Consider the following 57488-nt stretch of genomic DNA (forward strand, 5'->3'; position numbering starts at 1 on the left):
AAGGACAACAATGTTCATGGTGGTGCGGCCGGTGCGGCCCCTCCTGTGCAGTGAGGTCGGTGCCTGTCAGGCAACGGGTCGTGGGTGTGCCGTGCGGGCACGCTCATCTGACGGCTCAGGTTACCGCCGGGTCATTTCGCGCGGTATCCGGAGACGAGTTGAGAATGTCACAGCGTCGTCAGTGTGGCGAGGTCGGGTCGGCGGGGCGGATCACCCGCTCGAGCACTCGCCCGGCGACGAGCCAGGCGAGTGCCCCGAGACCCCAGTTGAAGAGGGCGTTCTTGGTCTCGGCGTTGGTGGCCGTCCACTGCTTGATGCCGTCGTCGCGGTCGAAGACGCCCAGGTCGACCCGGTCGGCCGCGTCGAGGACGAACCTCACCAGGGCGTTGTCGGTGTTGGCGCCGAAGGCCACGAAGAGCGCTCCGAGGGCGAGCAGGAGCGCGGCGAGCGAGCAGACGACCCAGACCACCTGTGCCACGACGGTGCGGACTCGGGCGACCCTGCCGACGGTCGAGACCGACACGCTCAACGCCCTCGGAAGACGGCCTTGCCCGGCCCGTTCTCGACGAACGAGGCCATGCCGGTGCGCGCGTCCTCTGTGCCGAAGACCGCCGCGAAGCGGATCTTCTCGATCTCCAGACCCGTCGCCAGGTCGACCTCCAGACCCTGGTCGATCGCCTCCTTCGCAGCCCGCAGGGCGTACGACGCCCCCGTCGCGAACTGGCGGGCCCACGCGACCGCCTCCGCGTAGACGTCCGCTGCCGGCACCACCCGGTCGACCAGCCCGATCGCGAGCGCCTCCTCGGCCTTCACGAAGCGCCCGGTGTAGATGAGGTCCTTGGCGCGGCTGGGGCCGATCAGCCGGGCGAGCCGCTGGGTGCCACCAGCGCCGGGGATGAGCCCGAGCAGGATCTCGGGCTGGCCCAGAACGGCGTCGTCGGCGGCGAAGCGCAGGTCTGCGGCCAGCGCCAGCTCGCAGCCACCGCCGAGCGCATAGCCGGTGACGGCAGCGACGACAGGCTTCGGGATCCGGGCCACCGCGGTGGTGGCGGCCTGGACCGAGTCGCCGTGCGCCACCATGTCGGCGAAGGACAGCTCCGCCATCTCCTTGACGTCGTTGCCGGCCGCGAAGAGCCGCTCCCCGCCGTACAGGACGACCGCCTTGACGTCCTCGCGCGCCGCGGCTTCCTGGGCGACGGCCTCGAGCTCGGCCTGCACAGCGAAGCTGATCGCATTCATCTTCGGCCGGTCCAGGCGGATCGTGCCGACGCCGTCCTCGACCTCGAGGCGGACGAGCTCCATTCCTGACTCCCCTCTTTTGTCGACGACTCGCCTCTCGCGGCCGTCCGCCCCGCAGGGCAACGGAGACCCTAGTAGTCGTGGAAGCAGGGAGCGAGACGGGCATCGGTCACAATGGCCCGATGGTTCGATGGACGCAGCTGGGACAGACGGCGCGCGTGTGGCCCGGGCGCAACTGGCCTCTGGGCGCGACGTGGACGTGCGAGTCGACCAACTTCGCGGTCTATGCGCCCAGCGCGACGGCGATGTGGCTGTGCCTCTTCGACGACGAGGGTCACGAGTCCCGGCACGAGCTGACGGAGCAGTCCCTGGGCATCTGGCACGGCGCGCTGCCCGACGTCGCGCCGGGCACCCGCTACGGCTACCGCGCCGACGGCCCGTGGGACCCGGCCAACGGCCACCGGTTCAACCCGCACAAGCTGCTCCTCGACCCCTACGGCCTGGCCACCTCCGGCACGATCCACAACACGCCGGCGATCTTCGGCTACCAGTCGGACGCCCCCGACGAGATGGACCCCCAGGACTCGGCGCCGGTCACCGCGCGCTCGGTGGTCGTCGATCCCTCCTTCGACTGGGAGGGCGACACTCCGATGAAGACACGCTGGCGCGACACGGTCCTCTACGAGCTGCACGTGAAGGGCTTCACCCAGCTCCACGACCGTGTGCCGGAGCCGCTGCGAGGCACGTACGCCGGCCTCGGCACTGCGCCCGTCGTGGACTACCTCCGCGACCTCGGCGTCACTGCGGTCGAGCTGCTGCCGATCCACCAGTTCTTCTCCGAGCCGGCCCTGCTCGATCGCGGCCTGGTCAACTACTGGGGCTACAACACGGCGTCCTACTTCGCCCCGGACGCCTCCTACTCCTCCTCCGGCGACCGGGGACAGCAGGTCGCGGAGTTCAAGGAGATGGTCAAGGCACTCCACCGGGGCGGCATCGAGGTGATCCTCGACGTCGTCTACAACCACACCGCCGAGGCCGGACCCCAGGGTCCGACGCTGTCGTTCCGGGGTCTCGACGACAAGGGGTTCTACAAGCGGGTGCCAGCCAACCCCGCAGACTGGCACTTCGACGACACCTACTGGGACGTCACCGGGTGCGGCAACACCGTGAACACCTGGGACGACCTCGCGCTGCGGCTCATCCTCGACTCGCTGCGCTACTGGGTGACCGAGATGCACGTCGACGGGTTCCGCTTCGACCTGATGTCGGCCCTGACCCGCACGGGCACCGACATCGACTTCCACTGCGCGCTGCTCATCGCGATCGGGCAGGACCCGATCCTGCGGCACGTCAAGCTCATCGCCGAGCCGTGGGACGTCTCCATGGACGGCTATCTGGTGGGCCGCATGCCGCCGCCGTGGGTGGAGTGGAACGACCAGTTCCGCGACACGATCCGCGACTTCTGGCGTGGCCGGTCCGATGGGGTGCGCACGGTGGCGACCCGGCTGGCCGGCTCCGCTGACCTCTACGCCGACGACGGCCGCTCGGCGTACAACTCCGTCAACTTCGTCACCGCCCACGACGGCTTCACGCTGCGCGACCTGGTCTCCTACGACCGCAAGCACAACGAGGCCAACGGCGAGGACAACCGGGACGGGTCCAACGACAACCGCTCGTGGAACCACGGCGTCGAGGGCGAGACGACCGACGCCGACATCGTGGCGCTCCGGCGCCGGCAGGCGGCCAACCTGATGGTGATGCTGTGCCTGTCCAACGGGGTCCCGATGATCACCGCGGGTGACGAGCGCGGACGGACGCAGCGGGGCAACAACAACGCCTACTGCCAGGACAACGAGATCTCCTGGGTGGACTGGCGGCCCGAGGACGCCTGGCTCGACGTCTACGAGATCACCAAGACCGCGCTGCGACTGCGCCGCGACCACCCGGCGCTTCGGCAGCGGCACTGGTTCGAGGGCTCGCCGACCATCGAGGGCGGTCCCAAGGATCTCGCCTGGCTGCACCCCGACGGCCGCCTGATGACCGACGCCGACTGGGCCGACACCTCTCTGCGTGCCGTCGGCTCGTTCGTCTCCGGGGCTCCCTTGCGCGAGCCCGGTCCGCGCGGCGAGCAGCTGATCGACAGCTCGTTCCTGCTCTGGTTCAACGCCTCACCCGAGCCCCTCGACCTCACGTTGCCCGAGAACGACTGGGTGCAGTCGGGCGAGGTCGTGCTCTCGACCGACGAGAGGCTTCCCGCCGCCACCGCGGTGAAGGCCGGTCAGGAGCTCACGATGGGCCCGCGGACGGCGCTGGTCATCCGCAGCACCTGAGGGTCCTCAGCCCACCCACTCGAAGCGGTGCTCCGGGCGGCCGGTCGTGCCGTAGCGCAGCGTGAGCCGGACGCGGCCATCGCGCGCGAGGTCGGAGAGATAGCGCTGCGCGGTGGCCCGCGAGACGCCCGTCGCCTCGGCCACCTCGAGGGCCGTCACGGCCTCCTCGGACCCGCGAAGGACGTCGACGATCGACTCCGAGGTCACCGGCGAGCGACCCTTGCGGACCGACGCGACGGGGGCGTCAGCCGAGCGGATGGCCTGCAGCGCCCGGTCGACGAGGGTCTGGTCCACGTGTCCGGTGCCTTCGAGCATCCCCCAGAACCGGCGGAAGGCCTGCAGACGGCCGAGCAGCTCGGTCGGGCCGAAGGGCTTGACCAGGTAGTTCAGGGCGCCGGCTGACACGGCCCGGCGCACCACGCCGGCGTCGGCGGCCGCGCTCACCATGATCACGGCCGCGCCGAGCCTTCCGATCAGCGAGGACCCGGTGGCGTCGGGAAGGTACTCGTCCAGCAGGACGAGGTCGGGCGCCAGCTCCTCGGCCATCCGCAGGGCGTCCGCCGCGGTGTGGGCGCGGGCGACGACCTCGAAGTCGGGCAGCGAGTCGACATAGGAGGCATGCAGCCCGGCGACCCGGAAGTCGTCGTCCACCACGAGCACCCGGATCAACGCTGCGGCTCCGCTCTCACCACGCCCGTCTCGCTGAGGACTCCCGCCAGACGTGCTTCGAAGGCGGCCCCCCGCTCCGGGCCGCCGCGGTCGACCAGCCGGACGTCGCCGCCGTGAGCGCGAGCCGTGTGACGAGCCAGGGCGAGCCCGAGACCGTGCCCAGGACCCGCTCCCACCCGGGTCGTGAAGCCGCGGTCGAAGACGTGGGCCGCGTGCTCGGCCGAGACTCCGTCACCGCTGTCGACGACGTGCACGAGCAGGTCGCGCCCGTCGGCGAGGAGCGTGACGTCCACGGTGCGGGGCAGACGTGAGCCTCGCGCTGCGGCGCCGATCCCGTTGTCGATGAGGTTGCCGACGACCGTCACGGTGTCGAGCGGGTGCGCGACACGTCCTTCGAGCCAGGTCGCGTCGGTGACGCGCAGGAGCACCCCGGCCTCGGAGGCGGTCGCGGACTTCGCCGCCAGCAGACCGGAGAGGTAGGGGTCGTCGACGCCGCTGAGCCAAGTGCCGGCCTCGCTGAGCCCGGTCAGGTAGCTCTGCGCCGCGTCGACATCCCCGTGGTGCAGCATGCCGATCAGCGCGTGGAGGCGGTTGTGGTGCTCATGTGCCTGGGCGCGCAGGGCATCGGTGAGGGCCCGCGTCGCCTCGAGCTCGCCGGCCATCTCGTCGAGGTCGGTCCGGTCCCGGAGGATCAGCACGCTGCCGAGGTCGCGCTCGCCCCGGTGGACGGGCAGCCGGGTCGCGACGACGACACGGCCGCCGATGAGTCGCAGGGCGCCGGTCGGTGCCGGCTCCTCCTCGAACAGCGCCGCGGACTCGGGAGCCACCGCCGCGTCGGCGAGGCGTACGCCGGGCACCAGGTCGCTGCCCAGCAGCCGGCGCGCCTCAGGGTTGCTGACGGTGACGTTGCCGCGGCCGTCGACCGCCACCACGCCGTCGCGGACGCCACCGAGGACCGCCACGTGCTCTCGGACGAGATCCGCCATCTCCTCGGGCTGTAGACCGAGGGTGGTCCGTCGCAGCCGCCGCGCCAACGTGAAGGACCCGACCAGCCCGACAGCGAGCGGAACCAGAGCGACGAGGGCCAGGACCAGCGTGAGGGACCCGGCCTCGTGGGCCACCTCCGAGGTCGCGATGCCCACGCTCACCTCGCCGACCACCCGGCCTGAGTCGTCGCGCAGCGGCACCTTGCCGCGGGCGGAGTAGCCGAGCGTGCCGCGCTCGACCGCCACGACCTCGTGTCCGCTCAGCGCCTCGTCGGGACTGGTGCTCACCGGGCGGCCGACGTTGCTGGGGGTCGGGTGGCTGTAGCGGATGCCACGTGCGTCGGTGACCACGACGTACAGCGCACCGGTCTGCCGCCGGATCCGCTGAGCCTCGACCTGCACGGGTCCGTCCGTCGTGGGCCGGCCCGAGGTGACCTGGGTGGCGAGCCCGGGGAGCGCTGCCACGCTGCGCGCGATGGCCAGCGCCCGCTGTTCGTACTGCTTCTCCAGATCGCGCCGGACCACCGCTGTGGAGACCGCCAGGGAGAGCAGCACGACGACGCTGAGCAGGGCCACGAGTGCTACCACCGCCTGCGTCCCGAGAGCGAGCCGACGCGTCCTCATCACCACCGGAGTGTAACGACGATCACCCGCCCGAGCCCCGCTGAGCACAACGCGCAGAACGTCGTTTGTGTCGGGTTCGGGCACAAGTGGCGCAAGTCTGGTGACCGCCGTCACAGCACTCGTACGGTCCTGCGCCATGACCCCTCACCACCCACCGGGCACCCCTCGCTCGCTGAGCCCGGCGATCGCGCTGCGCGGCGCCACCAAGCGGTTCGGTTCGAAGGACGGCACGCCCTTCACCGCGATCCGTGACGTCACCCTCGACGTCGCGGCCGGCGAGTTCGTCGCCATCGTCGGACCCACCGGCTGCGGCAAGTCCACGACACTGTCACTCGTCTCCGGCCTGGAGCCGGCCTCCGACGGCACCGTGCACGTCGCGGGCCAGCCCGTGGTCGGCATCCCCGACGGCGTCGGCTACATGTTCCAGGGCGATGCGGTGCTGCCCTGGAAGAACGTCCTCGACAACGTCGGCCTCGGCCTGCGCTTCCGGGGCGTGAGCCGTCGTGAGGCCGACGAGCAGGCCCGCGACTGGATCACGCGGGTCGGGCTCGCCGGCTTCGAGGACCGCTACCCCCACCAGCTCTCCGGCGGCATGCGCAAGCGCGTCGCGATGGCCCAGTCGCTCATCACCGAGCCCTCGGTCCTCCTGCTCGACGAGCCCTTCGGCGCCCTCGACGTGCAGACGCGCGAGCTGATGCAGGACGAGCTGCTGAACCTCTGGTCGGGCAGCGGTGCCGCGTGCGTCTTCGTCACCCACGACCTCACCGAGGCGATCAGCCTCGCCGATCGCGTCGTGGTGATGACGGCCGGCCCGGCCACCGTCAAGGACATCGTCCGCGTGGACCTCCCCCGCCCCCGCCGCGTCGAGGAGATCCGGCTGACGCCGGAGTTCATCGAGCTCTACAAGCGGATCTGGGACAGCCTGCGCGAAGAAGTCGAGATCACCCGGGCGAGAGGAGCCTCCCGTGTCGCATGACACCGCCACCCCCGTCGGCGCCGCCGGCAGCCCCGCCGGCAGCCCTGCCGGCACCCCCGCGAGCAGCAACGCCAGTGAGGCGGGCCGCGCGAGGCGCATGGCCGGGAAGCGGTCCGGCCGGCGACGGTCGTGGGGGGTGTACGCCGTCCGCGTCGCCCTGGTCGTCGCCTGGCTGGGCTCCTGGGAGCTCGCGGCACGCACCGTGATCGACCCGTTCTACTACTCCATGCCGAGCCAGATCTGGAACCGGCTCGTCGACTGGTTCACCGCAGGCACCTCCCAGGGCTCGATCTGGACCAACATCGCGGCCACCCTCGAGGAGGCCGTGCTCGGCTTCGTCCTCGGCACGATCGCGGGCGTCGTGCTCGGCGTCGTGCTCGGCCGGAGCCGGTTCTTCGCCGACGTACTCGCGCCGTTCATCAAGGGCGCGAACGCGATCCCCCGCATCGTGCTGGCCTCGCTCTTCGTCATCTGGTTCGGACTCGGCATGGAGTCGAAGGTCGCCACCGCGTTCGTGCTGGTGTTCTTCGCGGTCTTCTTCAACTCCTTCCAGGGCGCCCGCGAGGTCGACCGCCTGCTGGTCGACAACTCCCGGATCCTGGGCGCCAGCCGGTGGCAGCTCATGCGCAGCGTCATCCTGCCCAGCGCCACCTCCTGGATCCTCGCCAGCATGCACGTCGCCTTCGGCTTCGCGTTGATCGGCGCGATCGTCGGCGAGTTCACCGGCGCCGACAAGGGCCTGGGTCTCCTCATCAACCACGCCCAGGGCAACTTCGACGCGGCCGGGATCTACGCCGGGATGCTCATCACCACCGTGCTCGCGCTCGGCGCCGAGTGGCTCATCACGCAGCTCGAGACGCGCCTGACCTCCTGGCGGCCGGCCTCCCACACCGCCTCCGCCGGCATCTGACGGCACTCCCTCCCACGACCAGTAGAAGGACATCTCCATGAAGCAGCACACCCACCGGATCATCGCCGGCACCATCGCGGCCGCGGCCGTGACCACCTCGCTCACCGCCTGCCGCGGCGGCAGCAGCACCGCCGACAGCAGCTCCGGCACGCCGAAGGTCAGCATCATGGTCGGCGGCATCGACAAGGTGATCTACCTGCCGGCGAAGCTCACCGAGCAGCTCGGCTACTTCTCCGACGCCGGCGTGGACGTCGATCTCAAGACCGAGCCGTCCGGCGCGAGCGCCGAGAACGTGATGCTGTCGGGCCAGGTGGACGGCGTGGTCGGCTTCTACGACCACGCGATCACGCTCCAGGCGCAGGACAAGTGCGTCGAGAGCGTCGTCCAGCTCGCCAAGGTGCCAGGCGAGGCGGAGGTCGTCGCCACCAAGTCCGCCGGGGTCGCGACCGCTGCGGACTTCAAGGGCAAGCGGCTCGGCGTCACGTCGCCGGGCTCGTCGACCGACTACCTCACGCAGTATCTCGCGACGAAGAACGGCATCGACACCAAGGACTACGCGACCGTCACAGCCGGGGCCGGCTCCACCTTCATCGCGGCCCTCCAGAACGGCGGCATCGATGCCGGCATGACCACCGACCCGACGATCGCCACCGCGGTCGACAAGGGCCTGGGCAAGGTCCTCATCGACATGCGCACCGAGGAGGGCACGCAGAAGGCCCTCGGCGGCCTCTACCCGGCTGCCTCGCTCTACATGACCTGCGACTACGTCGAGAAGAACCCCAAGACCGTGCAGAAGGTGGCCGACGCGTTCGTGAAGACGATGAAGTGGATGAGCTCGCACTCCGCGGCCGACATCGCCGCGAAGATGCCGAAGGACTACGCCGGCGGCAACCCGGCCCTCTACGAGAAGTCGATCAAGGACTCCTCGCCGATGTTCACCACGGACGGCCGGATGCCCGACGGCGGCCCCCAGACCGTCCTCGGCGTCCTCGGCACTTTCAGCGACACGGTGAAGGCCAAGAAGGACTCCATCGACCTGTCCAAGACCTACACCACGAAGTTCGTCGACGCAGCCCAGTGACGGGGTCGCCGAGCAGTCACAGATGACCGCCTGAGAACCGCCGAGCAGTCACAGATGACCGCCTAAGAACCGCCCAGCAGTCACAGATGACCGCCTGAGAACCGCCGAGCAGTCACAGATGACCGCCTAAGAACCGCCCAGCAGTCACAGATGACCGCCTGAGAACCGCCGAGCGGACGCAGATGTTCACCTCAGAGTGATCATCTGCGTCCGCTCAGCGCGTATCTGGCGGTCATCTGCGTCTGCTCGGCGTACTCCAGGGCGAGTATCTGGGACTGCTCGCCTCGCGTCAGGCGGTGGCGACGACCCCCAGCTCGGCGTACGACGCCAGATGTCCGTTGCGCGGGACGACGCGCACCGTGTAGCCGAACGGACCGGAGTGGTCGAGGACGACCTCACCCTCGAAGCAGTGCCGCCCGCCCTCGTAGGACTCCGTGAGCACGAGGATCGTCTGAGCCGTGTCGGTCAGCACGTCGTCGGCGTCGGCGCGGCCGTGCACCAGCTGCACGTCGACGTCGGCGGGGGTGAGCTCGCCCAGGGCGACGAAGGCCCGCACGCACAGCACCGCGCCGACCTCGGGGGCGTCGCCGACGCCGCTGCTCTCCACGTGCTCGACGCGCACCTGCGGCCAGGCGCCCTTCACGTGCTGCTTCCAGGCGGCGAGCTCACGGGCGCCGGCGTAGTCGGCGTTGAGCGATCGGGCGTTGTCGGCCGCGGGCGTGTAGAGCTGGCGGACGTAGTCGCGCACCATCCGCGTGGCGAGCACCTTCGGGCCGAGCGACTTCAGCGTGTGGCGCAGCATCTCCATCCAGCGCGTGGGGACGCCGTCGTGGTCGGTGTCGTAGAACCGCGGCGCGATCTCGTGCTCGATGAGGTCGTAGAGCGCCGAGGCCTCGAGGTCGTCGCGCCGGTCGGGATCGTCGAGACCGTCGGCGGACGGGATGGCCCAGCCGTTCTGGCCGTCGTACCACTCGTCCCACCAGCCGTCGAGGATGGACAGGTTGAGCCCCCCGTTGAGGGCGGCCTTCATGCCGGAGGTGCCGCAGGCCTCATAGGGGCGCAGCGGGTTGTTGAGCCAGACGTCGCAGCCGGGGTAGAGCGGCTGCGCCATCGCGATGTCGTAGTTGGGCAGGAACACGATCCGGTGCCGCACCTCAGGGTCGTCGGCGAAGCGGACCATCTCCTGGATGAGCCGCTTGCCGCCGTCGTCGGCGGGGTGCGACTTGCCGGCGATCACGAGCTGCACCGGACGCTCGGGGTCCAGCAGCAGCCGCTTGAGCCGCGCGGGGTCGCGCAGCATGAGGGTCAGCCGCTTGTACGACGGCACGCGGCGCGCGAACCCGATCGTGAGCACGTCCGGGGAGAGCACGTCGTCGATCCAGCCGAGCTCGGCGCCGGCCGCACCGCGCTTCTCCCAGGACTTGCGCAGCCGCCGGCGCGCGTCGTGCACGAGCGTGTCCCGCAGCTGCCGCTTGACCGCCCAGATCTGGTCGGCGGGCGCCTTGTCGGCCGCGCTCCAGTAGGAGTCGAGGTCCGCCGGGTCCGCCCCGACCTGGGCCGCGAGGTCGAACAGCTCCCGGGCGACCCACGTCGGCGCGTGCACCCCGTTGGTGATGGACCCGATCGGCACCTCGGCCTCGTCGAAGGCCGGCCACAGTCCCTTGAACATCCCGCGCGAGACCTGACCGTGCAGTTGGGACACGCCGTTGGCGCGCTGCGCGAGCCGGAAGCCCATGACCGCCATGTTGAAGACCGACGGGTCCCCGCCCTCGTAGTCCTCGGCGCCGAGTGCGAGCACCCGCTCCACCGGCACGCCGGGCGTGACGCCGGAGCCCTCGGCGAAGTACTGCTCCACGAGGGTGTGCGGGAAGCGGTCGATGCCCGCCGGGACCGGCGTGTGGGTGGTGAAGACGGTCGAGGCACGCCCGACCTCCAGCGCGGTCTCGAAGTCGAGCTGCGGGCCGCCCTCGGCGACGGTCAGCTCGCGGATCCGCTCCAGGCCGAGGAAGCCGGCATGGCCCTCGTTGGTGTGGAAGACGTCCGGCGCCGGTGCCCCGGTGATGCGGGAGTAGACGCGAAGAGCCCGCACACCGCCCACGCCGAGCAGCAGCTCCTGACGCAGCCGGTGCTCGCTGTTGCCGCCGTAGAGCCGGTCGGTCACGTCGACGTAGTGGTCGGGATTGCCCTCGACGTCGGTGTCGAGCATGAGCAGCGGCACTCGCCCGACGCTGGCCACCCAGATCCGCGCGACGAGGTCGGGGCCCCCCGGAAGGGCGAGCGAGATGGTCGCCGGGGTGCCGTCGGCCTCCCGCAGCGCCGAGATCGGCAGGCCGTCGGGGTCGAGCACCGGGTAGGTCTCCTGCTGCCAGCCGTCGCGGGAGAGCGCCTGCTGGAAGTAGCCGTGCTTGTAGAGCAGCCCCACGCCGATGATCGGCACGCCGAGGTCGCTGGCCGCCTTGAGGTGGTCGCCGGCGAGGATGCCGAGACCGCCGGAGTACTGCGGGAGCACGGCCGTGATGCCGAACTCGGGCGAGAAGTAGCCGATCGCGCGGGGCCCGCCGGCCCCCTCCTTCTGCACCGTCCGCTGGAACCAGCGGTCCTCGGTGAGGTAGCGCTCGAGGTCCGCTTCCGCCTCTCCCAGGCGGGCGAGGAAGCCGGGGTCGGCGGCCAGCTCGGTCAGACGCGCCCGGCTGACGGCACCGAGCAGACGCACCGGGTCGCGCCCGGTCGACTCCCACAGCTCGGGGTCGACGGCGGCGAAGACATCCTGTGCAGGTGGGTGCCACGACCACCTCAGGTTGCCGGCGAGGGTGCCGAGGGCAGCCAGGGGCGCAGGGAGCACGGGACGGACGGTGAAGCGACGGATCGCACGCATGGACCCGACGCTAGCCCACTTTGCTTGGATCGATCCAACATGGGGCGAAGATCAGCCTGAGAGGCATGACACAGCCCTCGGCTGGATAGTTTGATCCCATGGTCGGACGCATCCCTGTGCTGGACGTGCACCCCGTTGTCGATCTCGGTCGGCAACCGGCGAAGGCGACTGTCGGCGAGCCGTTCCCGGTCCGCGCGACGGTCTTCCGAGAAGGGCACGACCTGCTCGGCGTCGACGTCGTGCTGATCGACCCCACCGGCACCAGACGGTCCCCGGTCCGGATGGTGGAGATCGGCCCGCGCAGCGACCGCTACGAGGCCTGGGTGACCCCGGACGTCCCAGGACCGTGGACCTTCGAGATCCAGTCCTGGTCGGACCCGATCGGCACGTGGCTGCACGATGCTCCCCTCAAGATCGACGCCGGCGTCGACGTGGACCTCATGTTCACCGAGGGCAGGCTGCTGCTCGAGCGGGTCCTCGGCGACCCGACGCTGTCGGCCACGGACGCGGCGACCCTCAAGGCCGCCGTCGATGCCGCGAATGACGCCACGCGGCCCGAGGCGGCGCGCCTCGCCGTGATGACCGCACCCGACCTCGTGCAGGTCCTGCGGGCGCACCCCGTGCGCGAGCTCGTGACGACGGAGGGTCCCTACCCGGCGTACGCCGACCGCTGGCGGGCACTGTTCGGCAGCTGGTACGAGTTCTTCCCCCGCTCCGAGGGTGCCGCTCCCGACGAGAACGGCGTCATGCGCAGCGGCACCTTCCGCACCGCGGCCGAGCGTCTCGACGCCGTCGCCGCGATGGGGTTCGACATCGTCTACCTGCCCCCGATCCACCCCATCGGCGAGGTCAACCGCAAGGGCCCTAACAACACGCTCACGCCCGGACCCGACGACGTCGGCAGCCCGTGGGCGATCGGCTCCAAGGACGGCGGCCACGACGCCATACACCCCGACCTGGGCACCTCTGCGGACTTCGACGCCTTCGTCGCCCGAGCCGGTGAGCTCGGCCTCGAGGTCGCGCTCGACCTGGCCCTCCAGGCGGCGCCCGACCACCCGTGGGCGACCTCCCACCGGGAGTGGTTCACCACGCGTGCCGACGGATCCATCGCCTACGCGGAGAACCCGCCGAAGAAGTACCAGGACATCTACCCGATCAACTTCGACAACGACCCGAGCGGCATCGCCCAGGAGGTGCTCCGCGTCGTCCGCGTGTGGATGTCGCACGGCGTGCGCATCTTCCGGGTCGACAACCCGCACACCAAGCCGGTCGCGTTCTGGGAGTGGCTCCTGCGCGAGGTGCGTCGCACCGACCCCGACGTGCTCTTCCTGTCCGAGGCCTTCACCCGGCCCGCGATGATGCACGCCCTGGGCGCCGTCGGCTTCCACCAGTCCTACACCTACTTCACCTGGCGGGTGGAGAAGGGCGAGATCGAGGACTACCTCGTCGAGGTCTCCTCGGAGTCCGACCACCTGATGCGCCCGAACTTCTTCGTCAACACCCCCGACATCCTGCACGCCTCCCTGCAGTACGGCGGGCCCGCAGCCTTCAAGATCCGCGCCACGCTGGCGGCCATGGGGTCGCCGTCCTGGGGCGTGTACGCCGGCTATGAGCTGTTCGAGCACGTGGCGGTGCGTCCGGGCAGCGAGGAGTACCTCGACTCCGAGAAGTACCAACTGCGTCCCCGGGACTGGGAGGCGGCCGAGCGCGAAGGGAGGACGCTTGCGCCGTACCTGACCCTGCTCAACGAGATCCGCCGTGCGCACCCCGCCCTCCAGCTGCTGCGCAACCTCAAGGTGCACTGGTCCGACGACGACCACACCCTGGTCTTCACCAAGCAGGCGGACTCGGCGTCGGGCCGCGACACCGTCATCGTGGTGATCAACCTCGACCCGCACGGCGTGCGCGAGACGATGGTCCACCTCGACCTCGACGCACTCGGCCTGCCGGAGAGCTTCGTCGTGCACGACGAGATCACCGGCGCCGACTGGACCTGGGGGCGCGACAACTACGTCCGGCTGGACCCGGGCCGGGAGACCGCGCACGTGCTCAGCGTCCGGGAGGTCCGATGACCGAGCAGCCGGTCGTCGACAACGACGCCCCCCACGGCGGGATCGTGAGTGAGGAGCCGTTCCCCGACTCCCCCGGCATCGACCATCAGGGCGAGCCGGAGTGGTTCAAGTCGGCGGTGTTCTACGAGGTGCTCGTCCGCTCCTTCAAGGACTCCAACGGGGACGGGACCGGCGACTTCAAGGGGCTGACCGAGAAGCTCGACTACCTCGCCTGGCTCGGCGTGGACTGCCTCTGGCTGCCGCCCTTCTTCCCCAGCCCGCTGCGGGACGGGGGATACGACGTCGCCGACTTCACCGGCGTGCTGCCCGAGGTCGGGACGATCGAGGACTTCCAGCAGCTGCTGGTGGCCGCGCACGAGCGCGGGCTCCGGGTCATCATCGACTTCGTCGTCAACCACACCAGCGACGCCCACCCGTGGTTCCAGGAGAGCCGCAGGGATCCGCAGGGCCCGTACGGCGACTACTACGTCTGGTCCGACTCCGACGAGCTCTACTCCGACGCCCGGGTGATCTTCGTCGACACCGAGCCGTCGAACTGGACCTGGGACCCGGTGCGCCAGCAGTACTTCTGGCACCGGTTCTTCTCCCACCAGCCGGACCTCAACTACGAGAACCCGAAGGTGGCCGAGGACATCCTGGACGCGATGCGGTTCTGGCTCGACATGGGCCTGGACGGGTTCCGGCTCGACGCGGTGCCCTACCTGTTCGAGGCCGAGGGCACCAACGGGGAGAACCTCCCGGAGACCCATGAGTTCCTGCGCAGGGTCCGCCGCATGGTCGACGACGAGTATCCCGGCACCGTCCTCCTCGCCGAGGCCAACCAGTGGCCGGCCGACGTGGTCGACTACTTCGGCGACTTCGCCTCCGGCGGCGACGAGTGCCACATGTGCTTCCACTTCCCGGTGATGCCGCGCATCTTCATGGCGGTGCGGCGCGAGTCGCGGTTCCCCATCAGCGAGATCCTCGAGCAGACGCCGCCCATCCCGAGCGGCTGCCAGTGGGGCATCTTCCTGCGCAACCACGACGAGCTGACGCTCGAGATGGTCACCGACGAGGACCGCGACTACATGTGGGCGGAGTACGCCAAGGACCCGCGCATGAAGGCCAACATCGGCATCCGCCGCCGGCTGGCGCCGTTGCTGGACAACGACGTCAACCAGATGGAGCTCTTCACCGCGCTCCTCCTCTCCTTGCCGGGGTCGCCGGTGCTGTACTACGGCGACGAGATCGGCATGGGCGACAACATCTGGCTCGGCGACCGCGACGGCGTCCGGACCCCGATGCAGTGGTCGGGCGACCGCAACGCCGGCTTCTCGGTCGCCAACCCGGGGCGTCTGGACCGGCCGGTGGTCCAGGACCCCGTCTACGGCTACCAAGCGGTCAACGTCGAGGCGCAGCTCGAGGACTCCTCCAGCCTGCTGCAGTGGACGCGCCGGCTGATCCACGCCCGCAAGCAGCATGCTGCCTTCGGGCTCGGCAGCTTCACCGACCTGGGCGGCTCCAACCCGTCGGTGCTCTCCTACTCCCGCGAGCACCTCGCAGCGGACGGCAGAAGCGACGTCATCCTCTGCGTCAACAACCTCTCCCGCTTCCCCCAGCCGGTCCAGCTGGACCTGCGCCGCTTCGAGGGCATGGTGCCCATCGAGCTGATCGGCGGTGTCCCGTTCCCGGCCATCGGCGAGCTGCCCTACCTGCTCACCCTGGGTGGGTACGGGTTCTACTGGTTCAGGCTGACCCGTCCGGAGGCCGCGCCGGTCGAGCCGGGCACGAGCCCGTCCGAGGAGGAGCTGCTGTGACCCAGACGCCCGTGTCAGCCGACCACCTCGACCGCGAGGTCTTCGCCGACTACCTCACGCGCACCCGCTGGTTCGGCGGCAAGGGCCGGACCTTCGAGGTGAGCGGCATCCGCGTCCTCGGCGAGGTGCCTGGCCGCGTCGAGAGCAGCCCGCGGGTCCTCGTCCATCTGGTGGAGGTGACCTACGCTGACCCCGCCGGCGGCGCAGGCACGGAGACCGAGCTCTACCAGGTCCCGCTCGCGCTCTACCAGCATCCCCAGGGCCGGCTCGACCACGCCTTCATCGGCTGGTGGGAGGATCCCGCGCTCGGCTGGGTGCACGCCTACGACGCCGTCCACGACCGGGAGGCGATGGCGTGCTGGCTGCGCTCGTTCGACGCCGCCGCGAGCCGACCGGTCGACGGGCCGCTCGCCTTCCATCGGCTCCCGGGGCATCAGCTCGACCGGGCCGCACACTCCTCGCTCTTCTCCGGCGAGCAGTCGAACTCGTCGGTCGCCTTCGGCGAGGACGCTCTCATGAAGATCTTCCGCAAGGTGACCCCCGGCGTGAACCCCGACATCGAGATCCACAAGACCCTGACCGAGGTCGGGTCCGAGCACGTCGCCGCCCTCTACGGCTGGCTCGAGACCGCGACGGCCGGCGACGAGCCGGTCATGCAGCTCGCGATGCTGCAGCAGTTCCTGCGAACCGCGACCGACGGCTGGGACCTGGCCCTCGCGAGCGTGCGGAGCCTGCTGGGCAGCCCGGAGCTGCACGCAACAGAGTCGGGGGGCGACTTCGCCCCCGAGGCAACGAGGCTGGGCGAGGCGGTCGCCGCCGTGCACCGTCAGCTCGCCACGACCTTCCCCACGCAGACGCGGGGCCCCGAGGCCACGGCGGCACTCGCCGCGGCCATGGGTGACCGGCTCGACCGCGCCCTCAACGTGGTACCGGAGCTGGCGGCGCACGCCGACCGCCTGCACGCGCTCTTCACTCGGGTCGCCGACCTCGGCTCGCTCGAGGTGCAGCGCATCCACGGTGACCTGCACCTGGGCCAGACGCTGCGCACCGCCAAGGGCTGGAAGATCGTCGACTTCGAGGGCGAGCCCGCCAAGCGGCTGGACGAGCGCACCCTGCCCGACTCGCCCTGGCGCGACGTCGCGGGCATGCTGCGCTCCTTCGACTACGCACCGCGCTCGGTCGAGCACAGCCAGCCCAGCGGCGAGGGCGACCAGGAGCTCGCGGAGCTGCGCCGCATGCGCGCGGCCGAGTGGGCCAACCGGAACCGCAACCACTTCCTGGTGGCGTACGGCGGCGACCTGACCGTCGAGAAGCGGATCCTGCTCGAGGCCTACGTCGCCGACAAGGCCGTGTACGAGACCGTCTATGAGGCGCGCAACCGCCCGAGCTGGCTGACCATCCCGCTCGAGGCGCTCGCGCAGATCGGAGCTGATGCGAAGTGAGCGCATCCACCACTGCTCGTCCCATCGAGAGCCACGAGCTCGACAGTCTGGTCGAGGGACGCCACGCGGCGCCGCACTCCGTCCTCGGCCCCCATCCGTACGACGGCGCGGTGACCGTCCGCGCGCTCAAGCCGCTGGCCTCGACGGTCGTGGTCCGCTACCGCGTCGACGGCGACTGGAGCGAGGCCGAGCTCCGCCACGAGCGCGAGGGTGTCTGGGTGGGGGTGCTGCCCGTCGCCGAGGTGCCCGACTATCGCCTGCTGGTGACCTACGGCGACCACTCCCTCGAGGTCGACGACCCCTACCGCTTCCTGCCGACCCTCGGCGAGGTCGACCAGCACCTCATCCGCGAAGGACGCCACGAGCAGCTCTGGAAGGTGCTCGGCGCGCGGGTGCACCACTACGAGTCACCGGGCGGCCCGGACGTCACCGGCACCTCGTTCGCCGTCTGGGCGCCGCGTGCCTACGGCGTCCGGCTCGAGGGCGACTTCAACAGCTGGGACGGCCGCGAGCACCCGATGCGGCAGCTCGGCGAGTCCGGCGTGTGGGAGCTGTTCGTCCCCGCGGTGGGCACCGGCACCCGCTACAAGTTCATCATCCTCGGCGCCGACCAGCACTGGCGCGAGAAGGCCGACCCGATGGCGGCCTGGGCCGAGGTGCCGCCGAACACCTCCTCGATGGTCTTCGAGTCCCGCTACTCCTGGGGCGACCAGGAGTGGATGCAGGCGCGCCCGGCCAAGCAGCCGGTCGCCGAGCCGATGTCGGTCTACGAGGTGCACCTGGGCTCGTGGCGACGGCATCGCTCCTACGCCGACCTCGCCGAGGAGCTGGTCGGCTACGTCAGCGACCTGGGATTCACCCACGTCGAGCTCATGCCGGTGATGCAGCACCCCTTCGGCGGGTCGTGGGGCTACCACGTGACGTCCTACTTCGCCCCCGACTCCCGGCTCGGCACGCCTGACGACTTCCGCTACCTCGTCGACCGGCTGCACCAGGCCGGTGTGGGCGTGATCCTCGACTGGGTGCCCGGGCACTTCGCGACCGACGAGTGGGCACTGGCCCGCTTTGACGGCGCGCCGCTCTACGAGCACCCCGACCCCCGCCGGGGCTGGCATCAGGAATGGGGCTCGCACATCTTCGACTTCGGCCGCCCCGAGGTGCGCAACTTCCTCTACGCCAACGCGATCTACTGGCTCGAGGAGTTCCATGCCGACGGCCTCCGCGTCGACGGTGTCGCCTCGATGCTCTACCTCGACTACGCCCGCAACGAGGGCGAGTGGGAGCCGAACATCCACGGGGGGCGGGAGAACCTCGAGGCGGTCCAGTTCCTCCAGGAGATGAACGCGACGTCCTACAAGCGGGTTCCCGGCATCACGACGGTCGCCGAGGAGTCGACCTCCTGGCCCGGGGTCACCCGAGCGACCGACGAGGGCGGCCTCGGCTTCGGCTTCAAGTGGAACATGGGCTGGATGCACGACACGCTCGACTACCTGGCGCGTGACCCCGTCCACCGGTCCTGGCACCACCACGACATGACCTTCGCCCTGACCTATGCCTGGTCAGAGAACTACGTCCTCCCCCTTTCGCACGACGAGGTCGTGCACGGCAAGGGCTCGCTGCTGCGCAAGATGCCAGGCGACCGCTGGCGCCAGCTCGCCAACCTGCGCGCCTACCTTGCGTTCATGTGGGCGCACCCGGGCAAGCAGCTGCTCTTCATGGGGTCGGAGTTCGGCCAGGAGTCCGAATGGGCGGAGTCTCGCGAGCTCGACTGGTGGCTGCTCGACCACCCCGAGCACCGCGGTCTGCACTCGCTGGTCCGCGACCTGAACCGCACCTACCGCGAGACACCCGCACTCTGGGCGCTCGACAGCTCCCCCGCCGGCTTCGCGTGGATCGACGCCGACGACACCTCGGGCAACGTCTACTCCTTCATCCGCCGCGACGGAGAGGGGCACGAGCTGGTCTGCGTGGCGAACTTCGCGGCGCTCCCCCACCACGGCTACCGGCTCGGGTTGCCGGCCGCCGGCGCGTGGGAGGAGGTCCTCAACACCGACGCCGACCTCTACAGCGGCTCAGGCGTGGGGAACTTCGGATCCGTCACGGCCGTCGCCGAGGAGCACCGTGGCTGGCCGGCGTACGCCGACCTGCAGGTGCCCCCGCTCGGCACGCTGTGGCTGCGCCGCGCCGCGGCGCCCGAGTCCGACGAACCGGCCGACGCAGACGCCGCCGTCCAGGCGGCGCTGGAGGAGGACCCGCAGGAGGACACGCCGACCTCGTAGCGGTGGGTCTGCGAGCGGGCGCACCCGGAGGGGCACGGGTTGTGACGACGGCCGGCCATTAGGGTGTGCGTGTGAGCACCCACGACTCCGGGCCGACCGTCCTGACCGTCGCCGACGGGGTCGCTCGCATCACCTGGACCCCGGACGAGACCCTCGATGCCGTCCGTCACCAGGTCGCCTCAGCGCTCACCAGCCACCATCGCGTCGAGGCGTTGGTGGATCCCACTGACGAGCAGGCCCAGCGCACCGCGACCTGGTCGGGCCTGCGCCGCGAGGGCGTGATGCGCGGCGTCACCGTCGACGGCAACCCGGTCGACCGCATCGTCTACGCCAGGGTCGTCACCGATGTTCCCGCCCACGAGCCTGAGGGGTTCCGGGCCCTGCTGAACTCCTTCCTCCCCCGCAAGCGGGCCATCGGGCAGTTCCTCATCCGCGACACCACCGATCGGGTGCTGCTGTGCCAGCTCACGTACAAGGCCGACTGGGACCTTCCCGGCGGTGTCGTCGAGGTGGGCGAGTCGCCGGCGGTCGGCGTCAGCCGCGAGATCCAGGAGGAGCTCGCCTTGGACCTGCCGGCGGGCCGGCTCCTGCTCACCGACTGGCTCCCCCCGTGGAGCGGCTGGGACGACGCGGTCTGCCTGGTCTTCGACGGCGGCGTGCACGAGCCGTCGGTGGTCGACATGATCGAGCGGGAGAAGCGCGAGATCCGGTCCGTCGAGTTCTGCACGCTGGAGGAGGTCCGCGAGCGCTGCGCGGACTTCACCGCGCGGCGCATCGAGGCCGCGCTGGCGAGCGCCGGCGGCGCCGGCATCTCCTACACCGAGTCCGGCCGCCCCGTCGGCTGAGCCTGCATCGAGGCCACCGCATCGGCGAGGGCAGCGCGCACCGCACGCACCGCCGGCCGGTCGGCGAGCGAGGTGGGCGAGGCCGTGAAGACGGTCCGCACCGGGGCGTCGTCGAGGTCGACGAGCCGCACGGGTGGGGGTCCTCCGCCCCACAGCAGGTCGGGGAGGAGCGCCACGGCGTTGCCGGTGGAGACGAGGGCGACGTGCGCCTGCAGGTCCGCGGTCTCGAACTGGACGTCGGGCTCGAAGCCCGCCAGGCGGCACAGCTGCTCGGCGAAGTGCCGCGACGCCGCGCCGTGCGGCTCCATCACCCAGGGCCACCGGGCGGCGTCCGCGAGCCGGGTGACGCTCGCCGACCCTGACCCGGTCTCCCATTCCGACCCCGGCTGCCCCTGCGCCGCCACCGCGAGCCTGATCGCGTCCTCGGTCAGTGCCCGACGGTCGAGCTGCGGATGCCAGGGTGCGGCGTGCCCCGGGTACTGCTCGGCGACGACCAGGTCGAAGTCGCGCGCGAAGGTCTCGTGCAGCGCCGTCTCGGGCTCGCGCTGCACGATGACCAGCCGCACCCTCGGTGCGCGCTCGCGGACCAGGCGCAGCGTGGTCGGCAGGAGCGCCAGCGCCGCCGACTGGAAGATCCCCATCCGGACCGTCCCCGTCGCCTCGGCGGCAGCAGCGAGCAGCTCGGACTCCGCGAGCTCCAGCCGCTCGAGCACCACCTCGGCGTGAGCGACGAGCAGCTCGGCCTCGGACGTCAGCTGGACGCGCCGGCCGGCCTTGCGGAGCAGCTCGACGCCGACCTCGCGCTCGAGCTGGCTCAGCTGCTGCGACACCGACGACGGGCTCTGGTGCAGGGCGCCGGCGACCGCGGCGATCGTGCCGCGCACGCGCACCTCGCGCAGGAGCCGGAGCCGGCGTACGTCGAGCACGGGGACCTCCTGGATTCGTCAGCGGATCTTACGCGTACGAGTCAGAAAACAGTGCTTTTCGTGAACGATCCGCGCGAGCAACACTGGCGTCATGCCTCCTGCGACCTACGACGACCCCGCTGGCGTCAGCGAGCTGACCGAGCTCCTCCCCGCCGTCGAGCAGACGGTCCGCCGCTGGCTCGACACCTCGGCTGGGATCGAGCCCGACCAGGCCGCGAAGCGGCTGGCCGACGTGCTCGACGACCCGGCCGGCCTCCCGTTCACCGTCGGCTTCATCGATGGTGTCATCCGCCCGGAGGACCCGCACGTCGCGGCGCGCAACCTGGCCGCGCTCGCACGCGACGTGCCCCGGTTCCTCCCGCTCCACCTGCGGCTCGCCGTACGCGCCGGTGGCGCTCTGGGCCGGGTCGCGCCCTGGCTCGTCATCCCGGCCGCGCGCGCCGCACTGCAGCGGATGGTCGGCCACCTGCTCATCGACGCGGAGCCGCGGCGCCTCGGTCGCTCCATCGAGCGGCTCCGCGCGGACGGCAACAGGCTCAACCTGAACCTCCTCGGCGAGGCCGTGCTCGGCCGCGAGGAGGCGGGCCGTCGCCTGAAGGGCACCCTCGCCCTCCTGCAGCGCCCCGACGTCGACTACGTCTCCATCAAGGTCTCCGCGACCGTCGCGCCGCACTCGCCCTGGGCGTTCGACGACGCGGTCGAGGGCATCGTCGCGTCGCTGCGGCCGCTCTACCAGCGCGCGGCGGCGAACGGGACGTTCATCAACCTCGACATGGAGGAGTACCGCGACCTCGCCCTCACGATCGCCGTCTTCACGCGCCTCCTGGACGAGCCGGACCTCACCGGTCTGGAGGCGGGCCTGGTCCTCCAGGCCTACCTCCCCGACGCTGTCGGCTCGATGATGCGCCTGCAGGACTGGGCGGCCGAGCGCCGCGAGCGCGGGGGCGCCCCGATCAAGGTGCGCCTGGTCAAGGGGGCGAACCTGCCGATGGAGCGCGTCGAGGCGTCCCTGCGTGACTGGCCCCTCGCGACATGGCACACCAAGCAGGAGAGCGACACCCACTACAAGCGCGTCCTGGACTACGCGCTGCACCCCGACCGCGTGCGCAACGTGCGGCTCGGCGTCGCCGGCCACAACCTCTTCGACATCGCCTTCGCCTGGCTGCTCGCAGGCAATCGTGGCGTGCGCGACAGCATCGACTTCGAGATGCTCCTCGGCATGGCGCAGAGCCAGGCGGAGGCGGTCAAGCGCGACGTGGGCGAGCTCCTCCTCTACACGCCGATCGTCCGGTCGACCGAGTTCGACGTCGCCATCGCCTACCTCATCCGTCGGCTGGAGGAGGGCGCGAGCCGCGACAACTTCATGTCGGCCGTCTTCCATCTCCACGACGACGTCTCCCTCTTCGAGCGCGAGCGCACCCGCTTCGAGGCCAGCCTCCGGGCCCTGGACCGCACCGTGCCGGACCCACACCGCACCCAGGACCGCAGCGCGCCGGTCGACCCGACCCCGATGACCGGCTTCCACAACGTCGCCGACAGCGACCCCGCCGTGCCGGCGAACCTGTCGTGGGGCGCCCGGATCCTCGAGCGGGTGCCGTCGACCACGCTCGGCGTCGAGCGGGTCGAGCAGAGCCGCGTCACCACCCCGGAGGCGCTCGAGGAGCTCCTGGCCGGCACGACGGCCGCCGCGCCGAGCTGGGCCTCGCTCGGCGGCAAGGGTCGCGCCGCCGTGCTCCGCCGCGTCGCGGTCTCGCTCGAGCGCCATCGCGCGGACCTCATCGAGGTGATGGCCGCCGAGTGCGGCAAGACCATCGACCAGGCCGATCCGGAGGTCTCCGAGGCCATCGACTTCGCCAACTACTACGCGCAGCTGGCAGAGCAGCTCGACGAGGTCGACGGTGCGGTCGCCGAGCCGGTCGCGCTGACGGTGGTCACCCCGCCGTGGAACTTCCCCGTGGCGATCCCGACGGGCTCGACGCTCGCCGCGCTGGCCGCCGGGTCGCCTGTCGTGCTGAAGCCCGCCCCGCAGGCCGAGCGGTGCGGTGCGGTCCTCGCCGAGGCGATCTGGGAGGGCGGCGTGCCCGCCGAGGTGCTCTCGTTCGCGACCGTCGAGGAGGGCGACCTCGGTCGCAGCCTCCTCTCCGACCCCCGCGTCGGCCGGGTGATCCTGACGGGTGCGTTCGAGACCGCAGAGCTGTTCCGCACCTTCCGCCAGGACCTGCCGCTGCTCGCCGAGACGAGCGGCAAGAACGCGATCGTCGTCACTCCCAGTGCGGACCTGGACCTGGCGGCGCGCGATGTCGCGCAGTCGGCGTTCGGGCACGCCGGACAGAAGTGCTCGGCCGCCTCACTGGTGATCCTGGTCGGCTCGGTGGCCACCTCCACCCGCTTCCGTCACCAGCTGCTCGACGCCGTCCGATCCCTGCACGTCGGCTGGCCCCAGGACCCCTCGGCCCAGGTCGGTCCGCTCATCGAGCCGGCCTCGGGCAAGCTGCTCGACGCCTTGACCACGCTCGACGCCGGCGAGCGCTGGCTCGTCGAGCCCCGCCGGCTCGACGACAGCGGCCGGCTCTGGTCTCCGGGCGTCAAGGAGGGCGTGCAGCCGGGCAGCCGCTCGCATCTGACCGAGTTCTTCGGGCCCGTCCTGAGCGTGATGACGGCCGAGACGCTCGAGGACGCCGTCGCCCTGCAGAACCAGGTCGCCTTCGGCCTCACGGCCGGCCTGCACTCCCTCGACCCTGCCGAGCTGCGGCTGTGGCTGGACACCGTCGAGGCCGGCAACCTCTACGTCAACCGAGGCATCACGGGCGCGATCGTCCGGCGTCAGCCCTTCGGGGGGTGGAAGCGCTCGGCCGTCGGCACCGGCACCAAGGCCGGTGGCCCCAGCTATCTGCTCGGACTGACCGACTGGAGCAGCGCCTACGCCACCTCGACCGCCCCTCTCTCCGCACTCGCGCAGCGTCTCCTCGACGCGGCTCGGCGCTCAGGCCTGGAGGGCACCGACCGTCTCGAGCGCGCGCTGCGCAGCGACGCCGCCGCATGGCAGCAGGAGTACGGCGTCACGCGCGACGTCTCCGGCGTCGAGGCGGAGCGCAACGCGCTGCGCTACTTGCCGGTGCCAGTGACCGTCCGGCACGAGTCCGGCCCCGTGGCCGACCTCCTCCGCGTCCTGGGCGCCGGCCTGCAGGCGGGCTCGACCCCCACCGTCTCGGTGACCGAGCCGCTCGACCCGTCCGTCGCCGAGGCGCTCGCCTCTGCCGGTGTGACGGTGGCCGTGGAGGACCGCGCTGCGTGGCACGCGCGTCTCGGTCGCCTGCGCGACGTCCGCGTCCGGCTCGTCGGTGGGGACGCGACAGCGGCGTACGCCGTGACGGGCGGCCGCCCGGACGTGGCGATCCACGTGCACCCCGTGACGGAGTCCGGACGGCTGGAGATGCTGCCGTTCCTGCGCGAGCAGGCCGTCAGCATCACGGCGCACCGCTTCGGCAACCCGACGGCGCTGCCCGACGAGACGCTGCCGCTCAGCGACTGAGCGCGGTTCAGAAGAGCGCCGACGCGAGCGCCTGGCGGCCCTTCAGCACCCGGGGGTCGTCGTTGCCGACGGCCGCGAAGAGGCCGATCAGGTGCTCGCGGACGGCGTTGCGCTCATCGCCCGCCGTACGCCGGATCAGCTCCACCAGCCGCGCGAACGAGTCCTCGACGTGTCCGCCGAGAAGGTCGAGGTCGGCGACCATGATCTGGGCGGCGACGTCGTCGGGGCTGGCGGCGGCGGCTGCCCGGGCGGTGTTGAGGTCGACGCCCTGCGTCCGCTGGAGGACCTTCGCCATGGCGAGACCGGCGGCGGCCTCGGCGTCGGCGGGGTTCGCGTCGACCAGCTTCTGGTACTCCGCCACCGCCCGGTCGATGTCGCCGGCCTCCAGGGCGTCCTGGGCGGGTGCGTAGCGCGGGTCGAGCATCGGCTCGCCGTCCTCGTCGGTCACCGCGGCGGCCCGGCGCGGCTGGTGCCGGCCGGTGATCCCTTGGACGGTCAGCTGCTGCCCGAGCTGGTTGAAGAAGGTGCGCAGCTCGTCGAGCGGCGGGGCGCCCGGGATCGGCTGGGTCGCCGGACGGCCGTCGAGGATCACATACATCAACGGCACCTGCGGGATCTGCATGGCCTGCGCGATCTGAGGGTGCGCATCGATGTCGACGAGTCCGGCCAGGAACCGCCCGTCGTACTCCTCGACGATCGTGCTGACGTCGCTTGCCAGTGTGGCGCTCTCGGGCGAGCGGGTCGGCGAGTAGAAGACCAGCACGACCGGCGCGGTCATCGAGGACTCGAGGATGCCTTGGAAGGCCTGCTCGTCGACGTCGACGGTGTAGGACCCGGTCGCCACCGACGAGGTGGGGGCGCCGGGCCCGCCGGGCGCACCGCCGGGCGCAGCGGGCGCGCCTGTCCGGCTCAGGCCGGAGAGGTCGATCGCACCGGGACGGGAGAACGGCTGCTGCGTCATGGCGCCAATCCTAGGGTCGACCGGCACAGCGTCGTCCGGTGGGCAGCCGGGACGTCATACGCTGCGACTGCTCTGGCAGCCAGCGCGTATGACGTCGCGGACTAGGACCCGATCAGCTGATCGGCGGCCGCATAGGGATCGCACTCGCCCGCCGCCACGGCCGCCGCGAGCGCGTCGAGCTGACCCGAGGCGCCGACCTCGCCCCAGCGCGCCCGCAGCGCGTCGAGCGCGATCGCCTCGATCTCCTCGCGTGCTCGGCGGGCACGACGACGCCCCAGCTCGCCCGTCGCCACCAGCCAATCGTGGTGCTCATCGATCACCGTCACCACCTCGGCCAGGCCGGTGTGGGACTGGGCGACGGTCGTGAGAATGGGCGGCTTCCAGGCGGTCTCGTGGCGTTCGGTCAACGCGAGCATCCCGCGCAGGTCGCGTCGCACCGCGTCGGCGCCGTCGCGGTCGGCCTTGTTGATCACGAAGAGGTCGCCGATCTCCAGGATGCCGGCCTTGGCCGCCTGGATGCCGTCGCCCATCCCGGGGGCCAGCAGCACGACCGTGGTGTCGGCCAGCGCGGCGATCTCGACCTCCGACTGCCCGACGCCGACGGTCTCGATGATGACGACGTCGAAGCCTGCCGCGTCGAGCACCCGCAGCGCCTGGGGCGTCGTCCAGGCGAGGCCGCCGAGGTGTCCTCGCGACGCCATCGACCGGATGAAGACGCCGCTGTCGGTGGCATGGTCCGACATCCGCACCCGGTCGCCGAGGAGCGCCCCTCCGGAGAACGGCGAGGACGGGTCGACCGCCAGCACGCCCACGCGTCGCCCGGCCGAGCGCAGCTGGGCGACCAGGGCGTTGGTGGTCGTCGACTTCCCGACACCCGGAGATCCGGTGATGCCGACGACACTCGCCCGGCCGGCGTACGGCGCCAGCGCGGCCATCACCTCGCGCAGCGCCTCGCCCCCGGTCGCCGGCGCCTCCTCGACCAGGCTGATGAGACGGGCGACCGCCCGGGCGGAGCCGGGGAGGTCCGGTCCTCCTCGGGCGGTCTGCACCAGGTCGGCGACCCGATCGGTACGTCGCACTCTGCTGATAGCGCCAGCCTCAGCTGGCGGGCACGCGCACGATCAGCGCGTCACCCTGACCGCCGCCGCCACACAGCGCGGCCGCGCCGACACCGCCCCCGCGGCGCTTGAGCTCGAGCGCGAGGTGCAGCACCACCCTCGTGCCGGACATGCCGACCGGGTGACCCAGCGCGATCGCGCCGCCGTTGACGTTGACCTTCGACTCGTCCAGGCCCAGCTCACGAGCCGAGGAGATGCCGACCGCGGCGAACGCCTCGTTGAACTCGACGAGGTCCAGGTCGGCCGGGCTGATGCCCTCCTTCTCGCACGCCTTCGCGGTCGCGGCGGCGGGCTGCAGCTGCAGCGTCGAGTCCGGACCAGCGACCTGGCCGTGCGCGCCGATCTCGGCGAGCCACTCCAAGCCCAGCTCCTCCGCCTTCGCCTTGCTCATCACGACCACCGCGGCAGCGCCGTCGGAGATCTGCGAGGCCGAGCCGGCCGTGATCGTGCCCTCCTTGCTGAACGCCGGACGCAGCTTGCCGAGCGACTCCACGGTCGTCTCACCGCGCACGCCCTCGTCGGTGGAGATCACCACCGGGTCGCCCTTGCGCTGCGGGATCGAGACCGGCACGACCTCGGCGTCGAAGACGCCGTTCTTCCACGCCAGCGCGGCCTTCTGGTGCGACTGGGCCGCGAACGTGTCCTGCTCCTCGCGGGTCAGGTTCTGCGCCGCCGCGTTGCACTCCTCGGTCAGCAGACCCATCGCCTGGGAGGTGAACTGGTCGAAGAGGGCGTCGTAGGCCATCGAGTCGACCAGCTTCACGTCGCCGAACTTGATGCCCTCGCGCGACTTCGGCAGGAAGTGCGGGGCGTTGGTCATCGACTCCATCCCGCCGGCGACCACGATCTCGCACTCGCCGGCGCGGATGAGCTGGTCGGCCAGGGCGATCGCGTTGAGCCCGGAGAGGCACACCTTGTTGATGGTGATCGACGGGACGCTCATCGGGATGCCGGCGTTGACGCCAGCCAGGCGGGCCGGGTTCTGACCGGCCCCGGCCTGGATGACCTGGCCCATGATGACGTAGTCGACCTGGTCACCGGTGACCCCGGCCTTCTCCAGCGCACCCTTGATCGCGATGCCTCCGAGGTCGGAGGCGGACAGGTCCTTCAGACCCCCGCTCAGGCGACCGATCGGGGTGCGAGCCCCCGCGACGATGACAGTTCCGGACATGCGAGCCTCCAAATCAACGGCAGCGGTGTGCCTGCCGGTGGGTACGACGTTCACGAACGCGATCGACAGCACCGCCAACCTACCTACGGGTAGCCGCGAGCGGGAGGGGGTCGCCGGCCGGCATCGTGTAGCACTCGTCACACATTCTGTCCCGCTGGCAGGCCACGCACCACCATGGCCCCATGACGTCCCTCGACCTGCCCGAGCACCTGTTCACCACCATCGACCACGTCGGTGTGGCCGTCGCCGACCTGGACGAGGCCATCGCCTTCTACGAGTCGACCTTCGGCATGCGCCTCGCCCACCGTGAGGTGAACGAGGAGCAGGGGGTGGCGGAGGCGATGATGGCGGTCGGCGACTCCGGCTCCTGCATCCAGCTGCTTGCCCCGCTCTCGCCCGAGTCGACGATCGCGAAGTTCCTCGACCGCAACGGCCCCGGCCTCCAGCAGCTCGCCTACCGCGTCACCGACGTCGAGAGGGCGAGCGCCATCCTGCGCGAGCGCGGTGTGCGCCTTCTCTACGACGCGCCCCGGCGCGGGACCTCGGACAGTCGCATCAACTTCGTCCACCCGAAGGACGCCGGCGGCGTGCTGGTCGAGCTCGTCGAGCCCGCCGCGACCGCGCACTGAGCCGCAGGACGCCACGGCCCGGACCATGAGGCGGGCAGGCAACTGAGACAAACGGCACACAGGCTGGGCAGGGGTGTTACCCATCAGTACTGTGCCGCGAAACCCAGGGGTATGGACCGTCGCGACCAGAGCCCCCTGATCCTTCATCACACGACCTGAGCGAACGCAGGAGAGTCTCGTGCAGCACATTTTGGACGCCATCCTCGCCGGAGACACGCCGGCTGAGGATTTCGCCGCCCTGGAGATCCCCGACCACTACCGCGCCGCGACCGTCCACAAGGACGAGGTCGACATGTTCGAGGGGCTCGAGACCAAGGAGAAGGACCCCCGCAAGTCCCTGCATGTCGAGGACGTGGCGCTTCCTGAGCTCGGCCCGGGCGAGGCGTTCGTCGCGGTGATGGCGAGCGCGATCAACTACAACACGGTGTGGACGTCGATCTTCGAGCCGGTCTCCACCTTCGGGTTCCTCGAGCGCTACGGCCGGCTCTCGGCGCTGACCAAGCGCCACGACCTGCCCTACCACGTCGTCGGCTCGGACCTGTCCGGCGTCGTGCTGGCCACCGGCGCGGGCGTGACGAAGTGGAAGCCGGGCGACCGGGTCGTGGCCCACTGCCTGAGCGTGGAGCTGGAGTCCCCGGACGGGCACAACGACACCATGCTCGACAACGAGCAGCGGATCTGGGGCTTCGAGACCAACTTCGGCGGCCTGGCCGAGATCGCCCTGGTCAAGGCCAACCAGCTGATGCCCAAGCCCGAGCACCTCACCTGGGAGGAGGCCGCCTCCCCCGGCCTGGTCAACTGCACCGCCTACCGTCAGCTCGTGTCCAAGAACGGCGGGGCGATGAAGCAGGGCGACAACGTCCTGATCTGGGGCGCCTCCGGTGGCCTGGGTGGCTTCGCCACCCAGTACGCCCTCAACGGCGGCGCCACCCCGGTCTGCGTGGTCTCCAACGAGGAGAAGGCGAACATCGTCCGGTCGATGGGCGCCGAGCTGGTCATCAACCGCTCCGAGATGGACTTCAAGTTCTGGAACGAGGACAACACCGTCCAGAACCCCAAGGAGTGGCAGCGCCTCGGCAAGGCCATCCGCGAGCTGACCGGCGGCGAGGACATCGACATCGTCTTCGAGCACCCCGGCCGCGAGACCTTCGGCGCCTCCGTCTACGTCACCCGCAAGGGCGGCACCATCACCACCTGCGCCTCCACCACTGGCTACATGCACGAGTACGACAACCGCTACCTGTGGATGAACCTCAAGCGCATCATCTCCTCCCACTTCGCCAACTACCGCGAGTCCTGGGAGGCCAACCGCCTCATCGCCAAGGGCAAGATCCACCCCACCCTCTCGCGCACCTACACCCTCGACGAGGTCGGTCAGGCCTCCCTCGACGTCCACCAGAACAAGCACCAGGGCAAGGTCGGCGTCCTCGCCCTCGCTCCCGAGGAGGGACTCGGCGTCCTCGACCACGAGATGCGCGCCCAGCACCTGGACGCCATCAACCGCTTCCGCGGCGTCTGAGGGCCGGCCGAAGCGTCTGACGACACGCCGTAGCAGAAGGGTCACAGCGGACGCTGTGGCCCTTCTGGTTTTGTGGGACCCTTCCATCCGCAAGGATGGGGAGGGTCCGCGTGAGGTCAGCGGAGCACCACCGACGACTTGGGGAAGAGGAAGCCGCGTCATGAGCGAACAGGGCATGAGCGAACAGGGTCTGTCGATCTTCGACGAGGAGCCTGAGCAGGCCGCGAAGCGGAACGCTCCGGCCGAGCAGTCCGACGACACGCGCGTCATGCCACGGGTGCCGGCCACGCCCTCCCCCGCTGCTGCGCCGTCGCCCGGGGGCGCACCGACCGTGCCTCCCGCGCAGGCCGCACCGCCGGCGCGTGCTGCGTCGGCGCCCTTGCCGGTGGTCCGCCGGGGTGGGTACGACCCGGCCGCCGTCGACGCTCGGCTCAAGCAGCACGCGCAGGAGAGCGCCGGGCTCGCGAGCAGCCTCGCGGCCGCTCAGCAGCGGATCCGCGAGCTCGAGGACCGGCTCAAGGCCGCCGACGACCAGCTCGCCGAGAGCCAGACCCCGTCGTACGCCGGGCTGGGCGGCCGGGCCAGCGCGATGCTCCGTCTGGCCGAGGAGGAGGCGGCCGAGATCCGCGCCGCCGCGGAGAAGGACGCCCTGGACATCCGCGAGCAGGCACGGCGCGATGCCAAGGCGATCAAGCTCGAGGCGACGCAGGAGATGGACCAGTCCCGCGCCGAGCAGCTCAAGGAGCTCGAGGATCACCGGGCTCGGCTCGTGACGGACGCCGAGCTGCAGCGCACCCACGCTCGCGCGGAGGCCGACGACCTGGTCGCCGCTGCGAAGCGCGAGGCGGCGCAGCTGCGCCTCGCCGCTGAGCAGGAGACGACGGAGATGCGCACCCAGGCACAGCGCGAGGTCGAGCAGGCGCGTGCCGGCGCGGACCGCGAGGTGCAGGAGGCTCGCAGGATGCTCGCGGTGGAGAAGGAGCGTCTGGCACGCGAGGCGACCGACTTCCACGCCAGCAAGCTCGCCGAGACCCGCCGCCTCGTCGAGGAGGCCGAGGCTCGCGCCGCCGCCGCCGAGGACCGCGCCCGCACTGCGAACGCCTCCGTGACCGAGCTTCGCCAGCAGGCGCAGAGCGACTCCGAGGCGCTGCTGGCCCGCTCGCGACGAGAGGCCGAGCAGATCATCTCCGTGGCCCGCACCCAGGCCGAGCAGCTCACCTCCACGGCGGGGCAGGAGGCCGAGCAGTCGCTCGCCCGCATCACGGCCGAGGTCGACCGGATGAGCAGGCGTCGTGACGCCATCACGGCCCAGCTCTCCTCCCTCAACGACCTCGTCGCCCGGTTCACGCACGACGAGGACTCCGATGAGCCCGACGCGGGTACCGATGCCGCGCAGACGAACAGCGCGAAGGCCGGCACGGCGCCGGCCTCGAAGGCTGGCAACAAGGCGGGCGCGAAGACCGGAGACAAGGACAGCGAGTGACCGAGGCCGACGAGCGAGCGCTCGCCGCGGACGAGAGCGAGACCGGCGATGCCGGCCATGAGGACCGCGAGCCGCTGAGTCCCGAGCACCACGGCGAGGACGACCTCGGCACCCCGGGGCCTCGGCTCTCCCGGCGGGCGCCGTACCTCGTCGGCTTCCTCGGCGGCCTGGGCCTGCTGACGGCGTACGCCGCCGGCCGCGCCGTGTGGTCGGTGCGCGGTGTCCTGGTCGAGATCCTCGTGGCGTTCTTCATCGCCGCAGGGCTCAACCCGTCGGTGCACTTCTTCGAGCGGCGCGGCATGCGACGGTCGTTCGCCGTGCTGACCGTGATCCTGATCGTCGTGGTCGCACTGGCACTGTTCGTCGTCGCCTTCGTGCCGGTCCTCACCGACCAGGTCAAGGCGATCAGCAACAACGCTCCCGACTGGCTCGACTCGCTTCAGACCAATCGGCGCGTCCAGCAGCTGGACAGGGACTATCACGTCATCGACAAGGTCAAGGCCTACGTCACCAACGGCGACTTCGTCAGCGGCCTCTTCGGCGGCGCGGTCGGCGTCGGCCTGGCCGTGCTGGGCGCCTTGGCCAACGCCTTCGTGGTGACGGTGATGACCCTGTACTTCCTCGCCGGGCTCGACCAGGCCAAGAGGGCGCTCTACCGACTCGCTCCGGCCTCGCGGCGCGAGCGGGTCAGCAAGCTCGGCGACCGCGTGATCGAGGGCGTCGGCGGATATGTGTCGGGAGCCTTCATCGTGGCGATGTGCGCCGGCATCTCGTCGCTGATCTTTCTCTTCGCCGTCGGGATGGGCCAGTACGCGGTCGCCCTCGCGTTCGTCGTGGCGCTCCTCGACGTCATCCCCATGATCGGCGCGACGATCGGCGCGATCATCGTGTGCGCCATCGGCTTCGCCACCGACCCGAAGATCGGCGTCATCTGCGTGATCTTCTACATCGCCTACCAGCAGGTGGAGAACTATCTGATCTACCCGCGCGTGATGAGCAGGTCGGTCGACGTGCCGGGCGTCGTCACGGTCATCGCCGCGCTCGTCGGGGCGAGCCTGCTCGGCGTGGTCGGGGCACTGCTCGCCATCCCGACGGCGGCGGCGGTGCTGATGCTGACACGGGAGATCTTCGTGCGCCAGCAGGACGTCAGCTGACCCGGATCTCGCGCTCGCCGAGCTTCACCGCGATGACGCCGGCGAGGATGAGGAGGCCGCCGACCAGCTGGATGGCGGTCGGGAGCTGGTCGACGAAGACCCACGCGAAGCCGACGCCCGCCACCACCTCGAAGAGTGCGATGAAGGCGGCGAGCCGTGCGCCGAGCACGCGGCCGGCGGCGACACCGGTGAGGTAGGCGACACCGGAGGTCACGACCCCGAGCAGGACGACGGGCATCCACCACGGTGTCGCGTGCCCCGCGAGCACCACGTCCGCGCTGCTGGCACCCATCGGCAGGACGTGGACGAGCGCGAGCAGCGCCATCACCGCCGTGCCGAAGAGCAGCCCGCCTGCCGCGAGGGCGACGGGCGGGAGACCCCGGGAGTGGTCGGCGTTGACCAGGAAGTAGGTCGCGGCGCCGGTCATCGCCAGCAGCGCCCAGGCCACTCCCGCAGCGTTCAGGCTCGTCCCGCCCACCAGGTCGAGCACCAGGGTCAGCCCGGCAGCCGCCAGCACCGCGCCCAGGACCGTGACCGGTCCGGGCCGCTGCCCCCGCCGGAGCCAGAGCCAGGCGACGACGGCGGCCGGGGAGGTGTACTCGATCAGCAGCGCCGGCCCGACCTCCATGCGCTCCACCGCCATGAAGTAGCAGAACTGTGCCCCGGTCACCGCCAGCAGCCCGTACGCCGTCAGCAGGCCGAGGCTCCCGGGCAGCAGGTGCCACCGGCCGCGCATCGCCGTGAGGCCGAAGGGCAGCGCGACGCAGGCACCGATGGCGGAGCGGACCAGCGCCGTCGTGCCCGGCGTCCAGCCGGTCGCGAACAGCGCGCTGGCGAAGGAGCCTGAGAGTCCGAAGGTGAGCGCCGCCGCGATCGCCAGGACGATGCCCGCTGACGCACGAGGCGCGGTGGCCTGCGTGGGTCGATCATGGGTCAACGTGCTCATGACTCATGACAGTACGGAGGCGGGTGTAATGTGTCAATGTGGTTTTCGCCCATGACACCGAGATGGCTCTCCAGGCGGCCGTCGCGCTGGTGAACGCACCCGGCACGTCTGCCGTCCTGGGCTCGGTCGAGGACCTGGCCGCGTTCTTCGACCGGCACGGCTACACCGGTCGCCACGACCGCACCCAGGCGGAGCTCGAGGACCTACGCGCCCTCCGGCCACGCCTGCGGGTGCTGCTCACCGCCGACCTCGAGACGGCCGTCGGCCTCGTCAACGAGCTCCTCGCCGAGCACCGGGCGGTCCCCCGTCTCGTGCGTCACCCGCCCCTCGACTGGCACATCCATGCCGCGCCCGACGACGCCCCGCTCGCGACGCGAGTCGCCGTCGAGACCGCCATGGCGATGGTCGACGTCATTCGTGAAGGGGAGCTGTCCCGGCTCAGCACGTGCGCCGACGAGGACTGCGAGGACCTCGTGCTCGACCTCTCCCGCAACCGGTCGAAGCGGTTCTGCTCGACTGCGTGCGGGAACCGCAACGCGGTCGCCGCCTATCGTGCGCGGCAGGCGACCCACTGACCGCTCCTCACCTCAGCGGCGGGATGAACCTGCCCGGAGCGTCGACGAGCGGGTTGGCGTGGAGGACGGCATTCACGCCGCCGACCGCCCATGGGGTCACGGTCTCCGCATCGAGCACGTGCTGGGTCCCCGTCGGGTCCGCGATGCTCGGGCAGGACATGTCCACGACGTAGTCGCGGAAGCTCCCGCCGCTCCCCCGCAGCCGCAGCAGTGCCCACTCCCCGCCACTGGCGGAGAAGCAGCTGGCCGAGCCCAGATGACGCGCCTGGTCGACCGCGGCGACGAGATACTTCGCCGGCCCCATCGACAGCTCCTCGGTGTCGAGGAGGTCGTAGTCCAGCCGCGTGCTCGACGGGGCATACGCGCACACCGTCATCGAGACCGGCACGAAATCGGGATCCGTTGTCCCGGCGGGCGTGGGAGGGTTGTCCAGCCGGGGGTCGCACTGGCCCGAGATCCGGTGCGCGGAGGCCAGGATCGACTGACGCAACGCGCTGTCGTCGGTCGCCACGGAGACCGCCACACCGCCGACGTCGATGGTCTGGCGCACCCACCCGCCCCCGAGGTCCACCGTCCCTGGCCGCACGTCGCCCCCGAGCCACACGTAGGGCGCGGTCGGCCGCTCGTCATGCCAGTGTGAGTCGCAGTGGCTCGACAGCTCGACCGGCCGGCCGACATAGGGCAGCGACTGCTGGATGCGCCGACTGCCGTCGGCCTGCACGACCTGGGCGCCGCCGCACAGGATGACGGCGTCGGCCTGCCCGATCACCGGCGCTGAGCCCCACCCCCACATCGCCGGGACGTAGACGCCCACGTCGTGCCAGAGCTCGAGGCGGTAGCCGCCGGGCATCGACGGAGCGACCGAGGGCGGGCTCAGGCTCGGCGTGGAGGGCGCCGCTGTGTGGTCGCGGTGTCGGCTCTGCAGCGCGACCGTCGACCCGCCCACGACGGCGACCGCGGCCGCGACGCACGCCACCGCGACCACGGCGGACCGGCGTCGTCTCCGGGCGCCGGATCGAGCGCGCTCGACCACGTGGCGAACGACGTCCGGACCGGCGTCGACCTCGTCGGCCAGCTCCATGAGCGCGGCCCTGAGGCCCTGCTCGAGGTCATCCATCCGACTGCTCCTCTCCGAGCTCGCGCCTCAGCACCTGCAGTGCCCGGTGGACGTAGGACCGCGCGGTCGCCTCCGAGCAGCCGAGCACGGCGGCGATCTCGGCATAGTCGCGGTCCTCGTAGAACCGCAGCGCCACCGCGACCCGCTGCCGCGGTGGGAGGCCCGCACAGACGCGCCGAACGGCCTGGCTCGTCGTCACCTGCTCGGCCGGGTCCGTTCCCTCGCTGAGCGAGACGAGCGCGACCGGCGACTCGTGCCGCGCCGCGCGACGCCAGAGCGAGACGTGCGCGTTCACCACCATCCGTCGCACGTAGGCGTCGGGATCCTCGGCGCGCGTGATCCGGTCCCAACGGGAGAGCGCACGCTCGAGCGCCGCCTGGACGGCATCCTCGGCCTCCGTCTGGCTGCCGGTGACGACGTACGCGAACCGCAGGAGGGCCGGCACCCGGGCACTCGCCCAGGCATCGAACCCTCCGGCCGTCCCCGGTCTCACGTCGCTCACGGACACATCCACGCATGACAGACGCCGACCCGGGAGCTTTTGTGGCAAGTAAGGCTGGGGTTTCTCGCCGCGGGGGCGGCCTTGCCTGGACTGACGGGAGCGAGGGAGGAACGACCGAGTGGACGGAGGGAAGGCGAGGCCTACAGGCCCCGCGGCACGCGCCGAAGCGCCAGCGGAGGCGCAAATCAGTCGCCGAGGAAGCGCGTCACGGCTGCCAGGAAGAGGTCCGGCTTCTCCGAGTGCAGCCAGTGTCCCGTGCCCTTGAAGGTCACCTTGCGGTAGTGCGGGAACCAGCGGCGCATCGCCTCGTCGTAGGCCGGCTGGACGTAGCTCGACAGCTCACCGGCCAGCCACAGCACCCGACCGGCGTAGGGCGGGAGGTCCGCGAGGTCCTCGGCCGGCCATCCGGACAGCGTCGCCCCGTCGCGCACGATCGCCTCCAGGTTGGCCGCCCAGCGCCACCCGTCGCCGTCGCGGCGGAGGTTCTGGAGGAGGAAGGAGCGGACCGTCGGGTCGGGCACCTGAGGCGCCAGCAACCGGTCGGCGTCCTCGCGCCGATGCACCTGGGCGAGGTCGAGGTCGAGCAGGATCCGCGCGTAGGACAGCACGCCGCCGGTCGCCGTCGCCTCGTCGCCGTAGTCGACGGGCGACATGTCGGCCACCACGAGCCGCTCGACGAGGTCGGGCCGGGTGAGGGCCAGCACCATCGCGACCTTGCCGCCCATCGAGTGGCCGACCACCGTGGCCGGTCCCTCGGCCTCCAGGAGCGCGGCCACCCTCGCCGCCATCTCGCGGTAGTCGATGTGCGCGGTCCAAGCCGATCGACCGTGGTCGGGCAGATCGACCAGCGTCACCTGGTGGGTGTCAGCGAGCGCCTTGGCGACGGTCATCCAGTTGCGCCCCTGGCCGAAGAGCCCGTGCAGGAAGACCACGTGCGACCCCTGCTCGCCGAGCCGCAGGACGTTGAGGTCGCTCATGCGCTCGCCCCGCCCGATCCGGGCCGTGGCATCTCGTCGCGCTCCTGCAGCCAGCGCTCCACGCGGCGGTCCGGCACGAGCCACATGAGTGCGACGACGACGAAGGGGATGACGCCGATCCAGGGCTGGATGAAGCACAGACCGATCCCGAGGGCGTAGAACACGATCGACAGCTTGCCCTTGTAGTCGGCGCCGAACACCTCGTCGAGGTGAGCACTGGTGGGCAGTCGCCGGATGGCGACGACGAGGATCGAGTACGCCACCGCGCTCATGAACAGGTTGACGCCGTAGACGATCGTCGGTGTCCGCGCGAGATCGGACTCGTCCATCCACTTGGTGGTGAAGGGGTAGAGGGAGAGCCAGAACAGGAGATGGAGGTTCGCCCACAGCACCGTGCCGTCCACGTGCCCCACCACTTGGAACAGGTGGTGGTGGTTGCTCCAGTAGATGCCGACGTAGACGAAGCTCAGCAGGTAGGTGAGCAGGCCCAGTCCGGTGGAGTCCCACAGCCCGCGAAGCGTGTCGTGCTCGGGGGTGTGCAGCTCCAGCACCATGATCGTGATGATGATGGCGAGGACGCCGTCACTGAAGGCCTCCAGTCGTGCGCTCTTCATGCCCCGGATTCTGGCAGTCGGCGCCGACGGGTCAGAGGTCGAACCCGTCGAACATGTCCCCGATGCCGTCGCCGATCCCGTCGAAGGCGTTGCCGATGCCGTCGCCCAGGCCACCCATCGCGTCCCCGAACCCCTCGCCGAGACCCGCGGCCAGACCGCCGAGCCCCCAGAGGATGTCGTCGGCGAACATGCCGACGAAGAGCCAGTCGAGCGGGCCGAAGGCGCCGAAGTAGCCACGGGCGTAGGGCTGGTACTGCGGGCCGCCCTGCCAGTAGGGCACCCGCTGCGGACCGACCATCACCTGGCGGATGTCGGGGGCGGCGCCCACTCGGAGGCGGTCGGCGTCGAGGGCGCAGGCCGGCACCTGCTTGACCGTGCCGTCGGGGAACGTCCACGACACGTCGGTCTTCGAGATGCCGTGGCGAGGGTCGAAGAAGCAGGGCGGGCGCTTGACGGGCAGGGGCGCGCCCTTCACCCGGGCGCGCACGCACTCGATCGCGTAGCGCCCGTCCTCGACGATGCTCGTCGCGTGACCGATGTCCTCCGGCTTCGTCATCGCCTCCGCCGACTGCTTGGCCGACTCGTAGGCGTCCAGCGCCCGCTGGTAGTCGGCTCGCGCCCCTGCATCGAGGTCGGCACCGGCCAACTCGAGGTCAAGTGCCTGCAGCTCCTCGCCCAGCGCAGTGACGTCCTCGTCGGCGAGCCTCTTCACCGGCTCGAGCTCGGCGCGCCTACGCTCGAGCTCGCGCTTCTTGCCGCCGCGTGAGACCAGCATGATCACCACGGCCGCGACGGCCAGCAGTACGAGGAGTTCCATGTCGCCAGCCTACGGGGGCCCGCTGAGGGTCGTCGGCCCGCTCAGGTGGCCGTCGTCGGCGCGTTCCGGACCGGCCGGTCCCCGCGGGCGTCATCCCGGTCCTCGACGGTGAGCGGCTGGGCGATGCTCTCCAGCGACCTGCCCTCGGCCTTGACGCCGAGGACCGCCTCCACCACCCCGCCCGCGACCATGAGGACGGCGCCGACGAAGTAGCCGACCGCGATGGCGGTGATGTCCTTGTCCCCCGAGGCCTTGTCGATCAGCCACCCGAAGAACAACGGTCCGCTGATGCCGCCGACCGCCGTGCCGATCGCGTAGAAGAAGGCGATGCACAGCGCCCGGGTCTCCATCGGGAAGACCTCGCTGGCCGTGAGGTACGCCGCGCTCGCGCCCGCCGAGGCGAAGAAGAAGACGATAACGCCCATCAAGGTCAGCGTGGTCGCGTTGAGGCTGCCCAGGAGGAAGCCAGCGCCGGCCAGGAGCACACCGGACACGATGTAGGTCCCGGCGATCATCCGCACCCGGCCTACGCGGTCGAAGAGCGGGCTGAGCACCAGCGCCCCGACGAAGTTGCTGGCGGCGAAGACGGCGAGGTACCACCCGGTCTGCTTGACGCCGAAGAAGGTGGTGAGCGTGTCGCCGTAGGTGAAGAAGAACGCGTTGTAGAGGAAGGCCTGCCCGACGAAGAGGGAGAAGCACAGGATCGTGCGCCGGGGATACATCGTGACGACCGTCCGCGCGATCAGGCCGAACCCGATCGACCTGCGCTGCCGGACCGTGATGGTGTCGTCCGGGTCGGAGAGGCGAGCGCCGGTCTCGTCCTGGACCTTCAGCTCGATGTCGCGCACGATGTCCTCGGCCTCCTCGTCGCGGCCGTGGATGAACAGCCACCGCGGGCTCTCGGGCACGTTGCGGCGCACCAGGAGAATGCCGACGGCGAGCACGGCGCCGAGACCGAAGGCCAGTCGCCAGCCCCAAGCCGGGTTCACGACGCTCGGGTCGAGCAGGGGGATTGTCAGCAGCGACCCGGCCGCGGCGCCGACCCAGAACGACCCGTTGATCGCCACGTCGACGCGACCGCGGTACTTCGCAGGTATGAGCTCGTCGATCGCCGAGTTGATCGCGGCGTACTCCCCGCCGATGCCGGTGCCGGTCAGGAAGCGAGCGGCGAAGTACCACCACGGGTTCGGAGAGAAGGCCGTGAGCACCGTGGCGACGGTGTAGACGCCCAGGGTGAGCATGAAGAGCCTCTTGCGGCCGAACCGGTCGGTCAGGTGCCCGAAGAAGAGCGCGCCCAGGCACGCCCCGGCGACGTACGCCGCACCGGCGAAGCCCACGTCGAAGCTGCTCATCCCCAAGCCGGTGTCATGGGGCTTGAGCGCGTCCGACATCGAGCCGACGATGGTGACCTCGAGGCCGTCGAGTATCCAGACGGTGCCGAGACCGATCACGATGAGCCAGTGCCAGCGTGCCCACGGCAGACGATCCAGCCGGGCGGGGATGTTGGTGGTGATGCGACCTGTCTCGACGCTCATATCGGCGCCAGTACCCTCGAAAAGCAAAGGATATGACTGATCCCACACTCGCTCGATCAGTCGGCCGCAGGCGCTGGTCAGTAGGAGTAGAAGCCCTGCTTGGTCTTCCTGCCGAGCTCCCCCGCGTCCACCTTGGCCACCAGCGTCGCCGCGGGCTCGAAGCCCGGCTCGCGGAACTCGCGGACGAGCTCCTGCTGGATGGCGAGGGAGACGTCGTTGCCGACGACGTCGAGGAGCTCGAAGGGGCCCATGGGGAAGCCGGCGTCCTCCTTGATCGAGGCGTCGATCGCCGCCATGTCCTCCCCCGCCTCGGCGAGCTTGACCGCGTCGTTGAGGTAGGGGAACAGCAGAGCGTTGACGATGAAGCCGGCCCGGTCGCCGCAGGAGACGGCGACCTTGCCGACCTTCGCGGTCAGTGCCTTCACCGTCTCGTCGACCTCGGCGCTCGTGAGCTCGGTCGTCACGACCTCGACGAGCTTCATCACCGGCGCCGGGTTGAAGAAGTGCATGCCGATCACGTCGCCGGGGCGGTTCGTCGCCTTCGCGAGCTCGGTGATGGGAAGACTGCTCGTGGTGGTCGCGAGGATCGCTCCTGCAGGCAGGATCTGGTCCAGCTCCCGGAAGAGGTCGGTCTTGACGGACAGGTCCTCGGCGATCGCCTCGACGACGATGTCGGCGCGATCGAGGTCGGCCCGCGACGCGGAGCTCGCCAGGCGGCCGAGGACTGCTTCCTTCGTCGCCTCGTCCGACTTCCCACGCTCGATGGCACGGTCGAGGTTCTTCTCGACGTACGCCCTTACGCCGGCCAGCTTCTCCTCGCTCCGCCCGACGACGACGACGTCGTACCCGCTCTGGGCGAAGACCTGGGCGATGCCGCTGGCCATGGTGCCGGTGCCGACGACGCCCACGGTGGCGACGTCGTGACGCAGCTGCGGCGCCAAGGCGGCCGCGTCGGCGCCGCCTGCCAGTGAGCCGCCCTCGCGCGCGACGCGGTCGAGCAGATCGGCGGGCTGGTGGAGGTGGTCCCCGGTCTCGGCCCAGCGTGCGGCCAGTGCGTCGCGGACCCTCGTCGGACCGATCTCGTCAACGGCCGCCAGGGGGCCCTGAGGGTAGCCGCACCCGAACCGCATGGCGTTGTCGATGTCGACAGCGGTGGCATACCCGGACTCGAGCATCCGAACCGCGTGGTTGAGGTAGGGGAACACCAGGGCCTCGAAGGTCGTCATGCGCGCAGTGTCGCAGTCACTCGTACCGACCGGTAACCCAATCGTGACCGAGGTCACGCGGGCAGTCTGACGTAGGGTGTGCGCCCGTGAGACTCGTCGTCGCGACCTGCCAGGTGGACTACGCCGGGCGCCTGACCGCCCACCTCCCGATGGCGACCCGGGTGCTGATGATCAAGGCCGACGGATCGGTGCTCGTGCACTCCGACGGGGGCTCCTACAAGCCGCTGAACTGGATGTCCCCGCCGTGCACACTGCAGGAGGGCACGGCCGACGACGGCCGCGTTGAGTGGACGGTGACCTCGCGCAGCACCTCGAAGGGGCCGGACGACACCCTTCGGATCACCATCGAGGCGATCCACCACGACACCTCGCACGAACTGGGTGCCGACCCGGGGCTTCAGAAGGACGGCGTCGAGAGGCACCTCCAGGAGCTCCTCGCCGACAATCCCGAGACGCTGGCGCCGGGCCTCCGACTCGTCCGCCGCGAGTTCCCCACCGCCATCGGCCCCGTGGACCTCATGTGCCGTGACGCCGCTGGCGCCTCGGTCGCGGTGGAGATCAAGCGGCGTGGGGAGATCGACGGTGTCGAGCAGCTGACCCGCTACCTCGAGCTGCTCAACCGCGACCCGCTGCTCACCTCGGGTGGTCCGGTTCGCGGGATCTTCGCCGCGCAGGAGATCAAGCCGCAGGCCCGCGTGCTCGCCACCGACCGGGGCATCGCCTGTGCGGTCGTCGACTACGACGCGCTGCGTGGCATCGACGACTCCGAGCACCGCCTCTTCTGACGACAGCGGAGCCGCCCGTCGTACACGGGTACGCCGAAGTACGTCGCAGGCCCGGCGCGCTCGCTCAGCTCGGCGTGCGGGCAGGGACTTGGGTGTACGCGTGTACGAAGACTGCGCAGGCCAGCGCGCAGGCTCGGTGCGGAGAACCCTGCCGAGGTCTTGCGGCCACCCCCCGAATCGCCATGAGTCGTGTCGCATCGACGACTCCGAGCACCGGCTTTCTGAGCATCCACAGGCGCATACACCGCGCCTGGCATGTCCGAGGACTGGCACGTAGCGTGAGCCGCGTGACCAGCGATCCCGGCATTGCGCGCCGTGTCGCGCGACTCGAGAACGACCGCGACGCGCTCTATGAGCTCATTGACGAGTTCCGGGCCGAGTCCCGAGCTCGCTTCCACCGGCTCGAGGGCACGCTGGCCGAGGTGACCCAGCAACATTCGCGTCGCTTCGACCGGCTCGAGGGCACACTGGCCGAGGTGCTTCGGCGCCTTCCAGAGTCTCTCTGAGCTCACGTCCGCCAGGACGCATGACTCGGCGCCGCGGAGACATCCGTGCACGCGTGGTCCGATCATCCACAGCCCCGACTCCGCGCCGTGGTGTGTCGGAGGGGACGCACGTACGGTGACCGACGTGACCAGCGAACCCAGCCTCGATCGCCGCGTGCGTCGACTCGAGAACGAGACAGAGTCGATCTACGAGCTCATCGGCGACATCCGGTCCACACAGCAGCTCCACACCCAACGCCTCGACACGATCGACACGAGGCTGGACGGGGTGGAGGCACGGCTGGACGGAGTCGAGACCAAGCTCCTGGGGATCGGTGTCACCTTGCAGGAGGTTGTTCGCCGACTCCCTGACCCGGATGGCTGACGGGCAACGTCGACAGAACGCTACGGTGACGGAGTGCCCCGCGACCTGCGCGTCATCTTTCACATCGCCACCGCCGCCGACTGGGCGCGGGCCTGTGCCACGGGGACGTATTCGACCTCGACCTGGGGGGTGACGCTCGAGGAGGAGGGCTTCATCCACGCCGCCCGAGGCGACCAGTGGGAGGACGTACGCCGGCGGTACTACGACGAGGTCACCGAGCCGCTGGTCCTCCTGGTCATCGACGTGATGTGCCTGAGTGCGCCGTGGCAGGAGGACTCGGTGGGCGACGGCACCTATCCCCATGTGTACGGCCCCCTCAACGTCGACGCGGTCGTCACCGCCGTGCCGCTCGGCTGACGGGGGTTCGCCGGGTGGCCCTCGCCGTGTGCCTGCTGTTCGACCGCCGTGCCGATCGGCTCATCCGTGATCTGTGGGTGCGCGTCGAGTCGCTCGGAGTGATGTCGCTCGCCACCCACACACATGGCCGGCATCAGCCCCACCTGTCCCTGGCGGTGCTGCGCAGCTGGGACTTGGGCACGGTGCGGACCTCACTGGACTCGCTGCCCTCGGGCGCAGCGATCAATGTCTCCTGCCACGGCAGCCTCGTGTTTCCGCGAGGGCGCGTCGCCCTCGCTCCGTCAGCGAATGCCGCGCTCGTCCGGCGCCAGGAGCGAGTGGTCACTGCGGTCGTCGAGGCAGGAGCCGACCTCCACCGCAACTATGTGCCGGGCCGCTGGGTTCCGCACATCTCGGTCGCGACGCGGACCCCCGCGTCCCAGCTCCCCCGGGTCACGACCATGATCGCGGACGCTGTTCCGATCCAGATCCGCCTCGAACGGGCGGCGCTCATCGACAGCGGCACAGGCGAGATCTGGCCGCTCCCCCACATGCTCTAGCTCTTCCCCCACGGCACCCACGCGAGGGCCGGTGAGGAGGCCTGCCCCGGCGTCAGGCTCCGGCGATCTTCGGAGCGGTCGGGTCCGGGGTGTCGGCGCGAGCTTCGCGGGCGACGTACTCCTCGATCTGCTCCACGTCCGCGCGGTTGCGCGTGACGACGGCGAGGAGGTCGCTCACGGTGGCGACCTCCTCGACCTGCTCCTTGATGAACCAGCTCATGAACTGCTCGGAGGCGAAGTCGACCTCTTCGCGGGCGATGCGGTAGAGGTCGTTGATCTGAGCGGTCACCCGCTTCTCCTGCTCGAGCGCGAGAGCGACAGGAGCAACCACGTCACTGAACGCGGACGTCGCCCCTTCGACGGCGCCGATCTCCACGGCTGCGTCGGTGTCGAGGAGATACTGCACCATCATGAGCGCATGGTCGCGCTCCTCGGCTGCCTGACCGTAGAAGAACGCCGCCATCTGCGGCATGGTCAGCGCGTCGTAGTAGACCGCGCAGGCGAGGTACTGATTGTGGGCGGCCAGCTCGTTCGCTATCTGGATGTTGAGCTGCTTGACGAACCGCTCAGCGGGCAACACGGGCTCCTGCGGGATCAGGCGGCTGCCTTGAGCCGCTTCTTGGTCACTTTGCTGCCGTCGAGACTGACGAGCTTGCGCTTCTTGACCGTATACCCCTCGGGTAGCGTCCCGTCCTTCAGCATGCGGAGCGGACACCGCGAGCACCGCGACTTCGACACGCAGCACTCGGTCTTGGGGAGCTTCTTCTTGCCCACAGCAGGCACTGTACCCGAAAAGGTTAGGCTTACCTACCCTGTTGTTCGAGCTACCGCAGACGACGTGCGATCGTGGGGATCACGATGGTGGCCGCCAGGGCGTGCAGGCAGACCAGTGTCGCTGCCGAGGCGACGTCGAACCCGAAGGTGACGTCCGGGACCACCGAGAGAGCGGCGAGGATGACCGTCGTCCTGACGAAGGTGACGCGTGGCCGACGCGCGCGCCGGGCGAGTACGGCGGCGAGCGCGACGCCGATCAGCGAGAAGACGAGCGTGAGCTGCCCGAACCCGGCGATCGGGATCGCGGAGCCAGTACGGTCGGCGAACGAGACCCCGGCGGCCGACGCGATGGCAGCCACGGACGTCGTCGCGACCGCCGCGACCACCGACGCGGCCAGGCCGTGCTTCCAGACGGACCGGCGGACGGGCTGGCCCACGGCGCGGGAGGTGTTGAAAGACGTGGTAGTGAGGGACATGCCGAGCTCCTGACGACATGAGGCGCTTGGTGCGCCTACTTGTCAGGACTACGAACGCGGCCGCCCCTTTTCGACATGGGTCTCGAGGGGTGTCACTCGAGCCCGTTCGCCCTGCGGATGACGTCGACGAAGCCGCCCATGATCTCGGTGAGTCCGAAGTCCTTCGGCGTGTAGACGGCCGCGACCCCGAGCTCCAGAAGGCGCCGCGCGTCGGAGTCAGGGATGATGCCGCCGACGATCACCGGCACGTCGTCCAGACCCGCGGCCCGAAGTCCGTCGAGGACATCGGGGACGAGATCCATGTGCGAGCCCGACAGGATCGAGAGGCCGACGAGATGGACGTCTTCGGCGACCGCGGCCGAGACGATCTGCTCGGGGGTGAGCCGGATGCCCTGGTAGATGACCTCGAAGCCGGCATCGCGGGCCCGCACGGCGATCTGCTCGGCGCCGTTGGAGTGTCCGTCCAGCCCCGGCTTGCCGATGAGAACCCGCAACCGGCCACCACGTCCGCTGCCCGCGAGCTCATCGCCGGTGGCCTTGACCCGATCGCGCACGGCGGCGAGGTCCGAGCCCACCTGTGCGACGCCCACCGCCCCGGAGACACCGGTCGGAGCGCGGAACTCGCCGAAGACCTCACGCAGGGCCTGCGCCCACTCCCCCGTGGTCGCACCTGCTCGGGCGGCGGCGAGGGTGTAGGGCATCAGGTTCTCGGTGCCCTTGGCGGCGCCCGCGAGCGCGGCGAGCGCCTCGGCGACCGCCGCGTCGTCGCGCTGGGCCTTCCACGCCTCGACCGAGGCGAGCGCGGCCTGCTCGGCCTGCGGGTCGGCGACCATGATGGCGGCGTCGAGATCGGCGGTGAGCGGGGAGGGCTCGGTGGTGTCGAACCTGTTGACCCCGACCACGATCTCCTCGCCGGACTCGATCCGAGCTCGGCGCAACGCGTGCGACGACACGAGCGCGGACTTCATGTAGCCGGACTCGACCGCCGCGATCGCACCGCCCATCTCCTGCACGCGGTCGATCTCGGCCCTCGCACCGTCGACCAGCTCGCGGACCTTGGCCTCGATGACCGGCGAGCCGTCGAAGAGGTCGTCGTACTCCAGCAGGTCGGACTCGAACGCGAGCACCTGCTGCAGCCGCAGCGACCACTGCTGGTCCCAGGGTCGGGGCAGGCCGAGCGCCTCGTTCCAGGCGGGCAGCTGAACGGCACGGGCACGGGCCTTCTTCGACAAGGTGACCGCGAGCATCTCCAGCACGATCCGCTGGACGTTGTTCTCCGGCTGCGCCTCGGTCAGGCCGAGGGAGTTGACCTGGACGCCGTACCGGAAGCGACGCATCTTCTCGTCCGTCACGCCGTAGCGGTCGCGGGTGATCTCGTCCCACAGGTCGACGAAGGCGCGCATCTTGCACATCTCCTCGACGAACCGCACGCCGGCGTTGACGAAGAACGAGATCCGTCCGACGACGGTGCCGAAGTCCTCCTCGGAGACCTGACCCGACGCCTTGACCTGGTCGAGCACCGCGATCGCCGTGCACAGCGCGTAGGCGATCTCCTGCACCGGCGTCGCGCCGGCCTCCTGGAGGTGGTAGCTGCAGATGTTGATCGGGTTCCACTTGGGGATCTGATGGACCGTGTAGGCGATCATGTCGCTGATCAGCCGTAGCGAGTGCTCCGGCGGGAAGACATAGGTCCCGCGCGAGAGGTACTCCTTGATGATGTCGTTCTGAGTGGTGCCGGCGAGCTGGTGCGCGACCGCCGCACGCTCCTCCTCGCTCGAGCTGGCCGAGACGCCGCTCTGCTCCTCGGCCACGACCTGATACATCGCCAGCAGCCACATCGCGGTCGCGTTGATGGTCATCGAGGTGTTCATCTCGGTCAACGGGATCTGGTCGAAGAGCTTGCGCATCTCACCCAGATGCGGCACCGGCACGCCGACCTTGCCGACCTCGCCCTTCGCCAGCGGGCTGTCCGGGTCGTAGCCGGTCTGGGTCGGCAGGTCGAACGCCACCGACAGGCCCGTCTGGCCCTTGGCCAGGTTCGTCCGATACAGCTCGTTCGACGCCGCCGCGGTCGAGTGCCCAGCGTAGGTGCGCATCACCCACGGGCGGTCCTTCTGAGCACGTTCCTTCTCAGCCATGGTCTGAGCGTAGGGCGGAAGTTACGGGTTGGTAACCGCCGTCTCTGTGGAAGATGTCACGTCTGCGGTCAGCCCGGTGCAGTGTCGGCGAAGGGCCCTAGGCTCGTCCCCATGGTCAACCTCACCCGGATCTACACCCGCACCGGAGACGCCGGCACCACCCGACTCGGCGACATGAGCGAGGCGACGAAGACCGACCTGCGGCTGGCGGCGTATGCCGACGTCGACGAGACGAACGCCCACCTCGGCGTCGTGCTGGCGGTCAGCTCGGTCGACGCCGACGTCGCCGCCGTGATCACCCGGGTGCAGAACGACCTGTTCGACGTCGGGGCCGACTTCGCGACGCCGGTCGTGGCGGACCCGAAGTTCCCGCCGCTGCGCGTGGAGCAGTCCTACGTCGACCGCCTCGAGGGCTGGTGCGACCACTACAACGAGTCGCTGACGAGCCTACGCTCCTTCATCCTCTCCGGTGGCACGCCGGCCTCGGCGCACCTGCACGTCGCACGCACGGTCGCGAGGCGTGCGGAGCGCTCCGCGTGGGCGGCGTACGAGGTGCACGGCGAGACGATGAACAAGCTGGCCATCACCTACCTCAACCGACTCTCGGATCTGCTCTTCATCCTCGCCCGCTACGAGAACCGCGAGCAGGGCGACGTGCTCTGGGTCCCAGGAGGCGAGCGCGACTCATGACCCGACGGCTGCTCGTCCTGGCGACCGCGCTGGTCGCCGTGCTGGCGAGCGCGTGCGCGGGCTCGACCGACGCCGGCGGACGGCGAGCGGCGGAACGCAGCGGGAGTACGGCGACCGCGAGCGGGTCGCGCCCCGCACCCGCCGCGGTCGCCCTGGTCGTCGCCCGGCCCGCGGAATCACCCACCGAGCTCGCCACCCGCCTCCGGGTGGCCGACCGCATCACCAGAGACCCCGCAGCAGCGGCCGTCGCGGCGGCCCGAGCAGCCTTCGAGACGCAAGTCCTCTACCGCCAGCTCGCTCGTCGTCCTCGCTGGGTCCCAGCCGTCGCAGCTGAGGTTCCTCCACGGCTTCGTCGCGGCCTCCACCTGCATCTGACGGCGCGACGGGAATTCCGGGCCATGCACGTGCGCCTCTCCCGCGCGCTGCCAGCCTGGCGTGTGGTCACGCCAGCGCCCGAGGCTGACCTCTCGGCGTTCTACCGGGAGGGCGAGCGGCGGTTCGGGGTGCCGTGGAACGTCCTGGCGGCCGTGAACCTTGTCGAGACCAGCATGGGTCGCATCCGCGGAACGTCGACCGCCGGTGCGCGCGGCCCGATGCAGTTCATGCCGGCGACGTGGGCGACCTATGGCAAGGGCGACATCGATGACCCGCACGACTCGATCCTCGCGGCGGCGCGCTACCTCGCCCACAACGGCGCCGCGCGGGGGCACGTCGACAGGGCCCTCTACGCCTACAACCACTCGGCGCACTACGTCCGCGGAGTCAAGGCGTATGCCGCCCTCCTCCGCACCGACCCCGCAGCCCTGCGCGGTCTCTACGGCTGGCAGGTGGTCTACCTGACCCGGCTTGGCGACGTCTGGCTGCCTGAGGGCTACGCACGGCGCACCCCGATCGGCGCTGCCGCCTACCTACGACGGCACCCCGAGCGGCTGCTGAGCCGGTCGACGCGCTGAACAGGCCTGCAGCTGAGGACTCAGCCCGCCCGAGGCGCAGATCGCGGCGGTCGCGCGGCGAAGACGGTCAGCGAGGCGGGGACCATGAGGACCGCCACCACGACCAGCGCGCGCAGAGTTCCGACCGCGTCGCCGAGCACGCCCAGCGCGGGCGGCCCAGCGAGGAAGGCGGCATAGCCGATGGTGGCCACCGCGGAGACCCGTGCGGCCGCGCGCGCAGGGTCGTCAGCAGCGGCGCTCATGCCCACCGGGAAGCCGAGGGAGGCACCGAGTCCCCAGACCACGACGCCGACGAACATCACGGCCAGCGAGCCGCCATACACGGTGATGAGGACGCCGATGGCCGCGGCGGCCGAGCACGCCCACAGCACCGGCGCTCGGCCGAGGCTGTCGAGCAGGATCGGTCCGACGAGGCGCCCGGCGGTCATCGAGACGACGAAGACTGAGAATCCGGCGACGCCCACCCAGTGCGGCTCGCCGTACCCGTCGATCACGGCCAGCGAGAGCCAGTCGTTGGCCGTGCCCTCGACGGTCGCGAAGCAGAGCACCATCAGGCCGATCAGCAGCGTCCGCGGCTCGCGCCAGGCGGACACCCGCGGTTCGCGGGACTCCTGGCGCTCCTCGATCGGAAGGAAGGTTCCGGCCGTGCGGACGGCGAGCACGAGCGCGATGACGGCGATCAGCAGGTCGTGCACGAGCACCGGCACCGACAGTGCCGCCATGATCACGCCGATGCCACCGCCGACGATCGAGCCGACGCTCCAGGCGGCGTGGAAGCGGGGCATGATGGTCCGCCCGAGCCGGCGCTCGACCTCGGCGCCTTCGACGTTCATCGCGACGTCCCACATCGACGTGCCGATGCCGTAGGCGAAGAGTCCGACCGCGGCGAGGAGCGGCTGCTCGAGGACCGTCGCGCCGACAGCGGTCACCATCAGGCCGCCGGCGACGGCGAGCGAGCCGCCTCGCACTGTGGCCGCCGGCTTGAACCGCTCGATGACGCGCCCGCTCAGCGGAAGGGACATCAAAGACCCGACCGAGGCCGAGACCAGCAGCAGGCCCAGCGCCGAGTTCGTCAGGCCGAGATCGCCGCGCACGTCAGGAAGCCGCGAGACGAGCGTTGCGAAGAGGAGGCCGTTGACCGCGAAGGACAGGGCTACCGACGTACGCGTCGTCAGGAGGCTCGGCGTCGTCGCAATGGTCACGCTCCCATTCGACCGTGCCGGACCGGCATCGGTCGAATCGCTGCGACGCTAGAAGCCATAGGTCGACCGGACGCCCTCGAGCCAGGCGATGAAGACGTCGAGCCCCCACTCCTGTGCCCGGGCCACCGCGAGATCCGCCTCGGCCGCCGCCGTCGCAGGGTCCCCGGCCGCTGCGGCCGCGAACGCCAGATAGGCCTCCACCGGGCCGATGGCCAGCGACGCTCCGAGGCTGACCATCATCCCGGGGTAGGCGCTGAGCCGCTGGTGGCAGACCCCGGCCATCTCGGGCAGGTCGAGGTAGAGGCTCATCTCGGCGGCGTGCGCGACGGTGTGGAGCTCGACCTCTCCGTCGGGTGGGATCTCCAACCCTCGCTCGGCGACGTAGGCGCGCGCCTCGTCCCGCTGACCCGCCCGCCACAGGTAGACCGCGATCGTGGGTACGAAGGTGTCGATGTCGTTGTCCAGCGCACGCAGCACGGGGACGACCTCCGCGGGGCGCCCCTGCCACAGCCGGATGGTGAGCAGGCAGGCCGCGATCGACTCGTCGACGTCGCTGTGCGCCATCGTCCGCGCGATCAGGCGCAGCTCGGCGAGCCGGCGCTCGCACTCGGCGAACTCACCGCGCATGGCGAGCCACGGCACCTCGAGTCCGTGCAGCATCGCCTCCGCGAACGCAATGCGAAGGCGGCGCGCCTCCGCCCGAGCGAGCTCGGCGGCCCGCGCCATCTCGGCCGGCCGTCCCAGCTCCCCCAGCACCACGGCCCGCAGGGTGGCGGCGACCAGGAGCTCCCGCTCCTGACCCGTCTCACGAGCGAGATCCATCGCCTCGGTGACCCGGAGGAGCCTCTCGGCGGCCGTCCACACGGTCCACAGCGCGACGAACCCCACCAGGCAGGCGTCGATGATGAGCCGTGGCTCCCCGATCCGCCGGGCCATGTCGGTCGCCTCGTCGACCAGGGCGGCGCGCTCGGCGAAGGGTGCACGCTCGAACAGCTCGTTGGCCAGGGCGAGCATGGTGCGGCAGCGCAGCTCGCCGTCACCGTCCGGAAGCCGTTCGAGCGAGCCCTCGAGCGCCGCCACGACCTTCTCGTTGACCTCGCCCGGCGGCGCCGATCGCCACAGCGACGACTGGGTGGCCGAGGCTGCGGCACGTGCGACGGCCTCGGCGTCGCACATCTGCTCGGCGACGTCGATGGCCTCCTCGGCGCACGTCACAAGAGACGGGAGCAGGGCGGCCCAACGGTAGGCCTCCACGAGGTCCATCAAGGTGTCGTAGCGGTCGCGGAGGGCGGCGTCAGGATCCTCGGCCATCGAGTTCAGGGCGGCGCGCAGCAGCTCGGCTGCCTCGTCGTAGGCGTGCAGACGACGCGCGGCGCCAGCGGCCGCGACGGCGGCCCGCCACGCGTGTGCAGCATGCGCAGGGCCGGCGGCGAGCCAGTGACGGGCGATCTCGGTCTCCCGGTCCGGTTGTCCCTCGAGGGCCCGGGCCACCCGTGCGTGGGCTCGAGCGAGCCGACTCGCGCCGACATTGCTGCGCAGGGTGTCGCGGACCAGGGCGTGCCCGAACACGAAACGGTCGATGCCGTCGTCGCGCACCAGGCCTGCGACCAGTGCCGGCTCGACGAGGTCGAGGATGGTGTCCTCGTCCTGGTCGGTCGCCGCGGCCAGCGTCGGGACGTCGAACCGGCGTCCGATGAGGGCGGCGTAGCGCAGCGCGGACACGGTCTCCTCCGGCAGCCGGTCGACACGGCGCGCGAGCACTTCGGCCACCGCTGTCGGCGGTCGCTCGGGGACGATGTCATCGGGCCGTGAGGCGGCGAGGCGGGCGTACTCCACGAGGAAGAAGGGGTTACCGTCGGTGCGGTCCTGCAGGTCGGCAGCCACGCTCTCGGCCAGCGGTCGCTCGGAGACGGCGGCGAACAGCTCTGCGACGGCGCCGGCTGCCAACCCCGACAGCTCGAGGCGGACCGCGTGCTGCCGAGCCAGCGCCTCACCGACGTCGGCGAGCAGACCCTCCGGAGCAGGATGCGACCGCCAGGTGCCCACGACGAGCAGCTGCACGTCGGCGGGCGCCGTGTCGGCGAGGAGGCGCAGCACTCGCAGGCTCGAGGGGTCGGCCCAGTGCAGGTCGTCGAGAACCAGCAGCATGGGGGCCTGTGCGCTCGCAGCGAACACGTCGCCGCACACGCGCTCCCAGACGCGGAAGGCCGCGCCCACGTCCTCGCCGTCGGCCTCCGGCAGCTCGGCACCGAGGGTGTCGAGCACGGCCCGCCACGGCCACAACGGCGGTGCGCCATCGTCCTGTGAGCACCGCCCGCGCAGGATGCGGAAGCCGCGTGCCCGGCCCTGGGCGGCCAGCTCCGCGGCGAGGCGAGACTTCCCGATGCCCGGCTCCCCCGTCAGCACGGCGAAGGACGCCCGGCCGCGCGCCGCGCGGTCGAGGAGCTCGACGAGCGCGGCCAGCTCGGAGTCACGGCCGCACAGCGGCCAAGGTGCGACGGCCGCCGGCTCCGGCGAGGGCTCCGCACGCGGCGCCGGTATGACGACCGAGGGCGCCGGCCCACCCGCGACGGGCGGGACCCACTCCAGCGCGGGGTCCTGGCGCAGCACGGCGGTCTGGAGCTCGCGCAGCTCGGCGGATGGCTCCAGGCCGAGCTCCTCGTCGAGGAGCTCGCGGACCCGGCGCAACGCGTCCAGCGCATCGGCCTGGCGACCGGAGCGGGTCAGGGCGAGGGCGCGGAGCGCCCAGAGCCGCTCCCGCAGCGGATGGGCCGCCGTCAGCGACTCCAGCTCGGCCGCGAGCGTGGCGTGCTGCCCCAACGCGAGGCGGGCCACCGCACGGTCCTCCAAGGCGACCAGCCGCAGTTCCTCGAGCCGAGCCCGCTCGGCGACGGCCGCAGGGGCGTCCCCCAGCTCGGCGTAGGGCTCACCGCGCCAGAGGGCGAGCCCTTCGTCGAGGGCCCCAACCGCCCGGGTCAGGTCGGCCGCCGAGAGCGCCGGCGCGCCCGCCATCTCGAGCGACTGCAGGGCCGTGTGCACGTCGATCACGGTGGTCTCGAAGCGGTCGGCGTCTAGCCCGTCGGGTGCGAGCCGCAGGGCGTAGCCGGGCGCCACCGTCACCAGCACCGTGGCCGGCGCCCGGCGCTCGCGGTGGGGCTCGAGCACCCTTCTCAGCTGGGAGACGTAGGCCTGCAGGGTGGCGTTGACGCCGCTGGGAGGCGAGGCGCCCCAGAGCAGGTCGACGATGCCGTCGACAGAGACGGCGCGCCCGCGCGAGAGCGCCAGCGCCGCGACGAGCGCACGCTGCTTGGGGGTGCCGAGGTCGACCGGCGTGCCGTCGAGGGAGACCTCGACCTGGCCGAGGACGGAGCCGGTGACCACCTGCGTCATCGCCGGGTCCGCCGTCGTCCTCTGCACGGAAGCACTCTAAGGACGCACCCCGCGCAGGTCGCCTGTTTTCGACTGCCGCGTCCCTCATCCGGTGGACGCCAGCACCTCCCCAGGAGTCGTGCCAAGTCGGACTCCAAGTCGATCCCCAGTCCTTCCGAAGCGGGTCGGTCCACGGTGGTCCCACCGAGATCGGAAGAGCCGACTCACCACCACAGGAGTTCGCACACCATGCCCAGCACCAGCCCTGTCGTCGACCCGTTCACCACCGCCGCCATCCGGGGCCTCTTCGGCGGTCGCGCAGACGACCGCGTCCACCTTCCCGGCGACCCCGGGTACGACGGCGCGCGGATCGCCTGGAACTTCGCCGTCGACCAGCGCCCCGCGGCGGTGGTCTCAGTCACCACGCCAGCCGAGGTCACCGAGGTGGTCCGCACTGCCGCGCTGGCCGGCTTGCGCGTCGCCCCTCAGTCGACCGGTCACAACGCAGGTCCGCTCGCCGCGCGCGGCCTGGAGGACGTCGTCATCCTGCGCACCGGCCACCTCGACGCCGTCTCCTACGACGAGGAGCGCGCGATCGTGCGCGTCGAGGGCGGCTCGGTCTGGGAGCCGGTGGTGGATGCGGCCGCCAAGTACGGCAAGGCGGTGCTGCATGGCTCCTCCCCCGACGTCGGCGTCGCGGGCTACACTCTCGGCGGCGGCATGGGCTGGTATGCCCGCAAGCTCGGACTCGCGACCAACAGCCTGACGGCCGTCGAGATCGTCATCGGCGACGGCACGCTCGTCCGCGCCGATGCGGAGCACAACGCCGAGCTCTTCTGGGCGGTGCGCGGCGGCGGCGGGAGCTTCGGCGTCGTGACCGCGATGGAGTTCCGCACGTTCGACATCGAGACCGCGTATGCCGGCATGCTGATGTGGGACCTCGCCGACATGGACCCGGTCCTGCGCGAGTGGGCGGCGTGGGCGCCGGGTGCGCCCGAGGAGATCACCACGTCCTTCCGCGCCATGCGGTTCCCTCCGATCCCCGAGATCCCGGACTTCCTGCGCGGTCGCACGGTCGCGGTGATCGACGGTGCCGTCCTGGGCAGCGACGAGCGGGGCGCCGAGCTGCTCGCCGGGCTGCGCGCCCTGCGTCCCCAGGTCGACACGTTCGCCCGGGTGCCCGCCCCGGCCGTCTGCCGCATCCACATGGACCCGGAGGGCGGGGCGCCCGCCGTCTCCCGCACGGCGACGCTGGGCGGCATGCCGGAGGCGGCGGTCGACGCCTTCCTGGGGGCCGTGGGGCCTCACGCCGACACGCACCTGCTGCTGGCGGAGCTGCGTCAGCTCGGCGGCGCTCTGGGCCGCCCGGCCGAGGGCGGGGGCGTGCTGTCGCATCTGGACGGCCAGTTCGTGGCCTTCGGCCTGTCGATGGCGCCGACGCCGGAGCTGGCGCAGCTCGGCGAGGCCGAGTCAACCGCATTCGTGACCGCGCTGGAGCCGTTCGCCACGGGCCGTCCCTACCTCAACTTCGTCGAGACGGCCGGGGAGACCCGCAAGGCCTACGACGAGGACAGGTGGCTGCAGCTCAAGGGCATCCGCTCGGCCGTCGACCCCTACGGCGTCTTCGCGGCCAACCACCCGGTCCCGCGGCTCTACGAGGGCGGCCGTCCCACCGCCTGAGGAACGGCGGTGAGCCGTCGCAGATGCCCGCGGCGAAGGCGCCGAGCCGGTCGGCTCGGCGCCTTCGCCGCGGGCATCTGCGACGGCTCACCGGCTTTGAGGCTCAGCGGGACCAGTCGGTGCCGGGGGGACGCGACTCCAGCCACGCCTGGAAGCCCGTCAGCGAGGCCGGCGCCATGGCCAGCTCGACCAGCCCACCGTCGTACACGCAGGTGACGACCACGTGGCCCGGGTAGAGCGCCATGGTCTCGGCCCCCTCGGGCATCCGGCTCGCCTCGTAGGCCATGGTCATCCGCTCCCACCTGCGTCGGGGCCGCGGCGAGAGCGAGAAGACGCGGAACCACTCCAGGGTCTCCCCGGAGTAGCGCCCGATCCCGAGAAGCCAACCGCGCCCGGGCCGACCGGCCCGGACGCGGTGACTGAGCTCGAAGGTGCCGCCGTTGCGTCCGAGGACGCGGCGGCGCACCATCAGTGCGACGAAGTAGCAGACGACCAGGATGAGCAGCACGCCGACGGCGTCAAGCACCCACTCCCATGTCGGCATCCCTCTCCGTCCTCGGCCTGGACCTCAGGAGGCCTTCTCGACGGCGCGGATGCGTGCCTCGGCGCGGCGGATGCGGCGCTCCGACTCGTCGTCGGAGCCGATCAGGCCGCGGGCCTGCTCCAGCTCGGTCCGAGCCTCGTCGATGTTGATCTCCTCGGCGAGGAGGGCATGCTCGGACAGGATCGAGACCCGGTCGTTCGCGACGGAGAGGAACCCGCCGTCGACGGTCGCGACGACGACAGGCCCCTCCTCGGGGTTGATCTCGACGACGGCGTCCGTGAGCAGCGACAGCATCGGCGCGTGGCCGCGCAGCACGCCGACGTCGCCCTCGGTGGTCCGAGCGATCACCATCGTCGCCTCGCCGGACCACACGGTCCGGTCGGCGGCGACGAGCTCGACCGTCAAGAAGCTGGTTGCCTCAGAGCCGGCCATCAGAGGTTCTTCTGGATCTCGGCCCACTTCTGCTCGACGTCGTCCAGACCGCCGCACATGAAGAACGCCTGCTCGGCCACGTGGTCGTAGTCACCGTCGCAGATCTTGTTGAACGCCTCGATCGTCTCGGAGACCGGGACCGTGGAGCCCTCAATGCCCGTGAACTGCTTCGCGACGTAGGTGTTCTGCGAGAGGAACCGCTGGATGCGGCGGGCCCGCGAGACGACGATCTTGTCCTCCTCGGACAGCTCGTCGACACCGAGGATCGCGATGATGTCCTGCAGCTCCTTGTTGCGCTGGAGGATCTGCTTGACCCGGATGGCGCAGTCGTAGTGTGCCTGGCCGATGTACTGCGGGTCGAGGATCCGCGAGGTCGACGTCAGGGGGTCCACGGCCGGGTAGATGCCCAGCGACGCGATCTCACGCGAGAGCTCCGTGGTGGCGTCGAGGTGCGCGAACGTCGTGGCCGGAGCCGGGTCGGTGTAGTCGTCGGCGGGCACGTAGATCGCCTGCATCGACGTGATCGAGTGACCGCGCGTCGAGGTGATCCGCTCCTGCAGGACGCCCATCTCGTCGGCGAGGTTGGGCTGGTAGCCCACCGCGGACGGCATGCGGCCGAGCAGGGTCGAGACCTCGGAGCCCGCCTGAGTGAACCGGAAGATGTTGTCGATGAACAGCAGCACGTCCTGCTTCTGCACGTCGCGGAAGTACTCCGCCATCGTCAGGGCCGAGAGGGCGACGCGCAGACGCGTGCCCGGCGGCTCGTCCATCTGGCCGAAGACGAGCGCGGTCTGGCCGAAGACGCCGGCCTCCTGCATCTCGACGATCAGGTCGTTGCCCTCACGGGTGCGCTCGCCGACGCCGGCGAACACCGACACACCACCGTGGTTGCGGGCCACACGGGCGATCATCTCCTGGATGAGGACGGTCTTGCCGACGCCCGCACCGCCGAAGAGGCCGATCTTGCCGCCCGTGACATACGGCGTCAGCAGGTCGATGACCTTGATGCCGGTCTCGAACATCTGCGTCTTCGACTCGAGCTGGTCGAACGCGGGCGCCTTGCGGTGGATGCCCCAGCGCTCGTTGATCTCGAGCTTCTCGCCGTCCTCGAGGTTGAGGATGTCCCCGGTGGCGTTGAAGACGTGGCCGAGCGTCACGTCGCCGACCGGCACCGAGATCGGGCCGCCCGTGTCGATGACCGTCGCACCGCGCACCAGGCCGTCGGTCGGCTTCAGCGAGATCGCGCGCACCACGCCGTCGCCGATGTGCTGCGCGACCTCGAGCGGGAGCACCGCGGTCTCGCCCTCGATGGTCACCTCGACCTCGAGCTTGTTGTAGATCTCCGGCATGGCGTCGACGGGGAACTCCACGTCGACGACCGGGCCGATGACCCGGGCGATGCGGCCGGTGCTGGCCCCGCCGGTCTGGGTCTGCGTCTCGTCAACCGTTGCAGTCATGGTGTAGGTCCTTGGATTCGTGGGTTCTCAGTCGTGCTGTGTCTTAGTCGTTGCCGGCGTTGGCGTCGGCCAGCGCGTTGACGCCACCGACGATCTCGCTGATCTCCTGCGTGATGCCGGCCTGGCGAGCCTGGTTGGCGATCCGCGTGTACTTCTTGATCAGCTCCTGGGCGTTGTCCGTCGCCGACTTCATCGCCTTCTGGCGAGCCGCGAGCTCGGAGGCCGCGGCCTGGAGCAGCGCATACCAGATGCGGCTCTGGACGTACTGCGGGAGGAGCCCGTCGAGCACCTGCTCG

The 57488-nt window shown here is 70.7% G+C and carries 50 protein-coding genes (1 of these 50 running past the window's edge); 23 read left to right on the top strand and 27 right to left on the bottom strand.

The window, feature by feature from the left end; translation table 11 throughout:
• Window positions 1–178: 178 nt before the first annotated feature.
• Together ACYQ1K_RS07400 and ACYQ1K_RS07405 are read right to left on the bottom strand one after the other, a co-directional pair.
• Complete coding sequence (locus ACYQ1K_RS07400) at window positions 179–523, bottom strand: hypothetical protein (RefSeq protein ID WP_459982189.1); 345 nt, start codon at window positions 521–523, stop codon at window positions 179–181.
• A 2-nt stretch (window positions 524–525) separates the two neighbouring features.
• Complete coding sequence (locus tag ACYQ1K_RS07405) at window positions 526–1302, bottom strand: enoyl-CoA hydratase/isomerase family protein (protein WP_459982190.1); 777 nt, start codon at window positions 1300–1302, stop codon at window positions 526–528.
• 119 nt (window positions 1303–1421) lie between these two features.
• Between ACYQ1K_RS07405 and glgX the strand changes: the two genes are divergently transcribed.
• Window positions 1422–3569: a glycogen debranching protein GlgX gene (gene glgX / locus ACYQ1K_RS07410; protein ID WP_459982191.1), complete on the top strand. Its 2148-nt coding sequence runs from the start codon at window positions 1422–1424 to the stop codon at window positions 3567–3569.
• Between the two features lie 6 nt (window positions 3570–3575).
• Here glgX and ACYQ1K_RS07415 read toward each other — a convergent pair whose 3' ends face one another.
• Both ACYQ1K_RS07415 and ACYQ1K_RS07420 read right to left on the bottom strand, forming a co-directional pair.
• Entirely contained in the window at window positions 3576–4220 is a 645-nt protein-coding gene (locus ACYQ1K_RS07415) for a response regulator (protein WP_459982192.1), read from the bottom strand.
• Between the two features lie 14 nt (window positions 4221–4234).
• Window positions 4235–5848, bottom strand: coding sequence for a sensor histidine kinase (locus ACYQ1K_RS07420; RefSeq protein WP_459982432.1), 1614 nt, complete (start codon window positions 5846–5848; stop codon window positions 4235–4237).
• Between the two features lie 136 nt (window positions 5849–5984).
• Between ACYQ1K_RS07420 and ACYQ1K_RS07425 the strand changes: the two genes are divergently transcribed.
• Genes ACYQ1K_RS07425 through ACYQ1K_RS07435 form a run of 3 tightly spaced genes read left to right on the top strand, consistent with a single transcriptional unit; the run spans window position 5985 to window position 8815 of the window.
• Window positions 5985–6824, top strand: coding sequence for an ABC transporter ATP-binding protein (locus ACYQ1K_RS07425; RefSeq protein ID WP_459982193.1), 840 nt, complete (start codon window positions 5985–5987; stop codon window positions 6822–6824).
• Window positions 6814–7734 (top strand): ABC transporter permease, encoded by a 921-nt coding sequence (locus ACYQ1K_RS07430; protein ID WP_459982194.1) that lies wholly within the window; start codon window positions 6814–6816, stop codon window positions 7732–7734. The genes ACYQ1K_RS07425 and ACYQ1K_RS07430 overlap by 11 nt, the downstream gene beginning before the upstream one ends.
• A gap of 37 nt (window positions 7735–7771) precedes the next feature.
• Window positions 7772–8815 carry an ABC transporter substrate-binding protein gene (locus tag ACYQ1K_RS07435; RefSeq protein ID WP_459982195.1) on the top strand — a complete coding sequence of 348 codons (1044 nt, stop codon included), beginning with the start codon at window positions 7772–7774 and terminating at the stop codon, window positions 8813–8815.
• Window positions 8816–9104: 289 nt separating this feature from the next.
• Here ACYQ1K_RS07435 and glgP read toward each other — a convergent pair whose 3' ends face one another.
• A complete protein-coding gene (gene glgP / locus ACYQ1K_RS07440) occupies window positions 9105–11690 on the bottom strand; it encodes an alpha-glucan family phosphorylase (RefSeq protein ID WP_459982196.1) in 2586 nt (861 codons plus the stop codon).
• A gap of 98 nt (window positions 11691–11788) precedes the next feature.
• On the opposite strand from glgP, the gene ACYQ1K_RS07445 reads away from it, so the two are divergent.
• The 5 genes from ACYQ1K_RS07445 to ACYQ1K_RS07465 all read left to right on the top strand — a co-directional run bounded on the left by ACYQ1K_RS07445 (window position 11789) and on the right by ACYQ1K_RS07465 (window position 20124).
• Window positions 11789–13762: an alpha-1,4-glucan--maltose-1-phosphate maltosyltransferase gene (locus tag ACYQ1K_RS07445; RefSeq protein WP_459982197.1), complete on the top strand. Its 1974-nt coding sequence runs from the start codon at window positions 11789–11791 to the stop codon at window positions 13760–13762.
• Window positions 13759–15558: a maltose alpha-D-glucosyltransferase gene (gene treS / locus ACYQ1K_RS07450; RefSeq protein WP_459982198.1), complete on the top strand. Its 1800-nt coding sequence runs from the start codon at window positions 13759–13761 to the stop codon at window positions 15556–15558. The genes ACYQ1K_RS07445 and treS overlap by 4 nt, the downstream gene beginning before the upstream one ends.
• On the top strand, window positions 15555–17000 hold the full coding sequence (locus tag ACYQ1K_RS07455) for a maltokinase N-terminal cap-like domain-containing protein (protein WP_459982199.1): 1446 nt from the start codon (window positions 15555–15557) through the stop codon (window positions 16998–17000). Before treS ends, ACYQ1K_RS07455 begins: the two co-directional genes overlap by 4 nt.
• Window positions 16997–19279 (top strand): 1,4-alpha-glucan branching protein GlgB, encoded by a 2283-nt coding sequence (gene glgB / locus ACYQ1K_RS07460; RefSeq protein ID WP_459982200.1) that lies wholly within the window; start codon window positions 16997–16999, stop codon window positions 19277–19279. Before ACYQ1K_RS07455 ends, glgB begins: the two co-directional genes overlap by 4 nt.
• A 71-nt stretch (window positions 19280–19350) precedes the next feature.
• A complete protein-coding gene (locus ACYQ1K_RS07465) occupies window positions 19351–20124 on the top strand; it encodes an NUDIX domain-containing protein (RefSeq protein ID WP_459982201.1) in 774 nt (257 codons plus the stop codon).
• Here the strand turns inward: ACYQ1K_RS07465 and ACYQ1K_RS07470 are convergent.
• Window positions 20094–21050 carry a LysR family transcriptional regulator gene (locus ACYQ1K_RS07470; protein WP_459982202.1) on the bottom strand — a complete coding sequence of 319 codons (957 nt, stop codon included), beginning with the start codon at window positions 21048–21050 and terminating at the stop codon, window positions 20094–20096. The genes ACYQ1K_RS07465 and ACYQ1K_RS07470 overlap by 31 nt on opposite strands.
• A 91-nt stretch (window positions 21051–21141) precedes the next feature.
• Here ACYQ1K_RS07470 and ACYQ1K_RS07475 point away from each other — a divergent pair, with 91 nt between their 5' ends.
• Complete coding sequence (locus tag ACYQ1K_RS07475) at window positions 21142–24582, top strand: proline dehydrogenase family protein (RefSeq protein WP_459982203.1); 3441 nt, start codon at window positions 21142–21144, stop codon at window positions 24580–24582.
• A 7-nt stretch (window positions 24583–24589) separates the two neighbouring features.
• On the opposite strand, the gene ACYQ1K_RS07480 is transcribed toward ACYQ1K_RS07475, so the two are convergent.
• The 3 genes from ACYQ1K_RS07480 to ACYQ1K_RS07490 all read right to left on the bottom strand — a co-directional run bounded on the left by ACYQ1K_RS07480 (window position 24590) and on the right by ACYQ1K_RS07490 (window position 27832).
• The gene (locus ACYQ1K_RS07480; RefSeq protein ID WP_459982204.1) at window positions 24590–25543 is read right to left on the bottom strand and encodes a co-chaperone YbbN; all 954 of its coding nucleotides are present in this window, start codon (window positions 25541–25543) and stop codon (window positions 24590–24592) included.
• A gap of 101 nt (window positions 25544–25644) precedes the next feature.
• Window positions 25645–26631, bottom strand: coding sequence for a methylmalonyl Co-A mutase-associated GTPase MeaB (gene meaB / locus ACYQ1K_RS07485; protein ID WP_459982433.1), 987 nt, complete (start codon window positions 26629–26631; stop codon window positions 25645–25647).
• A gap of 10 nt (window positions 26632–26641) precedes the next feature.
• Window positions 26642–27832 (bottom strand): acetyl-CoA C-acetyltransferase, encoded by a 1191-nt coding sequence (locus ACYQ1K_RS07490; protein WP_459982205.1) that lies wholly within the window; start codon window positions 27830–27832, stop codon window positions 26642–26644.
• A gap of 182 nt (window positions 27833–28014) precedes the next feature.
• Here ACYQ1K_RS07490 and mce point away from each other — a divergent pair, with 182 nt between their 5' ends.
• From mce to ACYQ1K_RS07510, 4 genes are all read left to right on the top strand, one after another.
• On the top strand, window positions 28015–28461 hold the full coding sequence (mce, locus tag ACYQ1K_RS07495) for a methylmalonyl-CoA epimerase (RefSeq protein WP_459982206.1): 447 nt from the start codon (window positions 28015–28017) through the stop codon (window positions 28459–28461).
• A gap of 178 nt (window positions 28462–28639) precedes the next feature.
• A complete protein-coding gene (gene ccrA, locus ACYQ1K_RS07500) occupies window positions 28640–29980 on the top strand; it encodes a crotonyl-CoA carboxylase/reductase (protein ID WP_459982207.1) in 1341 nt (446 codons plus the stop codon).
• A 160-nt stretch (window positions 29981–30140) separates the two neighbouring features.
• Complete coding sequence (locus ACYQ1K_RS07505) at window positions 30141–31463, top strand: hypothetical protein (protein WP_459982208.1); 1323 nt, start codon at window positions 30141–30143, stop codon at window positions 31461–31463.
• A complete protein-coding gene (locus ACYQ1K_RS07510; protein WP_459982209.1) occupies window positions 31460–32617 on the top strand; it encodes an AI-2E family transporter in 1158 nt (385 codons plus the stop codon). Before ACYQ1K_RS07505 ends, ACYQ1K_RS07510 begins: the two co-directional genes overlap by 4 nt.
• On the opposite strand, the gene ACYQ1K_RS07515 is transcribed toward ACYQ1K_RS07510, so the two are convergent.
• Window positions 32610–33563: an EamA family transporter gene (locus ACYQ1K_RS07515; RefSeq protein ID WP_459982210.1), complete on the bottom strand. Its 954-nt coding sequence runs from the start codon at window positions 33561–33563 to the stop codon at window positions 32610–32612. The genes ACYQ1K_RS07510 and ACYQ1K_RS07515 overlap by 8 nt on opposite strands.
• Window positions 33564–33601: 38 nt before the next feature.
• Between ACYQ1K_RS07515 and ACYQ1K_RS07520 the strand changes: the two genes are divergently transcribed.
• Entirely contained in the window at window positions 33602–34138 is a 537-nt protein-coding gene (locus ACYQ1K_RS07520; RefSeq protein WP_459982211.1) for a CGNR zinc finger domain-containing protein, read from the top strand.
• 7 nt (window positions 34139–34145) lie between these two features.
• Here ACYQ1K_RS07520 and ACYQ1K_RS07525 read toward each other — a convergent pair whose 3' ends face one another.
• From ACYQ1K_RS07525 to ACYQ1K_RS07555, 7 genes are all read right to left on the bottom strand, one after another.
• Entirely contained in the window at window positions 34146–35255 is a 1110-nt protein-coding gene (locus ACYQ1K_RS07525; protein ID WP_459982212.1) for a hypothetical protein, read from the bottom strand.
• Window positions 35248–35757, bottom strand: coding sequence for a SigE family RNA polymerase sigma factor (locus ACYQ1K_RS07530; protein WP_459982213.1), 510 nt, complete (start codon window positions 35755–35757; stop codon window positions 35248–35250). Before ACYQ1K_RS07530 ends, ACYQ1K_RS07525 begins: the two co-directional genes overlap by 8 nt.
• A gap of 185 nt (window positions 35758–35942) precedes the next feature.
• Window positions 35943–36734 carry an alpha/beta fold hydrolase gene (locus tag ACYQ1K_RS07535; protein ID WP_459982214.1) on the bottom strand — a complete coding sequence of 264 codons (792 nt, stop codon included), beginning with the start codon at window positions 36732–36734 and terminating at the stop codon, window positions 35943–35945.
• Window positions 36731–37348, bottom strand: coding sequence for a TMEM175 family protein (locus tag ACYQ1K_RS07540; protein WP_459982215.1), 618 nt, complete (start codon window positions 37346–37348; stop codon window positions 36731–36733). The genes ACYQ1K_RS07535 and ACYQ1K_RS07540 overlap by 4 nt, the downstream gene beginning before the upstream one ends.
• Before the next feature lie 31 nt (window positions 37349–37379).
• A complete protein-coding gene (locus ACYQ1K_RS07545; RefSeq protein WP_459982216.1) occupies window positions 37380–38165 on the bottom strand; it encodes a hypothetical protein in 786 nt (261 codons plus the stop codon).
• A 41-nt stretch (window positions 38166–38206) separates the two neighbouring features.
• Window positions 38207–39700 (bottom strand): MFS transporter, encoded by a 1494-nt coding sequence (locus ACYQ1K_RS07550; RefSeq protein WP_459982217.1) that lies wholly within the window; start codon window positions 39698–39700, stop codon window positions 38207–38209.
• 77 nt (window positions 39701–39777) lie between these two features.
• A complete protein-coding gene (locus tag ACYQ1K_RS07555) occupies window positions 39778–40926 on the bottom strand; it encodes a 3-hydroxyacyl-CoA dehydrogenase NAD-binding domain-containing protein (RefSeq protein WP_459982218.1) in 1149 nt (382 codons plus the stop codon).
• Between the two features lie 86 nt (window positions 40927–41012).
• On the opposite strand from ACYQ1K_RS07555, the gene nucS reads away from it, so the two are divergent.
• From nucS to ACYQ1K_RS07580, 5 genes are all read left to right on the top strand, one after another.
• Complete coding sequence (gene nucS, locus ACYQ1K_RS07560) at window positions 41013–41711, top strand: endonuclease NucS (protein ID WP_459982219.1); 699 nt, start codon at window positions 41013–41015, stop codon at window positions 41709–41711.
• A gap of 287 nt (window positions 41712–41998) precedes the next feature.
• On the top strand, window positions 41999–42217 hold the full coding sequence (locus ACYQ1K_RS07565; RefSeq protein WP_459982220.1) for a hypothetical protein: 219 nt from the start codon (window positions 41999–42001) through the stop codon (window positions 42215–42217).
• A 124-nt stretch (window positions 42218–42341) separates the two neighbouring features.
• Window positions 42342–42581 carry a hypothetical protein gene (locus tag ACYQ1K_RS07570; protein WP_459982221.1) on the top strand — a complete coding sequence of 80 codons (240 nt, stop codon included), beginning with the start codon at window positions 42342–42344 and terminating at the stop codon, window positions 42579–42581.
• Between the two features lie 33 nt (window positions 42582–42614).
• Window positions 42615–42938 (top strand): DUF952 domain-containing protein, encoded by a 324-nt coding sequence (locus ACYQ1K_RS07575; RefSeq protein ID WP_459982222.1) that lies wholly within the window; start codon window positions 42615–42617, stop codon window positions 42936–42938.
• Window positions 42939–42952: 14 nt separating this feature from the next.
• Entirely contained in the window at window positions 42953–43477 is a 525-nt protein-coding gene (locus tag ACYQ1K_RS07580) for a 2'-5' RNA ligase family protein (protein ID WP_459982223.1), read from the top strand.
• 52 nt (window positions 43478–43529) lie between these two features.
• Here ACYQ1K_RS07580 and ACYQ1K_RS07585 read toward each other — a convergent pair whose 3' ends face one another.
• The 4 genes from ACYQ1K_RS07585 to ACYQ1K_RS07600 form a co-directional block, all read right to left on the bottom strand.
• Window positions 43530–44054, bottom strand: coding sequence for a ferritin (locus tag ACYQ1K_RS07585; RefSeq protein ID WP_459982224.1), 525 nt, complete (start codon window positions 44052–44054; stop codon window positions 43530–43532).
• Between the two features lie 17 nt (window positions 44055–44071).
• Complete coding sequence (locus ACYQ1K_RS07590; RefSeq protein WP_459982225.1) at window positions 44072–44251, bottom strand: hypothetical protein; 180 nt, start codon at window positions 44249–44251, stop codon at window positions 44072–44074.
• Between the two features lie 50 nt (window positions 44252–44301).
• A complete protein-coding gene (locus ACYQ1K_RS07595) occupies window positions 44302–44727 on the bottom strand; it encodes a DUF6069 family protein (RefSeq protein WP_459982226.1) in 426 nt (141 codons plus the stop codon).
• Between the two features lie 92 nt (window positions 44728–44819).
• Window positions 44820–46865: a protein meaA gene (locus ACYQ1K_RS07600; RefSeq protein WP_459982227.1), complete on the bottom strand. Its 2046-nt coding sequence runs from the start codon at window positions 46863–46865 to the stop codon at window positions 44820–44822.
• Between the two features lie 111 nt (window positions 46866–46976).
• Between ACYQ1K_RS07600 and ACYQ1K_RS07605 the strand changes: the two genes are divergently transcribed.
• Together ACYQ1K_RS07605 and ACYQ1K_RS07610 are read left to right on the top strand one after the other, a co-directional pair.
• Window positions 46977–47555: a cob(I)yrinic acid a,c-diamide adenosyltransferase gene (locus tag ACYQ1K_RS07605; RefSeq protein WP_459982228.1), complete on the top strand. Its 579-nt coding sequence runs from the start codon at window positions 46977–46979 to the stop codon at window positions 47553–47555.
• Window positions 47552–48508: a lytic transglycosylase domain-containing protein gene (locus tag ACYQ1K_RS07610; protein WP_459982229.1), complete on the top strand. Its 957-nt coding sequence runs from the start codon at window positions 47552–47554 to the stop codon at window positions 48506–48508. The genes ACYQ1K_RS07605 and ACYQ1K_RS07610 overlap by 4 nt, the downstream gene beginning before the upstream one ends.
• 20 nt (window positions 48509–48528) lie before the next feature.
• Here the strand turns inward: ACYQ1K_RS07610 and ACYQ1K_RS07615 are convergent, their stop codons facing one another.
• On the bottom strand, window positions 48529–49710 hold the full coding sequence (locus ACYQ1K_RS07615; RefSeq protein ID WP_459982230.1) for an MFS transporter: 1182 nt from the start codon (window positions 49708–49710) through the stop codon (window positions 48529–48531).
• A 48-nt stretch (window positions 49711–49758) separates the two neighbouring features.
• On the bottom strand, window positions 49759–53127 hold the full coding sequence (locus ACYQ1K_RS07620; RefSeq protein WP_459982231.1) for an ATP-binding protein: 3369 nt from the start codon (window positions 53125–53127) through the stop codon (window positions 49759–49761).
• A 201-nt stretch (window positions 53128–53328) separates the two neighbouring features.
• Between ACYQ1K_RS07620 and ACYQ1K_RS07625 the strand changes: the two genes are divergently transcribed.
• A complete protein-coding gene (locus ACYQ1K_RS07625; RefSeq protein ID WP_459982232.1) occupies window positions 53329–54759 on the top strand; it encodes an FAD-binding oxidoreductase in 1431 nt (476 codons plus the stop codon).
• A gap of 103 nt (window positions 54760–54862) precedes the next feature.
• On the opposite strand, the gene ACYQ1K_RS07630 is transcribed toward ACYQ1K_RS07625, so the two are convergent.
• The 4 genes in view from ACYQ1K_RS07630 to ACYQ1K_RS07645 are tightly spaced (at most 43 nt apart) and all read right to left on the bottom strand, a layout consistent with a single transcriptional unit that may run on beyond the window.
• Window positions 54863–55303, bottom strand: coding sequence for a DUF2550 domain-containing protein (locus tag ACYQ1K_RS07630; RefSeq protein WP_459982233.1), 441 nt, complete (start codon window positions 55301–55303; stop codon window positions 54863–54865).
• Window positions 55304–55327: 24 nt separating this feature from the next.
• A complete protein-coding gene (locus tag ACYQ1K_RS07635) occupies window positions 55328–55735 on the bottom strand; it encodes a F0F1 ATP synthase subunit epsilon (RefSeq protein WP_459982234.1) in 408 nt (135 codons plus the stop codon).
• Window positions 55735–57192, bottom strand: a complete 1458-nt coding sequence (atpD, locus tag ACYQ1K_RS07640) for a F0F1 ATP synthase subunit beta (protein WP_459982235.1) — start codon at window positions 57190–57192, stop codon at window positions 55735–55737. Before atpD ends, ACYQ1K_RS07635 begins: the two co-directional genes overlap by 1 nt.
• 43 nt (window positions 57193–57235) lie before the next feature.
• Window positions 57236–57488, bottom strand: partial view of a F0F1 ATP synthase subunit gamma gene (locus tag ACYQ1K_RS07645; RefSeq protein WP_459982236.1) — the final stretch only. 677 nt of this gene lie beyond the right edge of the window; 253 of the gene's 930 nt are visible here — the last part of the coding sequence; its start codon lies off the right edge, out of view; the stop codon is at window positions 57236–57238.

It is taken from the genome of Nocardioides sp. AN3 (assembly GCF_054653495.1).

What these genes read in the sequence shown, in the direction of transcription:
- ACYQ1K_RS07405 (WP_459982190.1), bottom strand. Translation starts at nt 1,302, where the DNA reads ATGGAGCTCGTCCGCCTCGAGGTCGAGGACGGCGTCGGCACGATCCGC.
- glgX (WP_459982191.1), top strand. Translation starts at nt 1,422, where the DNA reads ATGGTTCGATGGACGCAGCTGGGACAGACGGCGCGCGTGTGGCCCGGG.
- ACYQ1K_RS07420 (WP_459982432.1), bottom strand. Translation starts at nt 5,848, where the DNA reads ATGAGGACGCGTCGGCTCGCTCTCGGGACGCAGGCGGTGGTAGCACTC.
- ACYQ1K_RS07425 (WP_459982193.1), top strand. Translation starts at nt 5,985, where the DNA reads ATGACCCCTCACCACCCACCGGGCACCCCTCGCTCGCTGAGCCCGGCG.
- ACYQ1K_RS07435 (WP_459982195.1), top strand. Translation starts at nt 7,772, where the DNA reads ATGAAGCAGCACACCCACCGGATCATCGCCGGCACCATCGCGGCCGCG.
- glgP (WP_459982196.1), bottom strand. Translation starts at nt 11,690, where the DNA reads ATGCGTGCGATCCGTCGCTTCACCGTCCGTCCCGTGCTCCCTGCGCCC.
- ACYQ1K_RS07445 (WP_459982197.1), top strand. Translation starts at nt 11,789, where the DNA reads ATGGTCGGACGCATCCCTGTGCTGGACGTGCACCCCGTTGTCGATCTC.
- treS (WP_459982198.1), top strand. Translation starts at nt 13,759, where the DNA reads ATGACCGAGCAGCCGGTCGTCGACAACGACGCCCCCCACGGCGGGATC.
- ACYQ1K_RS07475 (WP_459982203.1), top strand. Translation starts at nt 21,142, where the DNA reads ATGCCTCCTGCGACCTACGACGACCCCGCTGGCGTCAGCGAGCTGACC.
- ACYQ1K_RS07480 (WP_459982204.1), bottom strand. Translation starts at nt 25,543, where the DNA reads ATGACGCAGCAGCCGTTCTCCCGTCCCGGTGCGATCGACCTCTCCGGC.
- ACYQ1K_RS07490 (WP_459982205.1), bottom strand. Translation starts at nt 27,832, where the DNA reads ATGTCCGGAACTGTCATCGTCGCGGGGGCTCGCACCCCGATCGGTCGC.
- mce (WP_459982206.1), top strand. Translation starts at nt 28,015, where the DNA reads ATGACGTCCCTCGACCTGCCCGAGCACCTGTTCACCACCATCGACCAC.
- ACYQ1K_RS07505 (WP_459982208.1), top strand. Translation starts at nt 30,141, where the DNA reads ATGAGCGAACAGGGCATGAGCGAACAGGGTCTGTCGATCTTCGACGAG.
- ACYQ1K_RS07515 (WP_459982210.1), bottom strand. Translation starts at nt 33,563, where the DNA reads ATGAGCACGTTGACCCATGATCGACCCACGCAGGCCACCGCGCCTCGT.
- ACYQ1K_RS07525 (WP_459982212.1), bottom strand. Translation starts at nt 35,255, where the DNA reads ATGGATGACCTCGAGCAGGGCCTCAGGGCCGCGCTCATGGAGCTGGCC.
- ACYQ1K_RS07535 (WP_459982214.1), bottom strand. Translation starts at nt 36,734, where the DNA reads ATGAGCGACCTCAACGTCCTGCGGCTCGGCGAGCAGGGGTCGCACGTG.
- ACYQ1K_RS07540 (WP_459982215.1), bottom strand. Translation starts at nt 37,348, where the DNA reads ATGAAGAGCGCACGACTGGAGGCCTTCAGTGACGGCGTCCTCGCCATC.
- ACYQ1K_RS07545 (WP_459982216.1), bottom strand. Translation starts at nt 38,165, where the DNA reads ATGGAACTCCTCGTACTGCTGGCCGTCGCGGCCGTGGTGATCATGCTG.
- ACYQ1K_RS07550 (WP_459982217.1), bottom strand. Translation starts at nt 39,700, where the DNA reads ATGAGCGTCGAGACAGGTCGCATCACCACCAACATCCCCGCCCGGCTG.
- ACYQ1K_RS07555 (WP_459982218.1), bottom strand. Translation starts at nt 40,926, where the DNA reads ATGACGACCTTCGAGGCCCTGGTGTTCCCCTACCTCAACCACGCGGTT.
- ACYQ1K_RS07595 (WP_459982226.1), bottom strand. Translation starts at nt 44,727, where the DNA reads ATGTCCCTCACTACCACGTCTTTCAACACCTCCCGCGCCGTGGGCCAG.
- ACYQ1K_RS07600 (WP_459982227.1), bottom strand. Translation starts at nt 46,865, where the DNA reads ATGGCTGAGAAGGAACGTGCTCAGAAGGACCGCCCGTGGGTGATGCGC.
- ACYQ1K_RS07605 (WP_459982228.1), top strand. Translation starts at nt 46,977, where the DNA reads ATGGTCAACCTCACCCGGATCTACACCCGCACCGGAGACGCCGGCACC.
- ACYQ1K_RS07610 (WP_459982229.1), top strand. Translation starts at nt 47,552, where the DNA reads ATGACCCGACGGCTGCTCGTCCTGGCGACCGCGCTGGTCGCCGTGCTG.
- ACYQ1K_RS07625 (WP_459982232.1), top strand. Translation starts at nt 53,329, where the DNA reads ATGCCCAGCACCAGCCCTGTCGTCGACCCGTTCACCACCGCCGCCATC.
- ACYQ1K_RS07630 (WP_459982233.1), bottom strand. Translation starts at nt 55,303, where the DNA reads ATGCCGACATGGGAGTGGGTGCTTGACGCCGTCGGCGTGCTGCTCATC.
- ACYQ1K_RS07635 (WP_459982234.1), bottom strand. Translation starts at nt 55,735, where the DNA reads ATGGCCGGCTCTGAGGCAACCAGCTTCTTGACGGTCGAGCTCGTCGCC.
- atpD (WP_459982235.1), bottom strand. Translation starts at nt 57,192, where the DNA reads ATGACTGCAACGGTTGACGAGACGCAGACCCAGACCGGCGGGGCCAGC.